This window comes from Stenotrophomonas sp. IS26, from assembly GCF_054188265.1.
Genome location: NZ_JBSZJV010000001.1, coordinates 398,095 through 453,736 on the forward strand (window position 1 = coordinate 398,095; position 55,642 = coordinate 453,736).

Annotated in this window: 53 protein-coding genes, 1 tRNA gene and 2 riboswitches (2 of these 56 running past the window's edge); of the genes, 27 read left to right on the top strand and 27 right to left on the bottom strand. The window is 67.4% G+C overall.

The genetic code is table 11. The features are described 5' to 3' along the window. Window positions 1–297, bottom strand: the beginning of a protein-coding gene (locus tag ACW6W5_RS01630) for a LysR substrate-binding domain-containing protein (protein ID WP_121040340.1). 603 nt of this gene lie to the left of the window's left edge; the window shows 297 of its 900 coding nt (coding positions 1–297); the start codon lies at window positions 295–297; its stop codon lies off the left edge, out of view. Between the two features lie 166 nt (window positions 298–463). Between ACW6W5_RS01630 and ACW6W5_RS01635 the strand changes: the two genes are divergently transcribed. Then, window positions 464–1,099: a glutathione S-transferase family protein gene (locus ACW6W5_RS01635; protein WP_121040337.1), complete on the top strand. Its 636-nt coding sequence runs from the start codon at window positions 464–466 to the stop codon at window positions 1,097–1,099. A 16-nt stretch (window positions 1,100–1,115) separates the two neighbouring features. After that, window positions 1,116–2,165, top strand: a complete 1,050-nt coding sequence (locus ACW6W5_RS01640) for an LLM class oxidoreductase (RefSeq protein WP_152151003.1) — start codon at window positions 1,116–1,118, stop codon at window positions 2,163–2,165. 41 nt (window positions 2,166–2,206) lie between these two features. Here the strand turns inward: ACW6W5_RS01640 and ACW6W5_RS01645 are convergent, their stop codons facing one another. After that, on the bottom strand, window positions 2,207–2,572 hold the full coding sequence (locus tag ACW6W5_RS01645) for a hypothetical protein (protein WP_147433882.1): 366 nt from the start codon (window positions 2,570–2,572) through the stop codon (window positions 2,207–2,209). A 49-nt stretch (window positions 2,573–2,621) separates the two neighbouring features. Here ACW6W5_RS01645 and ACW6W5_RS01650 point away from each other — a divergent pair, with 49 nt between their 5' ends. The 4 genes from ACW6W5_RS01650 to aroG all read left to right on the top strand — a co-directional run bounded on the left by ACW6W5_RS01650 (window position 2,622) and on the right by aroG (window position 5,560). Further along, window positions 2,622–3,116 carry a MarR family winged helix-turn-helix transcriptional regulator gene (locus tag ACW6W5_RS01650; protein ID WP_121040331.1) on the top strand — a complete coding sequence of 165 codons (495 nt, stop codon included), beginning with the start codon at window positions 2,622–2,624 and terminating at the stop codon, window positions 3,114–3,116. Then, entirely contained in the window at window positions 3,113–3,853 is a 741-nt protein-coding gene (locus ACW6W5_RS01655; protein WP_121040329.1) for a DNA alkylation repair protein, read from the top strand. The genes ACW6W5_RS01650 and ACW6W5_RS01655 overlap by 4 nt, the downstream gene beginning before the upstream one ends. A gap of 14 nt (window positions 3,854–3,867) precedes the next feature. Next, window positions 3,868–4,215 (top strand): DUF6616 family protein, encoded by a 348-nt coding sequence (locus tag ACW6W5_RS01660; protein ID WP_152151005.1) that lies wholly within the window; start codon window positions 3,868–3,870, stop codon window positions 4,213–4,215. A 271-nt stretch (window positions 4,216–4,486) separates the two neighbouring features. Further along, window positions 4,487–5,560, top strand: coding sequence for a 3-deoxy-7-phosphoheptulonate synthase AroG (gene aroG, locus ACW6W5_RS01665; RefSeq protein WP_046274152.1), 1,074 nt, complete (start codon window positions 4,487–4,489; stop codon window positions 5,558–5,560). A gap of 131 nt (window positions 5,561–5,691) precedes the next feature. Here the strand turns inward: aroG and ACW6W5_RS01670 are convergent, their stop codons facing one another. From ACW6W5_RS01670 to ACW6W5_RS01685, 4 genes are all read right to left on the bottom strand, one after another. Beyond that, the gene (locus tag ACW6W5_RS01670) at window positions 5,692–8,757 is read right to left on the bottom strand and encodes an efflux RND transporter permease subunit (protein ID WP_152151007.1); all 3,066 of its coding nucleotides are present in this window, start codon (window positions 8,755–8,757) and stop codon (window positions 5,692–5,694) included. Continuing rightward, a complete protein-coding gene (locus ACW6W5_RS01675) occupies window positions 8,754–11,861 on the bottom strand; it encodes an MdtB/MuxB family multidrug efflux RND transporter permease subunit (RefSeq protein WP_152151009.1) in 3,108 nt (1,035 codons plus the stop codon). Before ACW6W5_RS01675 ends, ACW6W5_RS01670 begins: the two co-directional genes overlap by 4 nt. Continuing rightward, window positions 11,858–13,024, bottom strand: a complete 1,167-nt coding sequence (locus ACW6W5_RS01680) for an MdtA/MuxA family multidrug efflux RND transporter periplasmic adaptor subunit (protein ID WP_152151011.1) — start codon at window positions 13,022–13,024, stop codon at window positions 11,858–11,860. Before ACW6W5_RS01680 ends, ACW6W5_RS01675 begins: the two co-directional genes overlap by 4 nt. Window positions 13,025–13,227: 203 nt before the next feature. Then, a complete protein-coding gene (locus tag ACW6W5_RS01685) occupies window positions 13,228–13,845 on the bottom strand; it encodes a trimeric intracellular cation channel family protein (protein WP_121040317.1) in 618 nt (205 codons plus the stop codon). Window positions 13,846–13,936: 91 nt separating this feature from the next. Next, a riboswitch (glycine riboswitch) is annotated at window positions 13,937–14,028 on the bottom strand. 8 nt (window positions 14,029–14,036) lie between these two features. Further along, window positions 14,037–14,130: riboswitch (glycine riboswitch) on the bottom strand. A gap of 44 nt (window positions 14,131–14,174) precedes the next feature. Here ACW6W5_RS01685 and ACW6W5_RS01690 point away from each other — a divergent pair. Beyond that, a complete protein-coding gene (locus ACW6W5_RS01690; RefSeq protein WP_121040315.1) occupies window positions 14,175–14,444 on the top strand; it encodes a GIY-YIG nuclease family protein in 270 nt (89 codons plus the stop codon). Between the two features lie 86 nt (window positions 14,445–14,530). After that, entirely contained in the window at window positions 14,531–14,875 is a 345-nt protein-coding gene (locus ACW6W5_RS01695) for a ribonuclease E inhibitor RraB (RefSeq protein ID WP_152151013.1), read from the top strand. Here the strand turns inward: ACW6W5_RS01695 and ACW6W5_RS01700 are convergent, their stop codons facing one another. After that, a complete protein-coding gene (locus ACW6W5_RS01700) occupies window positions 14,876–16,168 on the bottom strand; it encodes an NAD(P)/FAD-dependent oxidoreductase (RefSeq protein ID WP_152151015.1) in 1,293 nt (430 codons plus the stop codon). Window positions 16,169–16,330: 162 nt separating this feature from the next. On the opposite strand from ACW6W5_RS01700, the gene ACW6W5_RS01705 reads away from it, so the two are divergent. After that, a complete protein-coding gene (locus ACW6W5_RS01705; protein ID WP_121040308.1) occupies window positions 16,331–17,092 on the top strand; it encodes an NYN domain-containing protein in 762 nt (253 codons plus the stop codon). Between the two features lie 9 nt (window positions 17,093–17,101). On the opposite strand, the gene ACW6W5_RS01710 is transcribed toward ACW6W5_RS01705, so the two are convergent. Further along, window positions 17,102–17,305: a hypothetical protein gene (locus ACW6W5_RS01710; RefSeq protein WP_121040306.1), complete on the bottom strand. Its 204-nt coding sequence runs from the start codon at window positions 17,303–17,305 to the stop codon at window positions 17,102–17,104. Between the two features lie 101 nt (window positions 17,306–17,406). Here ACW6W5_RS01710 and ACW6W5_RS01715 point away from each other — a divergent pair, with 101 nt between their 5' ends. After that, window positions 17,407–18,027, top strand: a complete 621-nt coding sequence (locus ACW6W5_RS01715) for a glutathione S-transferase family protein (RefSeq protein WP_121040304.1) — start codon at window positions 17,407–17,409, stop codon at window positions 18,025–18,027. 35 nt (window positions 18,028–18,062) lie between these two features. Here ACW6W5_RS01715 and ACW6W5_RS01720 read toward each other — a convergent pair whose 3' ends face one another. Then, the gene (locus tag ACW6W5_RS01720) at window positions 18,063–20,243 is read right to left on the bottom strand and encodes a primosomal protein N' (RefSeq protein WP_152151108.1); all 2,181 of its coding nucleotides are present in this window, start codon (window positions 20,241–20,243) and stop codon (window positions 18,063–18,065) included. 437 nt (window positions 20,244–20,680) lie between these two features. Between ACW6W5_RS01720 and ACW6W5_RS01725 the strand changes: the two genes are divergently transcribed. From ACW6W5_RS01725 to sppA, 4 genes are all read left to right on the top strand, one after another. Beyond that, window positions 20,681–21,685 carry a hypothetical protein gene (locus tag ACW6W5_RS01725; RefSeq protein ID WP_152151016.1) on the top strand — a complete coding sequence of 335 codons (1,005 nt, stop codon included), beginning with the start codon at window positions 20,681–20,683 and terminating at the stop codon, window positions 21,683–21,685. Continuing rightward, window positions 21,678–22,241, top strand: coding sequence for a DUF3106 domain-containing protein (locus tag ACW6W5_RS01730; RefSeq protein WP_152151018.1), 564 nt, complete (start codon window positions 21,678–21,680; stop codon window positions 22,239–22,241). Before ACW6W5_RS01725 ends, ACW6W5_RS01730 begins: the two co-directional genes overlap by 8 nt. 119 nt (window positions 22,242–22,360) lie before the next feature. Continuing rightward, on the top strand, window positions 22,361–23,725 hold the full coding sequence (locus ACW6W5_RS01735; RefSeq protein WP_121040298.1) for an MATE family efflux transporter: 1,365 nt from the start codon (window positions 22,361–22,363) through the stop codon (window positions 23,723–23,725). Between the two features lie 75 nt (window positions 23,726–23,800). Next, on the top strand, window positions 23,801–25,708 hold the full coding sequence (gene sppA, locus ACW6W5_RS01740; RefSeq protein WP_152151020.1) for a signal peptide peptidase SppA: 1,908 nt from the start codon (window positions 23,801–23,803) through the stop codon (window positions 25,706–25,708). Window positions 25,709–25,781: 73 nt separating this feature from the next. Here the strand turns inward: sppA and ACW6W5_RS01745 are convergent, their stop codons facing one another. Further along, window positions 25,782–26,018, bottom strand: a complete 237-nt coding sequence (locus ACW6W5_RS01745; RefSeq protein WP_121040293.1) for a hypothetical protein — start codon at window positions 26,016–26,018, stop codon at window positions 25,782–25,784. 154 nt (window positions 26,019–26,172) lie between these two features. On the opposite strand from ACW6W5_RS01745, the gene ACW6W5_RS01750 reads away from it, so the two are divergent. Continuing rightward, complete coding sequence (locus ACW6W5_RS01750; protein ID WP_152151022.1) at window positions 26,173–26,949, top strand: SDR family oxidoreductase; 777 nt, start codon at window positions 26,173–26,175, stop codon at window positions 26,947–26,949. A gap of 91 nt (window positions 26,950–27,040) precedes the next feature. On the opposite strand, the gene ACW6W5_RS01755 is transcribed toward ACW6W5_RS01750, so the two are convergent. From ACW6W5_RS01755 to ACW6W5_RS01795, 9 genes are all read right to left on the bottom strand, one after another. Further along, window positions 27,041–27,691, bottom strand: a complete 651-nt coding sequence (locus tag ACW6W5_RS01755) for a DUF4124 domain-containing protein (protein ID WP_152151024.1) — start codon at window positions 27,689–27,691, stop codon at window positions 27,041–27,043. Continuing rightward, entirely contained in the window at window positions 27,688–28,485 is a 798-nt protein-coding gene (locus ACW6W5_RS01760) for a DUF4124 domain-containing protein (protein ID WP_428999810.1), read from the bottom strand. The genes ACW6W5_RS01755 and ACW6W5_RS01760 overlap by 4 nt, the downstream gene beginning before the upstream one ends. 49 nt (window positions 28,486–28,534) lie before the next feature. Beyond that, on the bottom strand, window positions 28,535–29,095 hold the full coding sequence (locus ACW6W5_RS01765; RefSeq protein WP_152151028.1) for a Sua5/YciO/YrdC/YwlC family protein: 561 nt from the start codon (window positions 29,093–29,095) through the stop codon (window positions 28,535–28,537). Window positions 29,096–29,159: 64 nt separating this feature from the next. Further along, entirely contained in the window at window positions 29,160–31,667 is a 2,508-nt protein-coding gene (locus ACW6W5_RS01770) for a DNA topoisomerase I (RefSeq protein ID WP_152151030.1), read from the bottom strand. A gap of 194 nt (window positions 31,668–31,861) precedes the next feature. Beyond that, complete coding sequence (locus tag ACW6W5_RS01775; protein WP_152151032.1) at window positions 31,862–32,770, bottom strand: RDD family protein; 909 nt, start codon at window positions 32,768–32,770, stop codon at window positions 31,862–31,864. Between the two features lie 45 nt (window positions 32,771–32,815). Next, the gene (locus ACW6W5_RS01780) at window positions 32,816–33,574 is read right to left on the bottom strand and encodes a pilin (RefSeq protein ID WP_152151034.1); all 759 of its coding nucleotides are present in this window, start codon (window positions 33,572–33,574) and stop codon (window positions 32,816–32,818) included. Between the two features lie 38 nt (window positions 33,575–33,612). Beyond that, window positions 33,613–34,086 carry a DUF494 family protein gene (locus ACW6W5_RS01785; RefSeq protein WP_088433666.1) on the bottom strand — a complete coding sequence of 158 codons (474 nt, stop codon included), beginning with the start codon at window positions 34,084–34,086 and terminating at the stop codon, window positions 33,613–33,615. A 42-nt stretch (window positions 34,087–34,128) separates the two neighbouring features. Continuing rightward, window positions 34,129–35,268 carry a DNA-processing protein DprA gene (gene dprA, locus ACW6W5_RS01790; protein ID WP_152151036.1) on the bottom strand — a complete coding sequence of 380 codons (1,140 nt, stop codon included), beginning with the start codon at window positions 35,266–35,268 and terminating at the stop codon, window positions 34,129–34,131. Window positions 35,269–35,342: 74 nt separating this feature from the next. Continuing rightward, window positions 35,343–36,473, bottom strand: a complete 1,131-nt coding sequence (locus ACW6W5_RS01795) for a LysM peptidoglycan-binding domain-containing protein (protein ID WP_152151038.1) — start codon at window positions 36,471–36,473, stop codon at window positions 35,343–35,345. A 126-nt stretch (window positions 36,474–36,599) separates the two neighbouring features. On the opposite strand from ACW6W5_RS01795, the gene def reads away from it, so the two are divergent. The 5 genes from def (at window position 36,600) to ACW6W5_RS01820 (ending at window position 42,641) form a co-directional block, all read left to right on the top strand. Further along, a complete protein-coding gene (gene def / locus ACW6W5_RS01800) occupies window positions 36,600–37,112 on the top strand; it encodes a peptide deformylase (RefSeq protein WP_121040274.1) in 513 nt (170 codons plus the stop codon). A gap of 99 nt (window positions 37,113–37,211) precedes the next feature. Next, window positions 37,212–38,135 carry a methionyl-tRNA formyltransferase gene (gene fmt, locus ACW6W5_RS01805; RefSeq protein ID WP_152151040.1) on the top strand — a complete coding sequence of 308 codons (924 nt, stop codon included), beginning with the start codon at window positions 37,212–37,214 and terminating at the stop codon, window positions 38,133–38,135. 1 nt (window position 38,136) lies between these two features. Continuing rightward, window positions 38,137–39,480: a 16S rRNA (cytosine(967)-C(5))-methyltransferase RsmB gene (gene rsmB / locus ACW6W5_RS01810; RefSeq protein WP_152151043.1), complete on the top strand. Its 1,344-nt coding sequence runs from the start codon at window positions 38,137–38,139 to the stop codon at window positions 39,478–39,480. 26 nt (window positions 39,481–39,506) lie between these two features. Then, window positions 39,507–41,228, top strand: a complete 1,722-nt coding sequence (locus ACW6W5_RS01815) for an ArnT family glycosyltransferase (protein ID WP_152151044.1) — start codon at window positions 39,507–39,509, stop codon at window positions 41,226–41,228. 111 nt (window positions 41,229–41,339) lie between these two features. Continuing rightward, window positions 41,340–42,641, top strand: a complete 1,302-nt coding sequence (locus ACW6W5_RS01820; RefSeq protein ID WP_152151046.1) for an O-antigen ligase family protein — start codon at window positions 41,340–41,342, stop codon at window positions 42,639–42,641. Here ACW6W5_RS01820 and ACW6W5_RS01825 read toward each other — a convergent pair. Beyond that, window positions 42,626–43,444, bottom strand: coding sequence for a glycosyltransferase family 2 protein (locus tag ACW6W5_RS01825; RefSeq protein WP_152151049.1), 819 nt, complete (start codon window positions 43,442–43,444; stop codon window positions 42,626–42,628). The genes ACW6W5_RS01820 and ACW6W5_RS01825 overlap by 16 nt on opposite strands. Here ACW6W5_RS01825 and ACW6W5_RS01830 point away from each other — a divergent pair. Next, entirely contained in the window at window positions 43,443–44,501 is a 1,059-nt protein-coding gene (locus tag ACW6W5_RS01830) for a CDP-glycerol glycerophosphotransferase family protein (RefSeq protein WP_152151051.1), read from the top strand. The genes ACW6W5_RS01825 and ACW6W5_RS01830 overlap by 2 nt on opposite strands. Before the next feature lie 49 nt (window positions 44,502–44,550). Here the strand turns inward: ACW6W5_RS01830 and ACW6W5_RS01835 are convergent, their stop codons facing one another. The 4 genes from ACW6W5_RS01835 to ACW6W5_RS01850 form a co-directional block, all read right to left on the bottom strand. Next, a complete protein-coding gene (locus ACW6W5_RS01835; protein ID WP_152151053.1) occupies window positions 44,551–46,068 on the bottom strand; it encodes a PH domain-containing protein in 1,518 nt (505 codons plus the stop codon). Next, window positions 46,065–46,625 (bottom strand): PH domain-containing protein, encoded by a 561-nt coding sequence (locus ACW6W5_RS01840; RefSeq protein WP_428999419.1) that lies wholly within the window; start codon window positions 46,623–46,625, stop codon window positions 46,065–46,067. Before ACW6W5_RS01840 ends, ACW6W5_RS01835 begins: the two co-directional genes overlap by 4 nt. Window positions 46,626–46,675: 50 nt before the next feature. Beyond that, a complete protein-coding gene (gene ribA, locus ACW6W5_RS01845) occupies window positions 46,676–47,809 on the bottom strand; it encodes a GTP cyclohydrolase II RibA (RefSeq protein ID WP_193222735.1) in 1,134 nt (377 codons plus the stop codon). Between the two features lie 67 nt (window positions 47,810–47,876). Further along, complete coding sequence (locus ACW6W5_RS01850; protein WP_152151057.1) at window positions 47,877–48,794, bottom strand: lauroyl acyltransferase; 918 nt, start codon at window positions 48,792–48,794, stop codon at window positions 47,877–47,879. Between the two features lie 86 nt (window positions 48,795–48,880). On the opposite strand from ACW6W5_RS01850, the gene dtd reads away from it, so the two are divergent. From dtd to ACW6W5_RS01870, 4 genes are all read left to right on the top strand, one after another. Then, window positions 48,881–49,321 (top strand): D-aminoacyl-tRNA deacylase, encoded by a 441-nt coding sequence (gene dtd / locus ACW6W5_RS01855; protein ID WP_121040254.1) that lies wholly within the window; start codon window positions 48,881–48,883, stop codon window positions 49,319–49,321. Window positions 49,322–49,410: 89 nt separating this feature from the next. Further along, window positions 49,411–51,258, top strand: coding sequence for an RNA polymerase sigma factor RpoD (gene rpoD / locus ACW6W5_RS01860; RefSeq protein ID WP_152151059.1), 1,848 nt, complete (start codon window positions 49,411–49,413; stop codon window positions 51,256–51,258). Between the two features lie 313 nt (window positions 51,259–51,571). Then, window positions 51,572–52,972 carry a type II toxin-antitoxin system HipA family toxin YjjJ gene (yjjJ, locus tag ACW6W5_RS01865; protein ID WP_152151061.1) on the top strand — a complete coding sequence of 467 codons (1,401 nt, stop codon included), beginning with the start codon at window positions 51,572–51,574 and terminating at the stop codon, window positions 52,970–52,972. A gap of 57 nt (window positions 52,973–53,029) precedes the next feature. Beyond that, window positions 53,030–53,105 (top strand) — tRNA-Ile (locus ACW6W5_RS01870). Window positions 53,106–53,168: 63 nt separating this feature from the next. Here ACW6W5_RS01870 and ACW6W5_RS01875 read toward each other — a convergent pair. Then, the gene (locus ACW6W5_RS01875) at window positions 53,169–53,948 is read right to left on the bottom strand and encodes a hypothetical protein (RefSeq protein WP_152151063.1); all 780 of its coding nucleotides are present in this window, start codon (window positions 53,946–53,948) and stop codon (window positions 53,169–53,171) included. Window positions 53,949–54,337: 389 nt separating this feature from the next. Between ACW6W5_RS01875 and ACW6W5_RS01880 the strand changes: the two genes are divergently transcribed. Further along, window positions 54,338–54,520: a hypothetical protein gene (locus tag ACW6W5_RS01880; protein WP_121040147.1), complete on the top strand. Its 183-nt coding sequence runs from the start codon at window positions 54,338–54,340 to the stop codon at window positions 54,518–54,520. Window positions 54,521–54,531: 11 nt separating this feature from the next. Further along, window positions 54,532–54,882, top strand: coding sequence for an outer membrane protein assembly factor BamE (locus tag ACW6W5_RS01885; RefSeq protein WP_070471870.1), 351 nt, complete (start codon window positions 54,532–54,534; stop codon window positions 54,880–54,882). Between the two features lie 28 nt (window positions 54,883–54,910). Here ACW6W5_RS01885 and ACW6W5_RS01890 read toward each other — a convergent pair whose 3' ends face one another. Beyond that, window positions 54,911–55,435 carry an IgaA/UmoB family intracellular growth attenuator gene (locus tag ACW6W5_RS01890; RefSeq protein WP_152151065.1) on the bottom strand — a complete coding sequence of 175 codons (525 nt, stop codon included), beginning with the start codon at window positions 55,433–55,435 and terminating at the stop codon, window positions 54,911–54,913. A 107-nt stretch (window positions 55,436–55,542) separates the two neighbouring features. Beyond that, on the bottom strand, window positions 55,543–55,642 hold the 3' portion of the coding sequence (locus tag ACW6W5_RS01895; RefSeq protein ID WP_259462124.1) for a Sec-independent protein translocase family protein. Its footprint extends 23 nt past the window's final position; the window shows 100 of its 123 coding nt (coding positions 24–123); the start codon falls outside the window, past its right edge; the stop codon is at window positions 55,543–55,545.

A 55,642-nucleotide genomic window follows, 5' to 3' on the forward strand; every position in this document is an offset into this window, starting at 1 on the left:
GGTGCTGAGGGTGAGGGTCTGCCGCGCGTGGATGGCGTCCAGCGTGGCCATGCTGTCTTGGATCTGATCGAACGCGCGCAGCAGGGCCGGGTGCACCTGTGCGCCGGCCGGGGTCAGTGCGACCCCGTGAGGGGTGCGGGTAAACAGCACAACGCCGGTGCGCGCCTGCAGCAGTTTGAGCTGCTGGCTGATCGCCCCCGGGGTAACCCCCATGACCGCAGCAGCGGCCTTGAGGCTGCCATGACGACCGGTTTCGACGAAGGCGCGCAGCGCGAGCAGGGGAAGGACGGCACCCATGACCTTAGATTTTCTCTCTTGGCAGTGCAGGAAGAATCGTTCTACAGAGCGCGTTGGCCTGCGTAGCATCGTGATCATGTTGAATCGATGTCGTTTAGTCCAGCTGCATTGATCCAACACTGCTACGCGAACCCCGCCCGCTGTTCCGCCTGCCAAGGAGACCGCTGTGTCCCCCGTTTCGCTGCACCTGTACACCGACAGCTCGCCCAACGGCTTCAAGATCACCATCGCGCTGGAAGAACTCGGCATCCCTTACGTACTGCATCACGTACGTATCGACGAAGGTGAGCACCGCCATCCCGATTTCCTGCAACTGCATCCGCACGGCCGCATTCCGGTGCTGGTCGACGAGGCGACGGGTATCACCGTGTTCGAATCCGCCGCCATCCTGCTGTATCTGGCCGAGCAGAGCGGACGGCTGTTGCCCGACGCGCCACGCGCGCGCTGGGAGGCCATCACCTGGTTGATGTTCCACTCCGCCAGCGTCGGGCCGATCCTGGGGCAGCGTGTCCATGTCGAGATGTTCGCCGACGCGCCCTACGCACCCGCCATCGAACGCTACCGGCGCCTGAGCGCCGAGTTCTTCGCCACCCTGGACCAGCACCTCACAGGCCGCTCATGGCTGGCAGGCGAGGCGTATTCAATCGCCGATATCGCCGGCTATGGCTGGACCCATATCGCACGGCTCATCGGCTTCGATTTCAGCGCTTACCCGCACTTGAGTGCATGGCACCTGCGCATGTCACAGCGGCCCGCAGTGCAGCGCGGCGTGCAGCTCCCCGAACCGGCCACCGGCCCCTGACCCAGGAACGACCACGATGACCCTCTCGACCGATATCACTGCGGTGCAGGCGCCGCAGACCGGCGCATCCGCACCGGCGTTCGCCCGCCATGCCGGTTACCAGCGCATGTTCCGCGAGGGGACGCTGACGCTGGGTGTGTTCCTGCCCCTGCGTTTCTATCAAGGCGACATGCAGGTGCTGGCCGGGCAGGCGGATCTGGTGAGCCAGCTGGACCGTGACGGCTTCGCTGCGGCCCGGGTACGCGATGTACCGTTGTTCGACCCGTTGTTCGGCGACGCCGGGCAGGTGTTCGATCCGTTTACCTATCTGGCCTTCCTGGCGGCACGCACGAAGCGGCTGGCGCTGGCCACGGGCAGTGCGATCTTCTCGCTGCGCCACCCGATCGATCTGGCCAAGTCGGCCACCACCATCGACCAGCTGTCCGGTGGGCGGCTGGTGCTGGGCATCGCCTCCGGCGATCGTCCGGTCGAATTCCCGGCGTATGGCCTGGCGCATGCGGACCGCGGCGAGCGCTTCGCCGCATCGGTGGGCTATGTCCGCCAGTTGCTGCAGCACGGTCCCCTGCATATCGACTCGGCACTGGGCGCGCTGCAGGGCGTAGAGCTGCTGCCCAAGCCGGTGTCCGGCGCGATTCCCCTGCTGGTGACCGGCACCTCGCGCCAGACACTGGACTGGGTTGGGCAGCATGCCGATGGTTGGCTGACCTATCCCGAGGCAACCCATCACGCGGGCGGACCGCAGCGCCTGGCCGACAAGATCCAGGCATGGCGCCGTCTCATCCCCGACGGTGGCTTCCGCCCGCATGTCACCAACGAATGGCTGGATCTGGTCGAGGACCCGAACCATCCCCGCACGCCGCTCAATGGCGGCTACACGCTGAGAACCGGCCGCAACGGATTGATCGATCTGCTGGGCGAGTGGCAGCGTGCCGGCGTGAACCATGCTGCGCTCGGCATCCAGTTCTCGCAGCGCCCGGCGGCCGAGGTGCTGCAGGAACTGGCCGAGTACGTACTGCCGTTGTTTCCTTCGCATGACGGGGCGCTGCCGGCCGGCACGCGCTGGTAGGCATGCCCTCCGCTGCGCCATGAGGGACGGCGCGGCATTTGTCAGGCCGGAGAACGCACCGCGCGCCGACGCTCGCGCCAAGCGAGGCCGAGATGCGCCAGCAGGAAGGACAGTGCGCCGCCCACCAACATTCCCTGCGCGTACGCCATGGGCAGCCATATCGCTGCCGCCGCGCCCAGCGCCATGCCGACCAGGCTGACGGCAACGGCAACACGTTGCCGCGCCAGATGCTGTGCCTGCACTCGCTGACGTTGCTGGACGGCCACGCGCTTGTTGTCCGGCCGCAGGATGGCCTGGGCAATCGCGTCAGCTTGGGAAGGGGTCATCGACGCATCCTTGTGGGTGATCCTGGCCCGGATCTTCGCCTGTCCTCGGGGCGAGGTAAAGCGCGGCGGGGTGTCAGACAAGTCGCAGTAGCGGTATAATTAGCCGCCGTACTATTCCGGATCCGCCTGCATGCTGGAAATCAAACACCAGGCTTTCCTGACCGAGCTGGAACGTCGTGGCCAGCCGGATACGGGGGAATTGGCGCTGTGTTTCCAGGTGCTGTCGCTGGCCAGCGCGATCGACCAGGACTGCGCGAGTCGTCTGGCACCGCGGGGCCTGAGCGAAGGACGTTTCGTGCTGCTGTTCCTGCTGCGCGGCGCGGACACGGCACTGTCGCCGCACCAGTTGGCCGAGCGCGCCGGTGTCACCCGTGCCACCGTGACCGGCCTGCTGGATGGCCTGGAGCGCGAGCACCTGGTGAGCCGCCACAGTGATCCGGACGACAAACGCCGCATCCACGTGCGGCTGACCCCGGCTGGCCAAGCGCTTGCCGCGCAACTGTTCGACCAGCAGACCCACTGGATCGCCTCGCTGTTCGCCGATATCAGCCCCAGGGAACGGCGCACGCTCGGCACGCTGCTGCAACGCGTGTGGTCGCGCACTGACGCAGGACGTGCCGCATGAAACCGGCCGTCACCCGCGAGCGACGCGGACAGCTGGATCGCGGTGAAACCGAAGCCACGCACTTGGCCGAAGTGCTGGCCGTCGATTTCGCCAAGCTGATGGCCAATGTCGCACCCGGTTTGCCAGCCTCTGCGATCACCCCGATGCGCAACGCCGCCAAGCGCGGCATCACCCTGCGCATGCAGGGCGCGGCCACTCTGCTGCGCGTGCATGGTCACGGCGATCACGCGCAGTGGTCACGCCATGCCAGTGACACGGTGCGTGGCTGGGCCTGCTATCTGATCGGCAGCGACCCGGCGTTGTCACTGGAGCACAAGCTGGATGCGCTTCGCGCGTTGGCCGATGACGCGCACTTCGGCGTGCGCGAGTGGGCATGGCTGGGGGTGCGACCCCACGTCGTCGCCGAGCCGCTGCGCGTGCTCACGCACCTGCACGGCTGGACCACTGACGCTTCACCCAACGTACGCCGCTTCGCCTGCGAAGCACTGCGCCCGCGTGGCGTATGGGCCGCGCACATCGCGTTGTTCAAGCAGGAACCACACCACGCCCTGCCGCTGCTGCAGGCGCTGTGCCATGACGCCTCGCGCTACGTGCAGGATTCGGTCGGCAACTGGCTCAACGACGCCGGCAAAAGCCAGCCCGATTGGGTCCGCGCGCTGTGCAGCGAATGGCAGCAGCGGCATGCCGATGATCCGGCCAACACCTATATCCGCAAGCGCGCACTGCGCTCGCTCTGACCTCAAGGAATGCCATGTCGCACATGTTGATCGAGCTGTACACCGCCACCCCTGCCTGGACCGCGCTGGACCCGGTATCGCGCGGGGCGCTCTTCGCCCGCATCGGCGCGGGCATGCAGAACGTGGATCCCGCCCGCGTCACGCCCATAGCAATGGGCCGTATCGAGCAGGACGTGCCGCACACCACGGCCGAGCAGTTCTATGCGGTGTGGCAGTGCGCCGAACGGCTCGACGCCGATGCCTTGCTCGCCGCGATCGGGGCCACCGGCTGGCACGAGTACTTCACCACCACGCACGCGGTGGGCGCAGCGGGCACCCTGCAGCAGCACCTGGCTGAGCTGGCGGCGTTGCCGCGGGAGTGATGGTGCATGCCGGGTCGGCAGCGGCTGAATGGTCATCGCAGTTGCGAATGAAACAGTTGGCACCTCCAAACCCCTGTGTTATCAATACTCCCCAATGAACGCACGCCCCGCCAATTCCTACTTTTGGTATTACTTTCCGAAGCCACCGGCGGAGGAAGGCATGCGCTCACCCTGAAGAAAATTTCAGACGCATTCCCGAAAGCCGCCAGCGCACCTGGCGGCTTTTTTGTTGCCGCCGCGCTGGGGATCCCCACTGCCAAGGAGTTACCCCATGCCCCCCCATACCGACGACCTGCGCATCCGCAAGATTGAACCGTTGACCCCGCCGGCGCAGCTGCTGGCGATGCTGCCCTGCGACGACGAAGCCTCCGATACGGTCAGCGCCTCCCGCGCGGCCCTGCACGAGATCCTGCACGGCCGCGATGACCGCTTGGCGGTGGTGATCGGCCCGTGCTCGATCCACGACCCGGTGGCCGCCATCGAGTACGCCCAGCGCCTCAAGCCGCTGCGCGATGCCTACGCCGACGAGCTGGAAATCGTCATGCGCGTGTACTTCGAAAAGCCCCGCACCACGGTGGGCTGGAAAGGCCTGATCAACGATCCGGACCTGGATGGCAGCTTCAACATCAACAAGGGCCTGCGCGTGGCGCGCGGTCTGCTGCGCGACATCAACAAGCTGGGCCTGCCGGCCGGCGTCGAGTTCCTCGACGTGATCTCGCCGCAGTACATCGCCGATCTGGTCGCCTGGGGCGCCATCGGCGCGCGCACCACCGAAAGCCAGGTGCATCGCGAACTGGCCTCGGGGTTGTCGTGCCCGGTCGGGTTCAAGAACGGCACCGACGGCAACATCAAGATCGCCGCCGATGCGATCGGTGCGGCGTCCAACCCGCATCACTTCCTCTCGGTCACCAAGGAAGGCGGCACCGCCATCGTGGCCACCGCCGGCAACCCGGACTGCCACGTGATCCTGCGCGGCGGCAAGACGCCGAACTACGATGCCGACCACGTTGAAGCGACCAGCCAGACCCTGGCCAAGTCGCACCTGGCCGCACGCATCATGATCGATGCCAGCCACGCCAACAGCAGCAAGAATCCGGAAAACCAGCCCAAGGTCATCGCCGACATCAACGCCCAGCTGGCCAATGGCGAAGAGCGCATCGTCGGCGTCATGGTCGAGAGCCATCTGGTGGCCGGCCGGCAGGACCTGGTCGACGGCCAGCCGCTGACCTACGGCCAGAGCATCACCGATGGCTGCATCGGCTGGGACAGCTCGCTGGCGGTACTGGAAAGCCTCGCTGAAGCGGTGCGTGCGCGGCGGGCGGCGCGGATCAGCGAAGCGGCATGAATCTGCTTTGAGCCGGGGGTAGAGCCACCCCTTGGGTGGCTGCGCTGAGTACCGCAGCGCCGCAACACCATATGCAGAAGCAGCCACGAATGGCGTGGCTCTACCCCCGCAGTGCGTCGCGCACCCGCTGATCATGAGGCGCGCCGCAGCCTCGCCAACGCCAGATAGATCGCCGGCGTGGTGTACAGGGTCAGCCACTGGCTGACCAGCAGACCACCGACGATCGCGATGCCCAGCGGCTGGCGCATCTCCCAGCCTTCGCCGGTGGCCAGCATCAGCGGCAACGTGCCCAGCAACGCGGCCACGCTGGTCATCAGGATCGGGCGGAACCGCAGCCGCGCCGCCTCGCAGATCGCGTCATACGACGACTGCCCGCGCTCGCGTTCGGCCGACAGCGCGAAGTCGATGATCAGGATGGTGTTCTTCATGACCACGCCCACCAGCAGGAACAGGCCGAGCAGCGAGATCAGGTTCAACTCGTTGCCGAAGGCCATCAGCGCCAGCGAGGCGCCAACGCCGGCCGAGGGCAGGGTGGAGAGGATCGCCAGCGGTTGCACGAAGCTTTCATACAGCACGCCCAATACCAGATACACCGCCAGCATCGCGCCCACGATCAACCACAGCTGGCGCTCGCGCAGCTTCTCGAAGCCACCGGCCTCGCCACTCAGCCTGGCCTGCACGTGGGTGGGCAGCATGATCCCGGCCATCGCGCGGTCCACCGCCTTCACCGCCTGGTCCAGGGTCACGCCGGGCGCCAGCGCGAACTCGATCCAGACCGAGGCAAACTGCTGGCTGTGGTAAATGCGGTCCGGTGCCATGCCGTAGGACCAGCTGGCAATCGAGGACAGCGGCAAGCGCTGACCGTCCTTGCCGATCACATGGATCTGCTGCAGCGTGGAGGGATCCTGGGTGTAGCGCGGGTCCAGCTCCATCACCACGCGGTATTGGTTGAGGGTGTCGTACAGCGTAGCGACCTGGCGTTGGCTGAAGGCATTGTTGAGCACCGAGGCGATCATGCGCATGTCCACGCCCAGGCGGGCGGCGGCATCGCGGTCGATGTCGAGCACCACCTGGCGCATGCCTTCATCGCCCTTGGATTCCACATCGACCAGCTCGGGCAGGGCGCGCAGTGCATCGGCCACCTTGGGCGTCCAGTGCCGCAGCGGTTCCAGTTCGCCGGAGAGCAGCTGGAACTCGTACTGGCCGCTGTCACCGCTGCCTTCCAGCTTGATGTCCTGGTCCACCCACAGGAACATGCCGCCACCGGGAATCTTCGGCATGTTGGCGCGCAGGCGGTCGATCACCTGCTGGCTGGAGACCTTGCGCTCGGCCAGCGGCTTCATCTTGATCATGATGAAGGCGTTGTTGACCCCGCTGCGGCCGCCGATGTACCCGATGATGTCGCTGATCGCAGGGTCCGCCAGCAGCAGTTTGCGGTAGGCCTCGATCTTGGGCTGCATGACCTGGAACGAGAGGCCGTCGTCGCCGCGCGCGAAGCCACGCAGCTGCGCGGTGTCCTGCTTGGGCACGATGCCCTTGGGCACCTGCTGGAACAGCCACACATTCAGCGCGATCACGCCGGCGAACAGCAGCAGCGGCAGCGCGAGCCAGCGCAGCATCGTCTGCAGGCTGCCCACATAGGCCGCGCGCAGGCGTTCGAACAGGGCGGTCCCGGCGCGCTGCAGGCCATTGCCGGGGCCCGGCCGTGCCTGCCCGAGCAGGCGTGCGCACAGCATCGGGGTCAGGCTCAGCGAAACCAGCAGCGAGACGCCCATCGCCGCCACCAGGGTCAGCGAGAACTCGCGGAAGAGCTTCTCGACGAAGTCATCCAGGAACAGGATCGAGATGAACACCACGGCCAGCGCGATGTTCATCGACAGCAGCGTGGCACCGACTTCACCGGCGCCGCGCAGCGCGGCGGTCATCGGCGAAGCGCCCTCCTCACGATGGCGGGCGATGTTTTCCAGCACCACGATCGCATCGTCGACCACCAGCACCGCCGCCACGATCAGCGCCATCAGCGAGAGCGTGTTGAGCGAGAACCCGAGCAGGGCGATGATCGCCAGCGCGCCCAGCAGCGAGACCGGAATCGCCACGGTCGGCACCAGCGCCGCACGCCAGTGGCCCAGGAAGGCCAGGACCACCAGCACCACCAGGGCGATGGCCAGCAGCAGGGTCAGTTCGGCCTCGCGCAGGGTGGCGCGGATCACCGGCGAACGGTCCATCACCACCTGCATGTCGATGGTGGCCGGCAGCAGTGCCTGCAGTGTGTCCATCTGCGCCTGGATGGCGTCGACGGTCTCGATGATGTTGGCATCCGGCTGGCGGCTGACGATCAGCAGCACCGCCGGGCGCTCGTTGTGGAAGCCGCTGGCGTAGCGGTCTTCGACGCCTTCGCTGATCCCGGCCACGTCCTCCAGGTACACCGGCCGGCCATCGCGCATGGCCACGATCAGGCGGCGGTACTCGGCGGCGGTACGCAGCTGCAGGGTGGCTTCCAGCTGCCACTGCTGGGCCTGGCTGGCGACGGTGCCCAGTGGCTTGAGCGCGTTGGCGTTGCGGATCGCCGCGGCGATGTCGTCCAGCGCGATGCGGTGATGGTTGAGTGCATTGGGATCCAGCGAGACGCGCACCGCCGGCAGCGAACTGCCCCCCACCTGCACCTCGCCGACACCGGGAATCTGCGCCAGCTTCTGCGCGATCACGGTGGAGGCCACGTCGTAGATCTGGCCCGGCGCGAGGCTGTCCGAACTCAGCGCCAGCGCCATGATCGGCGCCTGCGAGGGATTCACCTTGCGGTACTGCGGCATGCCCGGCATGCCGCTGGGCAGCTGCGCGCGCGCGGCATTGATCGCGGCCTGCACATCGCGCGCGGCATCGTCCACGTTGCGGCCGAGTGCGAACTTCAGTTCGACCTGGGTCGAGCCCTGGGTGCTGGCCGAGTCGATCCCGGTCAGCCCCGGTATGGTGCCCAGCGCACGTTCCAGCGGCGTGGCGACGTTGGCCGCCATCGATTCCGGGCTCGCGCCGGGCAGGCTCGCGCTGACGTTGATCGCCGGGTAGTCGACCTGCGGCAACGGCGCGACCGGCAGCAGGCGCAGCCCGAGCAGGCCCGCCAGCACCACCGCCACCGCCAGCAGCACGGTGGCGACGGGATGCTGCACGAACCAGCCGATCGCCCGCGACAGCGGACTCACGCCAGCGCCTCGTCAGCCGCGTCGGCAGCCGGTGCGGGACGTTGGCGGAAGCGCTCGAAGAACAGGTAGATCACCGGCGTGGTGAACAGGGTCAGCACCTGGCTGACGATCAGCCCGCCCACCATCACCAGGCCCAGCGGCTGGCGCAGCTCCGCGCCCGAGCCACTGGCGAACATCAGCGGGATCGCGCCGAACAGCGCGGCCAGCGTGGTCATCAGGATCGGCCGGAAGCGCAGCAGGGCGGCCTGGTGTATCGCCTGACGTGGCGCCATGCCGTGCTCGCGCTCGGCCTCCAGCGCGAAGTCGATCATCATGATCGCGTTCTTCTTGACCAGCCCGATCAGCAGCACGATGCCGATCACCGCGATCAGGTCCAGGCTGCGCCCGCTGACCAGCAACGCAAGCAACGCGCCCACCGTGGCCGAGGGCAGGGTGGAGAGAATGGTGATCGGATGGATGAAGCTCTCATAGAGCACGCCCAGCACCAGGTACATCACCACCACCGCCGCCAGCACCAGCCACAACGTGCTGGACAGCGACGCGCGGAACGCATCGGCCGCCCCCTGCAGGCGAAGCTCTACGCTGGCCGGCAGGCCGATCGCGGCGCGTGCGCCTTCGATGGCCTGCACCGCTTCGCCCAGCGATGCCTGCGGGGCGAGGTTGAAGGAGAACGTCACCGCCGGGAACTGGCCGACATGGTTGATCAGCAGCTGCGCGGGGCGCTGTTCGATCCGGGCGATGCCGCCCAGCGGCACCTGCCGCCCGTCCGGCCCGGTGACGTGCAGGCGGGCGATCGCATCCGGGCCGAAAGCCACGTCGGGGCGCGCTTCCAGCACCACGCGGTACTGGTTGGCCTGGGTGAAGATGGTCGAGATCTGGCGCTGCCCGAACGCGTCGTACAGCGCATCGGCAATGGTCTCCACGCTGATCCCCAGCCGCGCCGCGGCGACCCGGTCGATCACCACATGCGCCTGCAGGCCTTGGTTCTGCAGATCACTGGCGACGTCGGCCAGTGCCGGTGCCTGCTGCAGATGCGCGAGCAGGCGCGGCGTCCACGTCTCCAGCTGCGCGATATCCGGGCTGGTCAGGGTGAACTGGTATTGGGTACGGCTGATCCGGTCTTCGATGCCCAGTTCCTGCACCGGTTGCAGATACAGTCTGATGCCCGGGACATGCGCCACGCGCTGCTGCAGCCGCGCGATGATCGCCTGCGCATCGGCATCGCGCTGTGCGTGCGGTTTCAATTCGATCAGAAGACGCCCGCTGTTGAGCGTGGCGTTGTTGCCGTCCACGCCGATGAACGAGGACAGGCTGGCCACGTCCTCATCCTCCAGCAACGCCGCCGACAACGCCTGCTGGCGCTGCGCCATCGCCTGGAAGGAGATCGACTGCGGTGCCTCGCTGATGCCCTGGATCAGCCCGGCATCCTGCACCGGGAAGAAGCCCTTGGGCACCCACACGTACAGCAGCGCCGTCAGCACCAGTGTGGCGACAGTGGCGGCCAGCATCAGCGGCTGGCGCTGCAGCACCCAGTGCAGCTGGCGATCGTAGACCGCCACCACGCGGTCGAACGGGTCGCCCTGCTGCGCCGATTCCTGCCCATCGGCATCGCGACGGGTGGCGTGGCCGGCCTTGAGCAGGCGCGCGCACATCATCGGCGTCAGCGTCAGCGAGACCAGCAGCGAGATGCCGATCGCCACCGCCAAGGTGATCGCGAATTCGTGGAACAGCTTGCCGACCACGTCGGCCATGAACAGCAGGGGGATCAGCACCGCGATCAGCGACAGGGTCAGCGAGATCAGGGTGAAGCCGATCTGCCTGGCGCCCTTCAGTGCTGCCTGCATCGGCGTGGCACCGCGCTCCAGATGACGGGCGATGTTCTCCAGCATCACGATCGCATCGTCCACCACGAAACCGGTGGCGATGGTCAGCGCCATCAGCGTGAGGTTGTTGAGCGAGAAGCCGGCCAGCAGCATCACCCCGAACGTGCCGACCAGCGACAGCGGGACCGCGATGCTGGGAATGATCGTGGCCGGGATGTTGCGCAGGAACAGGAAGGTGACCATCACCACCAGCGCGATCGCGATCAGCAGCTCGTGCTGCACGCCACGGATGGACGCGCGGATCGATTCGGTGCGATCGCTGAGGATGGCCACATCCACACCGGCCGGCAGCGAGGATTGCAGCTGCGGCAGCAGCGCACGCACCTGGTCGACCACGGCGATGACGTTCGCGCCGGGCTGGCGCTGGATGTTGATCAGCACGGCCGGGGTGGTGCCCGACCACGCGGCGAGCTGGCGGTTCTCGGCGCCGTCTTCGATGGTGGCCACGTCGCCCAGACGCAGCGGTGCGCCATCCTTCCAGGCCAGGATCAGGGCGCGGTACTCGGCCACCGAGCGCATCTGATCGTTGGCATCGAGCATGATCGCGCGGGTCGGCCCGTCGAAGCTGCCCTTGGGCAGGTTGACGTTGGCCGTGCCGATCGCGGTGCGGATGCTGGCCATGCTCAGCCCGTTGGCGGCCAGCGCGGACGGATTGACCTGGATGCGCACCGCCGGGCGCTGCCCACCAGCGAGGCTGACCAGCCCGACCCCAGGCAGCTGCGAGAGCCGCTGCGCCATGCGGGTATCGACCAGATCGTGCACCTGCGGGAGCGAGAGGCCCTGCGAGGTCACTGCCAGGGTCAGGATCGGGGTGTCAGCCGGGTTGACCTTGCGGTACACCGGCGGCACCGGCAGGTCGTCGGGCAGGAAGCTGTCGGCGGCGTTGATCGCGGCCTGCACTTCCTGCTCGGCCACGCCGAGCGCGACCTCCAGCGAGAACTGCAGGGTGATCACCGACGCGCCGCCGGAGCTGGTCGAGGACATCTGCTTCAGGCCGGGAATCTGCCCGAGCTGGCGTTCCAGCGGCGCGGTGACCGCGCTGGTGGTGACATCCGGGCTGGCGCCGGGATACAGCGTGGTGATCTGGATGATCGGGTAATCGACCTGCGGCAGTGCCGCGACCGGCAGCAGGCGGTAGGCCATCACGCCGGACAGCAGCAGCGCCACCATCAGCAGCGTGGTCGCGACCGGGCGCTCGATGAAGGGGCGCGAGAGGTTCATGCGCCGGTCCGTGGCGGGTCCTGCTCCACCACCTCGACCTTGGCGCCTTCGCGCAGCCCGTCGATGCCTTCCACCACCACGCGCTCGCCGGCCTTGAGGCCTTCGCGCACCGAGACGCGTTCGCCATCGGCCGGGCCGAGCACCACGGTGCGCAGCGACGCGGTGTCATCGGCCGCGATCACATAGACGTAGCTGCCCTTGCTGCCGAACTGCACGGCGGCATTGGGAATCACCACCGCATCGCTGCTGCTGACCTGCAGACGCACGTTGACGAACTGGTTGGGGAACAGTGATTCATCGGTATTGGCGAACTGCGCGCGCAGTTTCAGCGTGCCGGTGGCGGTATCGATGCGGTTGTCCAGGCTGGAGAGCACCCCGTCGCCCAGTGCAGTGCGCTCCTCGCGGTCCCAGGCTTCCACGGTCAGCCGGGGATTGGCGCGTGCGGCAGCCACCACCGCCGGCAGGTCCGGCTCGGGCACGGTGAACAGCACGCTGATCGGGGTGGTCTGGGTGATGGTGGCCAGCGGCTCGGTATCGCCACTGCGCACCAGGTTGCCGACATCGACGTTGCGCAGGCCCATGCGCCCGGCCACCGGTGCGGTGATGCGGGTGTACTGCAGCTGCAGGCGTGCTTCATCCACCGCCGCCTGGTCGGTCTGGCGGCGGCCCTGCAGCTGGCGGACCTTGCTCTGCTGATCACTGAGGTCCTGCGCGGAGACGAAGTGCTTGCTTTGCAGTTCGGCGAAGCGCTTGAGCTGGCTTTCGGCATTGTCCAACTCGGCCAGGTTCTGCTGCTGGGTACCCAGCGCACGCGAGAGCTGCACCTGGAACGGACGCGGATCGATCTCGGCGAGCAGCTCGCCGGCGGTGACGTGCTGGCCCTCGGAGAATGCCAGCCGCAGCAGCTCGCCATCCACGCGGCTGCGGATGCTCACCGTATGCAGCGGGGTCACCGTGCCCAGCGCTTTCAGGCGCACCACCAGGTCTTCCTGCGTCGCGGTGGCCACACGCACCGGGGTCGGCTGCGGACCCCCGGACGGGCCGGCAGCGGGGGCGGGCGAGAGCAGTTTCCATGCAGCGATGGCGGCCAGGCCGACACCGGCAGCGATCAACAGCGGTGTGGCGAAACGACGGCGAGACGACGGGGGCGTTGAAGCGGACATACGCATCCTGCGCACCCTCCACCGGAGCAGTGCGTCCATGGGGACCGGCCGACGGCGGCAGGTCAACGGGGGAGAGGGTGTCTGGCGGGGCAGCGGGTGGAACACCGCCGCGTGGCTGGATGCCGTTCGAATGGAACGGGAGCGCCATGATACAGGGCCGGGCCGCTCAAGCTCCCGTGACCTTGGTCATGCCCGCGGGTGCGTCAATGCACCTCGTCGCGGTACACGAACTTCGGCATTTCCCACTTGAAGTGGATGGCCAGCAGGCGGAACAGGAAGCCGCCGCCCAGGCACCACAGCGTGGCCGCGTTGAGCGACACGCCGAGTTCCAGCAGGGCCAGGTAGGCCGCGCCGGTGAGCAGGGTGATCACCGCATACAGTTCTTTCTGGAAGATCAGCGGCACCTCGTTGCACAACACATCGCGCAGCACGCCGCCGAACGCACCGGTCAGCATGCCGGCGATCAGGATGATCGGCACGGTGTGCCCGCCCTCGCGCGCGACCGCGCAGCCGATCAGGGTGAACGCGATCAGGCCCAGGCCATCGAGCACCAGGAAGGTGCGCCGGAAGTGATGCATCCAGCGCGCCACCCAGGTCGCGATCAGTGCCGCGCAGATGGTGAAGCCCAGGTACTCCGGGTGCTTCACCCAGCCCAGCGGGTAGTGGCCGAGCACGATGTCGCGCAGCGAGCCGCCGCCAAGCGCGGTGACGCAGGCGATGATGACCACGCCGAACAGGTCCATGCGGCGGCGACCGGCCGACAGCGCGCCGGTCATGGCTTCGGCCGAGATGGCGATGAGGTAGATCAGGGAGAGCAGCATGGGGGGCTCCGGGAAACACGTCAGGCGGGGACGGAAACGCGCACGCATCACGCCAGCGCCGCTGCACTGTCGTGGGGTGGGATTCCGTTGCCGCTCCCGCTGTCCTTTTGCCTGAGAGTTCGGTGGCCAAGGCCACGTGCCCCTTCGGCGGGTCATTGAAGACCTCTCTCCAGATCGGCGTGTCGGATGCATGGTTGGTGGCTGTGCAGCCACCGGCCTGAGCGATTATGGGAGCCTGCGCCTTCGGCGGGCGCCAGCGCGGCGCCTCTCTCCTGCATCCGGGGCGGATTCTAGCAGCCGCCGGGCCTGTGCCGGGGGATAATCCCGGTATGCCCGCTGAACCCGCCCTCTGGTACCTGTACCTGCTTGAATGCCGCAACGGCAGCTATTACGCCGGCATCAGCAACGACGTGGACGCACGCTTCCAGGCCCATCTCGCCGGCAAAGGGGCGAAATACACCCGGGCCAACCCACCGGTGAAGGTGCTGGCGATGCGCGCCTACCCGGACCGCGCGGCCGCGTCGAAGGCCGAGTGGCAGCTCAAGCGGCAACCGCGCGAGCGCAAGCTGGCGTGGCTGGCGCTGCCCGATCCCACGTAGCCCCGCGTGCGGGTTGTTCGGGCCTTCGTTGGCGGCATACCATCGACCCTCGTTCGTTGATCCGCTTGCCCAAGCCCTGGAGTGCCATGTCCCGCGATCTGTCGTTGTACCCGGAAGATGAGAATGGCGATGTGCTCTGGAACATGCTGCAGGACGGCGATGATCTGACGATTCCGCGCGAGGTGGATTTCGCATTGATCTTCCCGACCCAGGATGTGGCGATCGCCTTCGCCGTGCACCTGCTCAAGAACGACCAGAAGGTGTCCTTCGCCGCTTACGAGGGCAACGACGACTACCCGTGGCAGGTGGTGGTGCATCCGCTGATGCTGCCGACCCACCAGAACATCGCCGGCTTCGAAGGTCTGCTGGCCAGCGAGGCGGTCTCCTACAGCGGCCAGGTGGATGGCTGGGGATGTCTGTCGCAGGGATGATCAGGGCGTGGGCGGTCGTTTCGGGCGGCGATCCTCCTGTGCATCGCCGAAGATGATCCGCGCGCTGCGCTGGTAGCTCCAGTACGCCACCGCCCAGTTCAGCAGTACCACCACGCGGTTGCGGAAGCCGATCAGGAAGAACACGTGCGCGGCCAGCCAGAACCACCAGGCCAGCACGCCGGAGAGCTGCAGCCGGCCGAGGTGGACGATCGCCGCCATGCGGCCGATGGTCGCCAGGTTGCCGAAGTCCTGGTATTTGAACGCACCCGGCGCGGGCTTGCCGGCCAGGCGTGCCTGGACGGTGGTGGCCACGTGCTTGCCCATCTGCTTGGCCGCCGGCGCGACGCCGGGCACCGGCTTGCCGTCGGCCTGGGTCAGTGCCGCCAGGTCACCGGCAACGAATATCTCCGGGTGGCCCTCCAGGGTAAGGTCAGGCTGCACCGGCACGCGGCCGGCGCGGTCCAGTGGCACCTCCAACGTACGTGCCAGCGGTGAGGCGGCGACACCGGCGGCCCAGACCACGGTGCGGGCCTCGACGAAGCGCTCGCCAAGCTGGAAGCCTTCGGCATTGATGTCGCTGACGAGCGTGCCGGTGAGCACTTCCACGCCCAGCTTTTCCAGCTGCCGCCGCGCCTTGAGCGAGAGCACCTCGGGGAAGGTGGACAGCACGCGCGGGCCGGCTTCGACCAGGCGGACCTTGGCCGAGGCGGGATCGATATGGCGGAACTCATTGCGCAGCGTATGCCGTGCGATCTCGGCCAGGGTGCCGGCCAGTTCCACGCCGGTGGGGCCGCCACCGACCACGGCGAAACTCAGCCACGCCGCTTTGCGCGCGGGATCGGGTTCGGCCTCGGCGCGCTCGAAGGCGAGCAGCAGCTTGCGGCGCAGCGCGATGGCATCGTCCAGCGTCTTCAGGCCCGGCGCATCGGCGGCCCATTCGTCGTGGCCGAAGTAGGCATGGGTGGCGCCGGTGCACAGCATCAGGGTGTCGTACGTAATCTGCGTGCCATCGGCCAGCGTCGCGGTGCGCGCGGCCTTGTCGATGCCGGTCACTTCACCCAGGCGCACTTCGACATTGCGCTGGTGACCGAGGATGTGGCGCAGCGGCGCGGCGATATCCGGCGCGGACAGGCCTGCGGTGGCCACCTGGTAGAGCAGCGGCTGGAACAGATGATGGTTGCGACGGTCCACCAGGGTGATGCGCACGTGCGCCGAGGCGAGGGCACGGGTGGCCCAGAGGCCGGCAAAACCGCCACCGATGATGAGCAGGTGGGGCGTGGGATCGCGGGTCATGCTTCACTCCTTGGCGGGCGCCGGAGGGGGGCGGCGCAGGTCGTCTCGTGATGCGGCCCATGGTCGCACGTGAAGCGCGATGTTCACGTCGATGGCCGATACTGGGTTCAGGGGCCATCGCGCTTGCCCGATGGCCGATCCGATCCCGCCCAGGAGACCGAGATGTCCGAACCGGAAAAGCGCATCGCCCTGCTGATCGATGCCGACAACGCACCCTCTTCCAAGATCGATGCGGTGCTGGCTGAAGTCGCCCGCTACGGTGTGGCCAATGTCCGCCGTGCCTACGGCAACTGGAAGAGCCCGCGGCTGAAAGGGTGGGAGTCCGTGCTGCACGAGTACGCGATCCGCCCGATCCAGCAGTTCGCCTACAGCCGTGGCAAGAATGCCTCGGACATGGCGATGGTGATCGACGCGATGGACATGCTGTACGCACGCAATCTGGATGGCTTTGCGATCGTCTCCAGCGATGCGGATTTCACCCCGCTGGTGATGCGCCTGCTGACCGACGGGGTGAAGGTGTATGGCTTCGGCGAGAAGAAAACGCCCGAGCCGTTCGTCAACGCGTGCTCGAAGTTCACCTACATCGAGGCGCTGGGCCAACCCCATGCGGCCGATCAAGAGGTGGAGCAGGACAACGAGGAAACCCGCCCGCGCAAGAGCGGCCCGGAGCTGCGCAATGACACCCGGCTGGTGCAGATGCTGCGCCGCGCGGTGACCTCGGCCGAAGCCGAGGATGGTTGGTCGCATCTCGGCCCGGTCGGCAGCCAGATCGGCAACCAGGCCTCGTTCGATTCGCGCAATTACGGGTACAGCAAACTCAGCGATCTATTGGCCGCGACGGGCCTGTTCGAGATGAAAAAAGAGGGCAAGTCGACCTATGTGCGCGCACTGCCCAAGAAGAGTGCGGCGAAGGCGGCGAAGTAACCGCCGGCCTCAGCGCAGCAGCACGGCCAACGGGCGGGCCGTGCTGCCGTTGAAGCCATCGGAGAAGCCTCGCACGGCGTCAGGCAGCATGCCGCTGGCCAGCAGCAACAGCGCGGCGCTGAGCAGCAGATTGCGATGGTGGCGGCGATAACCGACCACGAGCGTGCCGATCCCGGCAATGAGCAACACGATTTCGAGTGCGTAGAGGATCATTGTTTTTCATCCATGACATGACGGTGGGCCCGCCGTTGGGCGTATCGTAGCGGCACCGCGCGACCCCGCTGCCGCGCATCGAACGATACGGGAATCCGATCATGCTGAACATCTGGGGCCGTCGCAATTCCAGCAACGTGCGCAAAGTGCTGTGGTGTGCCGAGGAGATCGGGGCGCCCTACGAGTCGATCGAGGTCGGCGGTGCCTTCGGTGGTACGCAGTCGCCGGAGTACCGCGCGATGAATCCGAACGGGCTGGTGCCGGTGATCGAGGACCAGGGCCTGCCGCTGTGGGAATCCAACACGATCGTGCGCTATCTCTGCGCGCGCTACGCGCTGGGCACGCTGTACCCGGAAGATGTGGTGGCGCGCGCGCAGTCGGAGAAGTGGATGGACTGGACCACCTCGACCTTCGCCGGCGTGTTCCGCGATCTGTTCTGGGGGACCCTGCGGACCCCGCCTGCTGATCGGGACGAGGCCCGCATCGCAGCGGCACTGGTGCGCTCCGGCGAGTTGCTGGCGATGGCCGATGAGGCTTTGTCGCGGCAGCCGTATCTGTCCGGTGAGCAGTTCGCGATGGGCGATATCCCGCTGGGTGCCTTCATCTATGCCTGGTTCGAGATGCCGATCCAGCGCCCGGACCTGCCGCATCTGGCCGCGTGGTACGAGCGGTTGAAACAGCGGCCGGCGTATCAGCGTGGGGTCATGACCGCGTTGACCTGAGCGGCCGTGCCGACCCACGGTCGGCACCTGCCGGCCTAATACAGATCCATCGGATCCACATCCAGCGACCAGCGCACCTTGCGTGCCTGCGGCAGCGCGGCGATCTGCGGCGTCACCTGATCCAGCACGCCGTGCAGCGGGCGTCGCGCGGGTGAGGACAGCAGCAGCTGGGTGCGCTGGTAGCCGGCGCGGCGGGGCATCGGTGCTGGCATCGGGCCATAGCGTTCCACTGCCGCGTCGTCGGGAATCAGCGCGCGCACGGCACTGAGCATCGCGTTGGCATGCTCCACCTGTTGCGCTTCGGCACGCAGCAGCGCCAGATGCGCGAAGGGCGGAAAACCGGCCGCCTCGCGCTGCTGCAGTTCCGCATCGGCAAAGGCGTGGTAGCCGCCGTTGACCAGCGTCTCCAGAAGGGGATGCCCCGGGTGGTGGGTCTGCAACCAGACCTCGCCGGCATCCACCGCACGCCCGGCGCGGCCGGCGACCTGGATCAGCTGCTGCGCGAGTTTTTCACTGGCGCGGAAGTCGGCCGAGAACAGGCCTTCATCGATGCCGACCACCACCACCAGGGTCAGCTTCGGCAGGTCGTGACCTTTGGCGAGGATCTGCGTGCCGACCAGAATCCCCGCGCGATCGCCGAGCTTGGCCAACTGGGTTTCCAGCGCATCACGCTTGCCGGTGGTGCCGCGGTCGATGCGGATCACCGGGAACTCCGGGAAGGCCTCGACCAGATGTTCTTCCAGCCGCTCGGTCCCGATGCCCTGCGGCTGCAGCGCCAGGCTGCCGCAGTCCGGGCACGCCAGCGGCGCGGACTGGCGTGCGCCACAGTGGTGGCACTGCAGGCGCCGGCCGCCGGCATGCACGGTCATCGGCGCATCGCAGCGCTGGCACGGCGCGGTCCAGCCGCAGTCATGGCAGAGCAGCACGGGCGCATAGCCGCGGCGGTTCTTGAACACCAGCACCTGGTGCCCGGCCTGCAGATGCTGGGTGATGCCGGCCAGTACTTCCGGCGAGAGCCCATCGCGCAGCGGGCGTTTACGCACATCAAGCACGCGCACCACCGGGGGACGCGCGGCGCCCGCGCGCTGCTTCAGGCGCAGGTGGGTGTAACGGCCGGCATGCGCGTTGTGCAGCGATTCCAGCGACGGCGTGGCGCTGCCGAGCACCACCGCCACGTCCAGTGCCTTGGCGCGTACCAGCGCGAAATCGCGTGCGTGATAGCGGATGCCGTCCTGCTGTTTGTAACTGCCGTCGTGCTCTTCGTCGATCACGATCAGGCCCGCATTCGGCAGCGGCGTGAACACCGCCGAGCGCGTGCCGACGATGACCTGTGCTTCGCCTCGCGCGGCGGCGGCCCACACGCGGGCGCGCTCGTTGTCGTTCAAGCCGGAGTGCAGCACATGCACCGGAATGCCCAAGCGGTTGCGGAAGCGCGACAGCGTCTGCGGGGTCAGCCCGATCTCCGGCACCAGCACCAGCGCCTGTTTGCCGCGCGCAAGGCACGCCACGATCGCCTGCAGGTAGACCTCGGTCTTGCCACTGCCGGTCACGCCATCGAGCAGATAGGCGGCAAACCCGTCGGCGGCGGTGATCGCGGCGATCGCCTCGGCCTGTTCGGCATTGGGCGCGGGGCCGCTGGCCGGCGAGGCGACGGCCGGTGCATGCGCCAGCGCGATCCGTTCGACCAGCTCGCGCTTGGCCAGCGACCGGGCAGCGCTGCGCCAGTCGTCCATCAAGGTATCCAGGCGGTCTTCGTTCACCACGCCCTCGGCCAGGCACGCTGCCAGGCGTTGCGGGCGGGTACCGCTGCGCAGTTTGGGCTGCGGGTCGTGGCCGGCCGGCGTCAGCTGCCAGCCCCACTGATGGGTGTCCGGCACGGCCTCACCCCGCCGCAGCGGACCGGGCAGGGCCGTACTGATCACTTCGCCCAGCGGGGCATGGGTGTAGCGCGCCAGCCACTGCAGCGAGCGCCACAGCTCACCGGTCACCAGGGGCGTGGTGTCGATCCACTCGATCGCGGCGCGCAGGCTGCCGGGGTCTTCGACCTGGCCTATCCCGGCCACCACGCCGACCAGCTCCCGGGAGCCGAACGGCACCCGTACCCGCTGCCCGGTCATCGCCGGGTCCGGGGCCGGCCCGTGCGGCGGGGCGTAGTCGAACAGTTGCGGCAGCGGCACCGGCAGGGCGACGCGCAGGGTCGAAGACGAGGAGGTCATCGGGGCAGTGTAGCGGGCAGGGGCGGAGCGGATCACGCCCATTCACCGTCTCAGCCGGGTACGCGCCGAATCATAAATCCCACCTAAATATCCGACTTGATTGGAGATTCAGGCTTATCCACATCTTCTGTGGATAAGTCTGTGTGCCACTGCGTATGTGACCGCCTTGCGTCAGGAACTTCCGACGTTCTGCTCAGGTTGGTCAAAAAATAGCCAAGCAACAATAAGCAATAAAAACAACAAGATAGCTGTGAAACAAAGTTGAAACAGACTTGACGCGGGGCTCACGTCTGGTTCCACCCCGGTTTTACGTGGTGCTGTGCACAACCTTTTGCGCCGGAAGGCTTTGCGCACCGTGGCCGCTCACAGGAAATGAACATCCGCGCGCCGCTGGAGTGACGCAATCGCTATCATTTCCACACAATGATGGAGTTGCTATGACGGCTGCGCCCGCCCCCGTTTCTTCTACCGCAGCCGGCGCGCTGTCGGCGTTTCTTCGTGGCGTTGAACGCCGCGCCCTGGTCGTGGCCGAGCTGCAGTGCGGTGATCCAACCGTCGCCGAACAGGCGCTGGTCGCCGTCATGCGTGCCTTCGCCGGAATCGCCAGCGATCTGCCCATGGCCCAGTGGCCGGAGCGGTTCTGGTCGCTGCTGGTCCACCGCGCGCCGTTGCGCGAGCCGGCCGCAGGCCGTTGGCCTGCCCCGTTGGAGCACCTGGCCGGGCTGGCCGCGCCGGCGCGGCTGGCGTTTGTGCTGCGGATCGGTGGCGGGCTGGATGAAGCCGCGGCCGCGCAGATCCTGGATCTGCCCATGGCCGACTACCAGCACGCACTGGCCGATGCCTGCCCGCGCGATGCCCATGGCAACCCCGATGCCGCAGGCTGGCGCGCGCTGGCCGAGCAGGTGCAGCTGCGTATCCGCGATCTGCCCGCCAACCGGCTGCAGCGCCTGCAGCAACCGGTGGCCGCCCCGGCCAGCCAGCAACCCGATGCCGCCTCCTGGCGTACCCCGGTCAAATCCGATGCCCCCGCCCAGCGCCGTCCCGTCAAGCGCCAGCGCGGCCGTCGTTTCCCGTGGAAGGGCGTGCTGATCGTGGCCGTCACTGCCGGCGTGCTGCTCGGCGGCGCGGCGTGGTGGAAACATGCCCGTCAGGGTGGCGAGCCCCTGGCCGATACCCCCGAAGGTGCCGTCGCCGATGCCGGCCCTGTCAAGGTCGAAGCGTTGCCGGCGGCTGACCTGCCGACCGTGGCGCCGACCGCCTCGCCCTACGCGGCCACGGACGCGGCGATGCTGGCCGATCCGGATCTGCCGACCGCCCGCGATGCCGATCTGTACGCCTGGTTTGCTGCTGGCGGTCCGGTACCGGTGGACGAATCGCAGGCCCAGCCGAGCCGCCCCGAACCCGCTACCGCCGGCCTGGAGACGGCTGCCGCCGATGAGTAAGCCTGCCTTCCTGCTGATCGCCCTCGGGCTCTCCAGTGCGGCCAACGCCGCCCCCAACCGGGTGGAGGTGCCGCTGGCGGTGCCGGCCCCGCCCAGCGCCACGGCGCCGGCGATCCCGACCACCCCCGCAGCGCTGGATCCGGCCCAGCTGCGCGCGCTACGCAGCCGCTACGCGGCCTGGCAGGCCATGAGCGAAAGCGAGCGTGCCCGTGTCCGTGCCGCGGCGGCGCGCGTGGCGGCGCTGCCGCCGGCGCAGCAGCAGGCGCTTCGCCAGCGCTTCGCCGAACAGGACCAGCGCTTCCGCGACGGCTGGCTGCTTGGCCCGCAGCTCGGCCACGAGTTCACCAAGCTGCAGGGCCTGTTCGGCTATCTGCCCGCCGAGCAGCGCCCGACCGCGCTGGCGGTGCTGCGCCAGCTCACGCCCTCCCAGCTCACCCAGCTGACCCTGGTTGCCCAGCGCACCCCACCGCAGGACCGCGACCGCGTGCGCGCCGAATTCCTGGGCGTGGCGCCGGCCGCACGGGACAGTTGGCTGCGCGAGAACGTGGGCCACTGACGGCTTCCGCCCGTTTACCTGAAAGCGCGGCTTTTCCCCGGCCGCGCGCGTAAGATGGCGGGCCGCAACCCGGTGCCTGTGCCCTCCGCGCGCGACCGTAGTTGACGTCTGTGACTCCCATGTCTACCGCTTCCTCCACGCCGCGCCTCTCCCGGGAAGTGCGCGCCACCGGTCTGCTCGCGCTGCCGCTGGTTCTGGGCCATGTCTCCACCGGCCTGATCTCCTTCGTCGACAACGTGATCGCCGGTCACCACGGTACCGACACCCTGGCGGCCGTCACCATCGGCACGGCACTGCTGTGGCTGCCGATGCTGATCCCGATCGGCACCCTGATCTCGCTGACCGCCTCGGTTTCGCAGCTGCACGGCGCTGGCCGCGAGCGCGAGATCGGTCCGCTGTTCCGCCAGGCGCTGTGGCTGGCGCTGGGGCTGGGGCTGATCATGTTCACCTTCCTCACGGTGGTGCCGCCGCTGCTGCCGGCGTTCGGCATCGCGCCGGATATCGTGCCCGGCGCGACCGCGTTCCTGCATGCGGTGCGCTGGGGTGGCCCGGCACTGACCCTGTACTTCTGCATGCGCTACCTCAGCGAGGGGATGCACTGGACGCTGCCGACGATGCTGCTCGGCTTTGGCGGCCTGTTGGTGCTGGCGCCGCTGGGCTACGTGCTCTGCTACGGCAAGCTCGGCTTCCCCGAGCTGGGCGCCGAAGGCCTGGGCATGGCCTCGGCGATCATGATGTGGCTGCAGGCGCTGTGCTTTGCCGGTTACCTGTGGAAGACCAAGCGCTTCGCCCACCTGCAGTTGTTCTCGCACTTCGAAGCGCCGCGCTGGAGCGCGATCTGGGAGCTGCTGCGGACCGGCCTGCCGATCGGCATCACCGTGCTGATGGAAGGCGGCTTGTTCATCGTTACCGCGCTGCTGATCGGCCGCCTCGGCGCCACTGAAGCGGCCTCGCACCAGATCGCGATCAATGTGGCCCAGCTGTGCTTCATGATCCCGATGGGCGTGGCCGAAGCCACCACGGTGCGGGTCGGCCATGCGGTCGGCAGCGGCAACGGGCTGGGTGTGCGCCGCGCGGCGATCGCCGGGCTGCTGATCATCCTGGGCACACAGACGCTGTCGGCGCTGGTGCTGCTGCTTGGCCATGACGCCATCGTCGGGGTCTACACGAACGATCTGGGCGTGGCTGCACTGGCCTCGACCCTGCTGCTGTATGCGGCCGCGTTCCAGTTCCCGGATGGCATCCAGGTGCTTTCGGCCGGCGCGTTGCGCGGCCTGAAGGACACCCGCGTGCCGATGTTCATCGCCATGTTCTCGTACTGGGGCCTGGGCATGCCGCTCGGCGCCGGGCTGGGACTGGGGTTGGGCATGGGCCCGCAGGGCATGTGGCTGGGCCTGATCCTGGGTCTGACCGCCGCCGCGATCCTCATGGCCTGGCGCCTGCGTGTGAGCAGCGCCCGCGCCGGCCTCCCATCGACACCCTGACTTGTGTCCGATGCCGGCGCGCCCGGCAACGGCTATTCTGGCACCACGGCAAGAAGCCACTCTGGAGTTACCCCCATGAACCAACCCGCGCGTCGCAATCCCGTCGCCAGCTTCTTCATCGGGCTGTGGGATGTGATGAACTTTACCCGCCGGCTCATCCTCAACCTGGTGTTCTTCGGCCTGCTGTTCCTGATCCTGATCCTGTTCATCGTCGCGATGGGCAAGAGCGCGACCTCGAAGGCGTCGCTGCAGGACCGCACCACCCTGGTCATCGCACCGGAAGGTCGGCTGGTCGAGCAGTTCAGCGCTGATCCGGTCAGCCGCGCGCTGGGCAAGGCCGTCGGTGACAAGGGCGCCGAAGAAATCCAGCTGCGTGATCTGATCCGCGCGCTGGAGGCGGCCAAGACCGACAAGAAGATCGAGCGTGTGGTGCTGGAGCTGGACAAGCTGCAGCCGAGCGGCTTCGCCTCGATGCGCGAAGTGACCGTTGCGCTGCAGGAACTGCGCGCTGCCGGCAAGCAGGTCGTGGCTTTCAGCGAGAACATGAGCCAGTCGCAGTACCTGCTCGCTTCGCAGGCCAACGAGGTCTATCTCGACCCGATGGGCGGCGTGGTGCTCGAGGGCCTGGGCCGCTATCGCCAGTACTTCCGCACCGGCCTGCAGGACAAGCTGGGCGTGGACGTGCACCTGTTCAAGGTGGGTGAGTACAAGTCGGCCGCCGAGCCGTATGTGCTCGATGCCGCTTCGCCGCAGGCCAAGGAAGCCGATCTGTTCTGGATGAACGATGTGTGGCAGCGCTACCTGGCCGATATCGCCAAGGCGCGCAAGCTCGACCCGGCACAGCTGGCCGCCGGCATCGACACCATGCCCGAAGGCATCGCCGCCGCCGGTGGCGACCTGGCCAAGTTCGCCCTGCAGCAGAAGCTGGTGGACGGCCTGAAGACGCGCGAGGAAGTGGACACCCTGCTGATCGAGCGCGGCATCGCCGACGACGACGCTGACGGTGGCTACCGCAACGTCGATCTGGATGCCTACCTGAGCGTGCTCGATGGCCGCCGTTCGCCGGTGGATTCGCGTCCGCAGGTGGCGGTGATCGTGGCATCCGGTGAAATCTCCGGTGGCGATCTGCCGGCCGGCCGCATCGGTGGCGAGTCGACCTCGGCCCTGCTGCGCGAAGCGCGCGACGACAAGGACGTGAAGGCCGTGGTGCTGCGCGTGAGCTCGCCGGGCGGTGAAGTGTTCGCCTCCGAGCAGATCCGCCGTGAAGTGGTCGCGCTGAAGGAAGCCGGCAAGCCGGTGGTGGTCTCGATGGGCGATCTGGCCGCCTCGGGCGGTTACTGGATCAGCATGAATGCTGATCGCATCTATGCTGACCCCTCCACGATCACCGGTTCGATCGGCATCTTCGGGATGATCCCGAACGTGGCCCGCTCGCTGGACAAGATCGGCGTGCATACCGATGGCGTGGGCACCACCCGCTTCGCCGGTGCGTTCGACATCACCCGCCCGATGGACCCGGCTGTGGGCCAGGTCATCCAGTCGGTGATCAACAAGGGCTACGCCGATTTCACCGGCAAGGTCGCCGCCGCGCGCAACAAGCCGGTGGAAGCGGTCGATGAAGTCGCCCGCGGCCGGGTGTGGAGCGGTGCGCAGGCCAAGGAACGTGGGCTGGTCGATGACTTCGGTGGCCTGAAGGCTGCGGTGGCTGACGCCGCCAGCCGCGCCAAGCTTGGTGAGGCCGGCAAGTTCCGCGTGCGTTACATCGAGAAGGCGGCCACGCCGTTCGCGCAGTTCCTCAGCGGCTTCGCCGGCAGCCATGCCGGTGCCTGGATGCTGGGCGAATCGGGCATGGCCCGTCTGATGCTGGCCCGTTCGATGCCGGAGCTGGACACCCAGCTGCGCTTCGTCGAAGACGCCGCACGCGACCCGCGCAACAGCGCCGCGCCGGTCAAGACGCTGGTGTACTGCTTCTGCGGCCTGTAAGCGGCCTCAGCGGTACTGTGTGACACCCGAACGCCCGGCCTGTGCCGGGCGTTCTGCCATCCGGCCGATGGGGTCAGGGGCTGGGCGGTGGCGTGTCACCGCTGGCGCGGTCGGCTTCGGCGGCGCGGGCATCGGCGGACTGCTGCAGGGTATCGCTGACCGCCTTGGCGCGGTCGATCGGTGTCTGGATCGCATCGCGCAGTTCAGTGGCCTGCGGTTCCGGTGGTGTGTCCGGTGCCGGGGGCACTGGCCGGTTGCAGGCGCTCAGCGCGATGATCGCGAGCAGCGGCAGGGCAGTACGGATCGTCATGGCAACCTCCCTCGGTGAGCCGGTAGCGGAACATCAGTGTCCCACCGCCCCGCGCATCGCGCGTGATGGCGTTCGGTAGGCCGGCGATCGCGCGTTATCCTATCCGGGCCGCACGTTCGGTGCCGCACCCCATGGATCACCGCAGGAGAAGCACGTGAGCGCGCAACGTTGGCGACTGGATGGACAGACCGCATTGATCACCGGTGCGAGCGCCGGCATCGGCTTGGCGATCGCGCGCGAACTGCTGGGCTTCGGTGCGGACCTGCTGATCGTCGGCCGCGATGCCGATGCGCTGGAGATGGCGCGCGATGAACTGGCCGATGCCTTCCCGGATCGTGAGATCCATGGCCTGGCGGCCGACGTCGCCGATGACGAGGACCGCCGCGAAATCCTGGACTGGGTGGAAGACCACAGCGATGGGCTGCACATCCTGGTCAACAACGCCGGTGGCAACATCAGCAAGCCGGCCACCGAATACACCGAAGACGAGTGGCGCGGGATCTTCGAGACCAACCTGTTCTCGGCGTTCGAGCTGTCGCGGTATGCGCACCCGCTACTGGCGCGGCACGCGGCCTCGGCGATCGTCAACGTCGGCAGCGTGTCCGGCCTGACCCACGTGCGCAGCGGCGCGGTGTACGGCATGACCAAGGCCGCGATGCACCAGATGACCCGCAACCTGGCGGTGGAGTGGGCAGAGGACGGCATCCGCGTCAACGCCGTGGCGCCGTGGTACATCCGCACCCGGCGCACGTCTGGCCCGTTGTCTGATCCGGACTACTACGAGCAGGTGATCGACCGCACGCCGATGCGCCGCATCGGCGAGCCGGAAGAAGTCGCTGCCGCCGTGGGCTTCCTGTGTCTGCCGGCCTCCAGCTATGTCACCGGCGAGTGCATCGCGGTGGACGGTGGGTTCCTGCGCTACGGGTTCTGAGCTGGCCAGCGGCCGGCACGACCGATCAGGGCACGCGTCACACGCGGTAATGGCGCTCGGTAACTCCAGTCGCGATCAGGGGAAAACCGGGTCACGGCACCGGGCAATCGCTGTCGGCCAACACCGCTTCCAAGCGCGCGCGCTCGGCGGTCGCCGCAGCCTGGTTCTCCGGCGCAGCGAAGCGCTCACGGCCGCGCGCATCGCGCAAGCGCTGCTGCCAACTGCTGCAGCGCTGTGCCTCCGCTACCGGCTCGCAGGCATCGCGCACCACTTCGCAGCTGGCCGCGTTGCTCGGCGCATGGCTGCCCCCCAGGCCGGTAAGGGCCAGCGATTCGCAGCGTGACGGGGCCGGCTCGCGCTCATGCAGGTAGCGACCGCCATCGGCAGAAACGCACTGGTAGATCTCCGGCAGCGGCGGTTTGGGTGGGCTGGCGTCGTCGGGCTCCTGCGCCGGGGCTGCCGGGCGCAGCGCTGCGCTGTCGAGCAGGCCGCTGTCTTCGTCGCCGTCCTGCGGCAGCGGTGGCATGCGGTAGTCAGGGGCGGGCGCAGCCGGCGCATTCTCCACGGCTGCCGGGGCACGCACCGGCGCGCTGATCCGCTGGATGCGCTGCTCGCTGCCAGCGGGACAGGCCACGCTCTGGATGGTCAGGCTGCCGCCGGCATCGGTGCAGCGGAAGAACACCGCTTCGTCCGCCGCAGCGGGCAGGGTCACAAGCAACAGGAGCAGCAGGAACCGTTTCATGCCCCGCCGCAGTCCTGGTCCAGGCGCGCGTCGATCCCGCGTTGCTCGCGGGTCAGCGCATCGCGCTCGCCCTGCAGCGCACTGTTGTAGCGGCGGATCAGGTCCCAGCGCCGGTCTTTCAGCCGCGAGCAGACTTCCTGCGCGGGCAGCGCATGGCATTCATCGCGCACCAGCACGTTGCCGGCCGGCACCACCACGCTGTTGCCCAGCCCGGGGTGCGGATACCCACCGCCCTGCCAGTGCGAGCTGCCGCCGCCGATGCTGATGCTGCCGCCCACCCGCGCGCCGCTGCCGGTCACCGAGACCGCACCGCCACGGCTGCTCACCGAACCGCTGCCCATCGGTGCGATCGGTGGCAGCGGACGCGACGGCCGATAGCCACCCGACGGCGGCCTCGGGCCTGGTGGATACGGCAGATAGGCTTCGGTCCAGATCGGCACCCAGCGTGGATTGCCTTCGTTGCTTTCGCTGACGTAGGTATCGCCGTCGCTGGTCGTGCACTCGTACATCGGCTGCGGCGGCTGCACGTGCACGTAGCGCACCTCGCGCTCGGGAGCGCGCGGGGCAGGCATCGGCTCCGGCGTGCGGTCGCTGCGCACCACCTGCGGGGCCGGGTCGCGCGGGCGCTGCAGGTCGCGGATTTCCTGCCGGCCTTCGCGGCATGGCGCGTCCTGCAGCGACACGGCGCCGTTGCTGCCCACGCAGCGGTAGACACGCACGTTGTCGCTCTGCGCGGCGGCGGGCACGGCAGGGCTCAGCAACGTGAGCAGGGACAACCACAGAGCAGGGCGCAGGGTCATGCGGCCAGTGTGCGGGTTTGCCCGCCTGCGCGCAAAAGGCGGCTCAGCTGCGCAATACCTGGCCGCTGAGCGCATCGCGGATCGGCGTGGGCTGTGCCAGGCCACCGGTCTGGCCATCGATCAGGCCATCGAGCAACGCCAGCAGGCGCGGGTCCAGGTCGGCGCGTGTGCGTGCCGGCGGCTCGCCGGCGAGGTTGGCACTGGTGGAGACCAGCGGGCCGCCCCAGGCGCGGCACAGCGCGGCGACCAGGGGGTGCGCGCTGATGCGCACCGCGATGCCGCTGTGTTCGCCGGTGATCCAGCGCGGCGCACGTTCGCCGGCGGGCAGGATCCAGGTGTTGGCACCGGGCCAGCTGGCCAGGACCTCGCCTTGGCGATCCAGCGGCAGGGCATCCATCCGCACCCAGCCCTCCAGCTGGGCTGGGTCGGCGGCGACCAGGATCATGCCCTTCTCAACCGGGCGCTGCTTGAGCTGCAGCAGCTTCATCACCGCGGCCTCGTGCGCGGGGTCGCAGCCCAACCCCCAGACCGCTTCGGTGGGATAGGCGATCACCCCGCCGGCGCGCAGCGCAGGCAGGGCAGTGTCCACAGTGAGTTCGTTCATGACAGGCGACCCGGGTGCATGGCCCGCATTATCCTCCCGCCGTGGCGGGAGGGGTCAACCAGGCTCAGCTGGCAGCGACCTTCTTGACGGCCTTCTTCACGGCTTTCTTGGCCACCTTCTTGGTGGCCTTCTTCGCCGTTGCTTTCTTGGCGACCTTCTTCACCGCCGCCTTCTTGGTGGCGGTCTTCTTGGTCGCTTCACCGGCAGCGGCTTTCTTGGCCGGTGCCTTCTTGGCCACGACCTTCTTGGCGGCCTTCTTGCCGAAGCCCTTGCGCACCGGCTTGCCGGTTTCTTCCATCAGCGTCTGGACTTCGGCCAGGGTCAACGAGGCGGGCTCGCGATCCTTCGGGATCTTGCCGTTCATCTTGCCGTCGCTGATGTACGGGCCGAAGCGACCGTTCAGCACCTGGATCTCGCTGCCCTCGAATTCCTTGATGATCCGGTTGCGCGCGATCTCTTCCTTCTCTTCGATCAGGAACACGGCGCGGGCCAGGTCGATGGTGTACGGGTCGTCTTCCTTCTTCAGCGAGGCATAGGTGCTGCCACGCTTGGCGAACGGACCGAAGCGACCGATGCCCACGCTGACGTCCTCCTCCTTGTCCTGGCCGAGCGCACGCGGCATCAGGAACAGCTCCAGCGCGTCTTCCAGGGAGATGGTGTGCATCGACTGGCCGGGGCGCAGCGAGGCGAACTTGGGCTTGTCCTCGGCGTCCTCGGCGGTGCTGCCGATCGCCGCGTAAGGCCCGAAGCGCCCCAGTCGCACGCTGACCGGCTTGCCGGTCTTGGGGTCGGTGCCGAGTTCGCGCGCGCCACTGGCTTCGGCGCGGTCGACCGATTCGTTCTTTTCGCCGACCAGCTTGTGGAACGGTTCCCAGAACCGCGCCATCAGCGGGATCCAGTCTTCCTCACCCCGCGACACCGCATCGAGCTCGTCTTCGAGCTTGGCGGTGAAGTCGTAATCCACGTACTGGGTGAAGTGGCTGGACAGGAACTTGGACACCGCGCGGCCGACATCGGACGGGCGGAAGCTGCGGCCTTCCATCTCCACGTACTTGCGGAACAGCAGGGTCTGGATGATCGAGGCATAGGTCGAGGGGCGGCCGATGCCGTACTCCTCGAGCGCCTTGACCAGCGCCGCTTCGGTGAAGCGCGGCGGCGGCTGGGTGAAGTGCTGTTCGGCCAGGATGCGCTCGAGCGGCACGCGCTCGCCGGGCTTCATCGCCGGCAGCTTGCGGCCTTCATCGTCGTCGTCAGCACTCTTGTTGTCCTTGCCTTCCTCGTACACGGCCAGGAAGCCGGGCACGACCACGGTGGTGCCGCTGGCGCGGAACACATGCTCGCTGCCGGCCGACAGGTCCACGCTGACGGTGTTGAGCGTGGCCGGGATCATCTGGCAGGCGACGGCGCGCTTCCAGATCAGCTCGTACAGCTTGCGCTCGTCATCGGTGAGGAAGCGCGCCACCTGGGCAGGCGTGCGCAGCGCCGAGGTCGGGCGCACGGCTTCGTGCGCTTCCTGGGCGTTCTTGGATTTGGTCTGGTAGGTGTTCGGCTGGTCCGGCAGCGAGCCGATGCCGTAATCGCGCGCGATCACGTCGCGGATCTCGGCCAGCGCGTCCTGCGAGAGGTTCACCGAGTCGGTACGCATGTACGAGATCAGGCCGACGGTGCCTTCCTCCTCACCGATCGCCATGCCTTCATACAGCTTCTGCGCGACCTGCATGGTCTTGCGCGTGGTGAAACCGAGCTTGCGCGAGGCTTCCTGCTGCAGCGTGGAGGTGGTGAACGGCGGCGCCGGGCGGCGCTTGCGCTCCTTGCTGACCACGTCGGTGACGTGCAGGGCGCCCTGGGCGGCCTGCTGGATGCGCATGCGCGCGGCCTCGGCAGTATCGCCGTCGGTCACGGTGAACTGTTCGAACTTCTGCCCGTCCAGCTTGATCAGGCGCGCATTGAAGTGCTGCGAGGGATGCGCGCACAGCGCATCGATGCTCCAGTACTCGCGGGCGATGAAGGCTTCGATCTCTTCTTCGCGTTCGACGATCATGCGCAGCGCCGGGCTCTGCACGCGGCCGGCGGACAGGCCGCGCTGGACCTTGCGCCACAGCACCGGGGACAGGTTGAAACCGACCAGGTAATCCAGCGCACGGCGTGCCTGCTGCGCATCGACCAGATCGGCAGCGATCTCACGCGGGTGGCCCATCGCTTCCTTGATGGCGCGCGGAGTGATCTCGGTGAAGACCACGCGCTGCATGGGTTTGTCCTTGACCAGCCCACGTTCCTTCAGGATCTCGGCGATGTGCCAGCTGATCGCTTCCCCCTCGCGATCCGGATCGGTCGCCAGGAAGATGTCGTCGGCGCCCTTGGCGGCCTTGACGATGGCATCGACGTGCTTTTCGTTCTTCTCGATGAGGTCGTAACGCATCGCGAAGTTGTTGTCGGGATCAACCGCGCCTTCCTTGGGCACCAGGTCACGCACATGCCCATACGAGGCCAGGACAGTGAAGTCCTTGCCGAGGTATTTGTTGATCGTCTTGGCCTTGGCGGGCGATTCGACGATGAGCAGGTGCTTGGGCATGGCGTCAGGATTCTATGGGCAGGGCCCCGGGGAGGGCCGCTAGGGTGGAGCAAATGGCCGCATTAGTGAAGCGGCGCGGGCGATATACATAAACCGAACGCCCGGGGGTGGGCCGGGCGTTCAGCTTTCTGCCTATTAGTGGAATCACGCCGGGGCCGCTTGTGTCAAGCGGCCCGGTGTGAGGATTGCTCAGATCAGGACATCGAGGCGATCACGCCGATCATCGCGATCATCACGCCGAACAGGGCCACCACGGCCAGTGCGGCGATCACCAGGATCACGATGGTGACCGTGCCCAGGCCGCGCTGCTGCAGTTCGGGGTGCTCGGTGAAGGCCCACTTGTCCACCACCAGGGTGTCGCACATCATGTCGTGCAATGCCTGCTTGCGCTCGGTGAAGGCGGCCATGATGAAGCCGATCATCAGGATCAGGCTGCTGACGATGGTCGCCAGGTAGCGGCAGAAGGCGCGCAGGAAGCTGATCCGCTCGCCATTGCCGCGCACGACCTTGATCCCGACGGCCATCTTGCCCAGCGTGGCGCCACCGCGCGAGGCGTGGAAGCCGGCGTAGTAGCCGATGCTGATCACCATGCTGAGCAGCATCACCACCAGCGTCAGCGCGACCTGCACGCCTTCGTTGCCCGCGCTGGCGCCCATCACGTTGATGATCATGCTCAGCGGCAGGGTGACCACGGTGAGCAGGATGTAATCGATGAAGTAGGCGGCGTAGCGCTTCCAGAAACCGGCATAGACCACGTCCTGGCCATTGACCACGGCCGTGTTGGCGTAGCCGGTGGCCGCGGCGGGCGCGGTGTACGGCGAGTAGGTGCCGCCACCGGTGCCCGGCAGTGGCGCGGTGCCATTGTCGATGGCGGTGTAATCGCCGCGCAGGTCGATGCCACTGCCGACCGTACTGGCCGCGCCGGCCAGATTCTGCAGCTGCAGCTCATCGACGGCCTCGGACAGCGGTGCCCACTGCGCGAACCCTTCCCGCCACACCAGCGTGGTCAGGGTGATGTCACCGCGCTGGAAGCGCTGGCGCATCTCCTCTGCGCTCAGCGGTCCCTGACGTTCCTGGCCATCGGCGAAATACCACTCAGTCATTGCTTCAATCCCCTGTTGGGTGCATCCATGGACGTGTGTCCGTTATCAGCCGCGGCAGTGCTGCGGCAGGTACTTGTCTTCCGGTTCGCCACTGCATTCCCAGTGCTGCTGCTCACCGTCGTAATCCAGCCACAGCAGCTTGCCGTCCAGCGAGGTGCTGCCGGGCACGGTCAGTTCGGCTTCCACGCCGCAGTGGCCATTGTCGAAACGACCGATCCGCACGGCGCCGACCGCACCGTCAGCGTAGCTTTCGGCCGGCTGGAAGCCCTCGTCATCGTTGACCGGGCAGCGGCCATGTTCGCTGGCGAATTCGGCCACGGCCGCCTTGATCGGTTCCAGTGCGGCAATCGCCTCGGTGGCTTTGGCGCGGGCGACATAATCGCGGTAGGCCGGCACGGCCAGCACCGCCAGTGCGCCGCCGATGATCAGCACCAGCACCGCGACCACGGCCGCGACGATACCCACGACCGCGCAGCCACTCAGACCCTGGCGGGGCGGTGGGGCGGCGGTGGGCGTGATGGGCGGGGCGGGATCGGCAGGCGCGGCCGACGCCGCAGGCGCAGCCGGGAGTGCGGGTGGCAGGGTCGGGCCGGGCGCGATCACTTCCACCGCTTCGGCAGCGGGAGCGATGTCCAGGCCGATCTCGGCGGCCACGGTTTCCAGCGGTTGCCACTGGGCCATGCCGTCGCGCCAGACCAGCGTATCCAGTGCGATGCGGCTGGAATGGTAGAGCGCGATCAGCTCGTCAGCAGGCAGCGGACCGCGCTGCTGACTGTTTCCTTCTGCAAAGAACCACTGGTCCACCGGCCCACTCCTGAATGCGCAAGGCGCTCAGTGTAAGGTCAGTGAAGCGGTTCCGGCTCGTCCACGAACATCTGGGTTTCCATCCAGGCGTACGCGGCCTCGGCCCCGGGCTGGTTGAACAGCACCATCAGCACGACCCACTTGAGGTCGTCCAGGTCCAGTTCGTCCTGGTCCAGCGCCATCGCACGGTCGAGCACCAGCTCACGCTGGCTGGCATCGAGGATGCCGTGCTGCTCCAGGAACATCAAAAAGCCACGGCCTTCCACGTCGAGCTTGTCCAGCTCGGGCCCATGGAAAATGCGCACCGGGCCATTGACGCGGCCCAGCACCACGGCCGGGCGCTGCTCGGCGAGCGCGTCCAGCCAGTCGAAGGCTTTGTTGATCTCGGTGGGGCTGAAGCCGGCCTGGATCAGGCCGTTCTGGAGGGAGTCGCGGTCGCGGATGAGGTCCGCGTCTTCGCTGAAATAGTGTTCGAACAGGTACAGCAGGACATCCAGAATGCTCTCTTTCATTGCCCCTCGGCCTGCGTCAACGACGCTGTGGAGGTGAAGAAACTAGGGTTTTCGACAGTAGCGACCATAGGCGGCCATTACCTTTCCATCCAGTTCCATGACCAGCAGCATGGCCGACAGCTGGGCCGCCGTCAATCCGCTGCGCTGGATCAATGAATCCATACCCGTTGGGTCGTGATCCAGGGCTTTCCACAAGCACTGGTAGTCCGGGTCGGTGTAGGAAGGGGCGCGCTCGGGCGCCGGTCGTGCCTGTTCAGTGGGGGCGTCCAAGCGGGTTCGCAAGGCCCCGGCCAGGGTCTGGGCGAGCGTGGCCAACCCGGCGGTTACCTCGGCCGGCGCCTCCACCAGCGCTGCGCCCTGCCGGATCAGCCGATGGCAGCCGCGGGCGCGGGGATTGCGGATCGAGCCGGGCAGGGCGAACACCTCGCGGCCCGCCTCGGCCGCACAGCGCGCGGTGATCAGGGCGCCGGAGCGCTCGGCGGCCTCGATCACCACGGTGCCCAGGCTGAGCCCGGCGATGATCCGGTTGCGTGCGGGGAAGTGCGCCTGGGTTGCCGGCATGCCCGGGGCGTACTCGCTGACCACCGCGCCGGTGCCGGCAATCCGTTCATGCAGCGCGGCATGCCGGGGCGGATAGGTCTGGTCCAGGCCGGTGGCGACCACGGCCACGGTCATGCCACCGGTGACCTGCAATGCGCCGTCATGGGCGTGGGCATCGACCCCGGCCGCCAGCCCGCTGATGACCGACCAGCCCTCGCCGGCCAGCGCGGTGGCGAAGGCATGCGCATGCTCGCGGCCGCCGGCCGTGGGCGAGCGGCTGCCGACCACCGCCACCGCCGGGTGCCAGAGCCGCGCCGGCTCTCCGTCCACGAACAACGCCACCGGGGGTTCCTCGATCTGGGTGAGCAGTGCCGGATAGTCCGGATCGGTCACGCCGAGCAGGTGATGGTGCTCCTCGGCCAGCCATGCCAGGGCATGTGCCAGGTAGCGTTCGTCCGGCAACGCCAGCCGGGCGCGTTGCGCCTGCGTACAGCCGGCAGCCCGCCAGGCGGTCGGGCCGGCCCGCAGGGCGGCCGCCGCATTGGAAAACTGGCGCAGCAGGCGCAGGCGAGGCGGCAGCGCGCCCCCGGCCAGGACCAGGGTGAGCAGGGCAGTGGATGAGGCAAGGCAGGGAATGGGCATCCCGATACCCTGGCCCGGAAATGACGACGGCGCCCTAGGGCGCCGTCGCATGGCAGGGTAGGACTCCGCCGCGTCTACTGCTTATCGGGATGCAGTGCCGAATAGCCGACCCTGACCGGCTTCACGCCTTCCATCACCAGCGCGTAGCTGACGTTCTCGAACGTGCGGAAGACCATCGCATGGGCGGCGTACTCGTCCGGCAGGGTGACCCGGCCGGCGCCGCTGGTCAGCGAATCGTCCATCCGCGACGAGTTCGGGTAATCCATGCGGTGGGCCACATGGCGGCCCTGGCGCCACAGCGAGAACACCGTGCCGTTGTCGACCCCGTTGGCACTACCGGCGGAGATCGCGATCACATCGCGCGGGCCGCCGGAGGTGAAGGTGTCGGCGATGGCCAGCACGCGCACGTCCAGATCGACGGCCTGCGGCGCGGGCACATGCGGCACGAACTGCAGGTCGTACGGGCGGGCCTCGACCGGAACCAGGCGGTCACCGGCGCGGACTTCACGGCCGTCCACCTGGCCCTGCAGCACCAGCGAGGTCACCTCGACACTGCCGCTCTGCACACGGCTCACCGTACCGACGTTGATCTGGGCCAGTTCGTAGCCCAGCGTCTGGTGCCGCTTGCTCGGCACGATGAACGTCTTCCAGAGGTTGCCGCTGCCGGGCGTGGTATCGCCGCGGGCATTGAGGTCTTCGGTCGGCTTGGGCAGGGCGTACTGCACCGTCGGGCGGACCACCGCGTAGCGCTGGCCGACCTGGGCATTCTCCAGGCCGCGCACATAGGCCGTCTGGCCGGTGGTCGCGCGCAGGCGGTTTTCTTCCAGATTGACCACGTACGGCAGCGACTTGACCTCGTCCACCACGCTCAGCTGCTTCAGGAAGGGCTCCACCTGCTCCAGCGGGACGCCGTTGATCGGGGCCTCCTGGCGCGGGCCGGGCTGGGCCACGACGCGGTCCAGATAGGCCAGGCTGAGCACGTCACCCGGGTAGATCAGGTGCGGATTCTTGACCTGCGGGTTGGCCTGCCAGATCTCCGGCCACAGCCAGGGCTTCTGCAGGAAACGCGCCGAGATGTCCCACAGCGTGTCCCCTTTGCGCACGACATAGGTATCCGGGTGCCCGCCATTCATTTCCACGGCGGTAGCATAGGTAGCGACGGTCAGCATCGCTACGGCGACGACCGTACGAGTTCGTTCAAACATAGATGTGGTGCCTGATTCCCCAACAGGTTCGCGCACTATAGTCCAGAAACCGGGGCGCGGGGCAAGCGTTGGCGATAGAATCGCCCTGTACGCCGCTTCGACCGGCGCCCCCTACCGGTATTTGCCATGGCCCTCCTGCCCATTCTCGAATTTCCCGATCCGCGCCTGCGTACCAAGGCTGCGTTGATCGATGCTGCCGACGTGACCACGCCGGCGTTCCAGACCCTGATCGATGACATGTTCCACACCATGTACGACGCCCCGGGCATCGGCCTGGCCGCCAGCCAGGTGGACGTGCACAAGCGCTTCATGGTGATCGACGTCAGTGAAGAGAAGGACACCCCGATGGTGTTCATCAATCCTGAGATCGTCGCCAACGAAGGCGGCCAGGTCTATCAGGAAGGCTGCCTGTCGGTGCCGGGCATCTTTGCCGACGTCACCCGCGCCAACCAGATCACCGTGCGTTACCTGGATCGCCACGGCGTGGCCCAGGAACTGACCACCGACGGCGTGCTCGCTGTCTGCGTGCAGCACGAGATGGACCACCTGGACGGCAAGCTGTTCATTGATTACCTCTCGCCGCTCAAGCGCGAGATGGTGCGCAAGAAGCTGGCCAAGCAGCGCAAGCACGTTGCCTGAGGTGATTGCAGCGACCGCCGCGCGGGATGACCGCGCGACGTGTCCTGTCGCGCGGCGCCGCACATCGGCGCCGTTTTACGTTCTGTTAGTGGGGTCACCATGAAGATTGTCTTTGCCGGTACGCCGGCGTTCGCCGTGTCCTCGCTGCGTGCCGCAGCCCGTCACCATGAAGTGGTCGCGGTGTACACGCAGCCCGATCGTCCCGCTGGCCGTGGCCGTGGCCTGGCCCCCTCGCCGGTCAAGCTGGACGCGATCGCACGTGGCATCCCGGTGTTCCAGCCGGAGAGCCTCAAGACCCCCGAAGCCCAGCAGCAGCTGCGCGACCTGGCGCCGGACCTGATGGTGGTGGTGGCCTATGGGCTGATCCTGCCCAAGCCGGTGCTGACCATTCCAACCCACGGCTGCTGGAACGTGCACGCCTCGCTGCTGCCGCGTTGGCGCGGTGCCGCGCCGATCCAGCGTGCGATCCAGGCCGGCGATACCGAAACCGGTGTGTGCCTGATGCAGATGGACGCCGGGCTGGATACCGGCCCGGTGCTGCTCAAGCAGCACATCGCGATCGGCCCCAACGATACCGGCGGTCAGCTGCACGATCGTTTGGCCGCCCTGGGTGAGCAGGTGCTGTCCGATGGCCTGGGCCTGCTGCGGGCCGGCATCAAGCCGATCGCGCAGCCGCAGCCGGAGGCCGGCGTGACCTATGCGCACAAGCTGGACAAGGCCGAAGCCCGTCTGGACTGGGCGCAGGACGCCCACGTGCTGGCACGCACCGTACGCGCGTTCAATCCGTGGCCGATCGCCGAGGCGATGCTGGCCGGCGAACGCGTCCGCATCCATGGCGCGATCGCGCTGGAGGACAACCAGGGCAAGGCCCCGGGCACGCTGCTGGGCGCCTCGCGCGACGGCATCGACATCGCCTGCGGGCAGGGTGCGCTGCGCCTGCGTGTGCTGCAGCGTGAGGGCGGCAAGGCGATCACCGCTGCCGACTACCTCAATGCCCGTCGCGATCTCGGCCTGGGTTCCTGAGATGACCAACGCGCGTTCCGGCAAGCCTGCAGGCCCCTACACCGCCCATACCGCCCCCGGCGTGCCCACCCGCGTGCTGGCCGCGCGCGTGCTGGCCCAGGTGATCGGCCGCGGCCGTTCGCTCAAGGCCGAACTGGCCACCGCCTTGCCGACCCTGGAAGACAGCCGCGACCGCGCGCTGCTGGAGGCGCTGTGCTTTGCCGTGCTGCGTCGCCGTGCCGCGTATGACGCTGCACTGGCGCAATGGATGCCGCGGCCGCTGAGCGTGCGCGAAGACGAACTGCGCGCGCTGCTGCTGGTCGGCTTCGCCCAGTTGGACGCACTGGAGCTGCCGGCGCACGCCGCGCTCTCGGCCACGGTCGACGCCGCGCGTGCGATGGGCCGTGATCGCCAGGCCGGCATGGTCAATGCACTGCTGCGCCGCGCCCAGCGCGAAGGCATTCCGCCGCTGCCTGCGCGCGATGCCTTCCCGCTGTGGATGGCCGAGAAGATCGAACAGGATTGGCCGGACGAGGCCGACGCGGTGTTCACCGCGAGCCTGCAGGCCGCGCCGCTGTGGCTGCGGGTCAACCGCCAGCACAGCAGTCGTGAGGCGATGCTGCAGCAGTTGGCGGCCGCCGGTATCGAGGCGGAGGCATCGAGCGTGGGTGCCGATGCGATCCGCCTGCCGGTGCCGGTCGCGGTCTCCGCGCTGCCCGGGTTCGCCGATGGCGCGCTGTCGGTGCAGGATCTGTCTGCCCAGCAGGTGGCCGATGCGCTGGCGCCGCGCCCGGGTTCGCGGGTGCTTGATGCCTGCGCCGCACCGGGCGGCAAGGCCGCCCATCTGCTGGAGCGCGATCCGACCCTGCAGCTGCTGGCGTTGGACATCGATGCGCGCCGGCTCAAGCGCATCAGCGAAACGTTCGCACGCACCGGCGTGGGCCAGAACGCGCAGGTGCTGGCGGGCGATGCGACCGATCCGGCCAGCTGGTGGGACGGGCAGCTGTTCGACACCATCCTGCTCGACGCCCCCTGTTCGGCCACCGGCATCATCCGCCGCCAGCCGGATGTGTTGGCGCATCGCCGCGCGACCGACATCGATGCACTCATCGCCCTGCAGGCGCGCCTGCTGGATGCGTGCTGGTCGATGCTCACCCCGGGCGGAACTCTGCTGTATGCGACATGCTCGATCCTGCGCGATGAAAACCAGTTCCAGGTCGAATCCTTCCTGCAGCGCACCCGGGATGCGGGCTTCCTGCCGCTGGGCGAGGCGTATGGCCACGACTCCTGGGCCGGGCGCCAGCGCCTGCCCGGTGAGGAAGGTGCTGACGGCTTCTTCTATGCGCGTCTGCTAAAGAAGGGTTGATCCGAACCCGGCTAGAATTCCGCCCCATGCTAAAAAACCGCGCATCCCGAGAGTTCTGGCTGCTTGCCCTGATGGCCCTGCTCGTTCTGGGGGCCGGCCTGGGCATGCGTGATCCGTGGCCGTCCGACGAGCCACGCTTTGCGCTGGTCGCCAAGCAGATGGTGGAGAGCGGCGACTGGCTGTTCCCGCATCGGGGCACCGAGCTGTATTCGGACAAGCCGCCGCTGCTGATGTGGTCGCAGGCCGCGCTGTACTCGCTGATCGGCGACTGGCGGGTGGCCTTCCTGCTGCCCTCGCTGCTGGCCGCGCTGGGCACACTGGCCTGCGTCTATGACCTGGGCCGCCGCCTGTGGACACGGCGGGTCGGGCTGTACGCCGCCTGGGCGCTGCTGTTCGCGCTGCACTTCACTTTCCAGTCCAAGAAAGCCCAGATCGATCCGCTGGTGGTGTTCTTCATCACCCTGGCCAACTACGGCCTGCTGCGGCATCTGCTCAGTGGCCCTGCGTGGCGCTGGTGGTGGCTGGGCTGGTTCGCTGCCGGGCTGGGGGTGATCACCAAGGGCGTGGGCGTGATCGCGCTGCTGATGATCGTGCCGGCCGCCGTGGCCTCTGTGCTGGGCTGGCCGCGGGTCAAGCTGCATGTCCGCGACTGGCGGTTCTGGGCCGGGCCGCTGGCGTTCGCGCTGGCGATCGCCCTGTGGCTGGTGCCGATGGTGCTGACTGCGCTGGGCAGTGGGTCGGCCGAGTATCGCGCCTACCTGGACGACATCCTGTTCCGGCAGACCGCCAAGCGCTACGCGCAATCCTGGGATCATCATCAGCCATGGTGGTATTTCCTGGGCACGATGCCGTCGATGTGGATCCCGGCCTTCCTGGCGATTCCCTGGGCGATCCCGGCCTGGCGCCGTCGCCTGCAGCGGCGTGATGCGCGCTACCTGCTGCCGCTGGTGTGGTGGTTGTTGATCGTGCTGTTCTTCTCGATCCCCAACGGCAAGCGTGACGTCTACATCCTGCCGGCGCTGCCGATGTTCTGCCTGGCGCTGGCACCGCTGCTGCCGGGGCTGCTGCGCAAGCGCGCCTTCCAGTGGCTGCTGGGCGGCTTCGTGGCGCTGCTGGCCGCCGGCCTGCTCGGCATCGGTATCTCGATGCTGGTCGGGCAGCCGGGGTTCGAGCGCAAACTGATCCTCGACCGCGGCATCGATACCGCCGTCACCTCCGGCCTGGGCTGGGTCGCGGTCGCGCTGGGCTGCTGGGCCGTGCTGACCCTGTGCATCGCCGGCGTGCGCCGCTTCCATCTGGCGGTGGTGGCGACGCTGACCATGGCCTGGGTGGCGTTCGGGCTGATCGGCTACCCGCTGTTCAACGACTCCAGCTCGGCACGCGGCCTGATGCTGCAGGTCGGTGAACGCATCGGCCCGAAGGCGGAACTCGGCTTGGTCGCGTGGAAGGAGCAGAACCTGCTGATGGCCGACCGTGAGGCCGCCACGTTCGGGTTCAACCGGCGCTGGGACCGGCAGCTCGCCGACGGGGTCGCCTGGCAGGCCGCCCAGCCCCAGCAGCGCTGGTTGCTGGTGCAGGAAGACGCGCTGCTGGCGTGCGTGGACCGCACCACTGCAGAGCTGGCCGGGGTCGCCAACCGCCGCCGTTGGTGGTTGGTAAGGCCCGGCGATATCCACGGTGCCTGCGTGGCCAGCGCCGAAGAACAGAAACGCGAACGCGCGCTGCACCGGATCGACGGCGATGAGTGAATTCTGTAATGCTGGCGGCCTGGTCGTGCAGGTGCGGCAGCTCCGTGGGCGCCGGTCGCGTCCAGTGCAATCACGGGCGTGCATGCCTGCGTGTGGCAATCGAGGTTGGCAATGACGTTCTCCGCTGCATCCGAGCCGGCCACGCCCGTTTCCCTGCCGCCGCTGCAGGGGCGTGCCGGTGTGGCCCATTGGATCGCCACCGTGGGCCTGTTCTGCATGCCCGCGCTGGTGCTGACCCTGCCCCAGAACCTGCTGCCCTACGGCATCCTGTTGCTGCTGAGCACGCTGCTGGCGCCGGATTACCTGTGGCGCGCGCGGGGCCTGGCCGGGCGGCCGGTGAAGGCCCTCACCTGGCTGGTGGTGGCCGCGATTGCCTTTGCACTGCTCTCGATTTATCTGTTCGAGCAGGGCCTGCGCGACATCGACAACCGCTCACGGTTCGTGGTGATCCCCTGGATCGCCCTGTGGGTCTGTGCACTGCGGCCGGACATCCGCTGGCTGTGGGGCGGGGCGCTGGCCGGCCTGCTCGGTACCATGGTGCTGGCGATCCTGCAGGTGGCCGGCGGCGCGCCACGCGCTGATCTGAGCACCAACGCGATCGTACTGGCCGACATCGTGCTGGTGCTGATGGTGCTGCTGGTGTTCTGCCGGCCACACAAACGTTGGACCTGGGTGATCGTGGGCATGGTCGCCGGTTGCGTGACCATCGTGCTCAGCGGCAGCCGTGGCGTCTGGCTGGCGCTGCTGGCACTGCTGGTGGTGATGGCGATGAGCCTGCGCTGGCGTACCGGGCCTGCGCGGCTGGGTGTGCTGCTGGCCCTGGTGGCGATCGCCGGTACCTTGATCCTGACCATCCCGAGCCTGCGCGAGCAGGTCCGCCTGACCGAACTCAAGCACGACGTGGTGCGGATGGAGCGCGGAGACAGCGACTCCTCGGCCGGCGCGCGCGTGGAGCGGTTGCAGGTGGCCTATGAGACCTTCCTCGATCATCCGCTGACCGGCGTGGGCATCGGCCATTTCGACAGCGCCATGCAGCGCCTGCCGGTGTGCCGGGATGATCCGGCCGAACAGCGCTGCCATCTGGGCCACGCGCACAATGACCTGGCCGAGTGGGCGGCGACGCAGGGCGTGCCGGGCCTGCTGTTGCTGCTGGCCATCTATGGTGTGCCGCTGTGGGTATTCACCGGCCTGCACCGGCGCAGCGGCGAACAGGCCTTCCGTGGCCCGGCCGCTGCCGGGATCATGGTGGTAGTGACCTATGTGCTGTGCGGGATCACCCAGTCGATGTTCGCGCACCAGATCACGGCCAGCTTCTACGTCACCATCGTCGGCCTGCTGGCCGGGCTGTCGATCGTCCAGGGCCATACCCGCCGGGTGGCGTTGGCACAGGCCAAAGCTCAGGCGCCTGGCTGATCCCGCGGCGGATCGGTCACCGGCTGCCCGTTCTGCAGCATCCACAACATGATGGTCTTCTGGCGCACGTAGTTGGCGCGCACATAGGCATAGACCAGGCCGTGCCAGCCATCGCGGAAGCCGCCGCGCAGCAGCAGCCCACGCCAGAACCGCCACGTCGGGGCCAGGATCAGCTTGGGCAGGGTGGCGCGCTTGCCCCGCGCGAACTCGTGCTCGGCCATCATCCGCGCGTAGCGCTGGGTCTTGAGCAGCTGCTGCTCCAGCGAACGGTAGGGGTAATGGATCAGGTCGCCGCGCAGGGTGCCCAGCGCGCCATCGACGCTGGCCGCCTCATGGATCTCACGCTTGCCGCGCCAGCCGCCATGGCGGCGGTCGAACAGGCGCAGGACCCGGTCCGGGTAGGCGTTGCCATGCTTGAGGAACTTGCCGAAGTACTCGGAAAGCCGTGCGAACCGGTAGCCGTGGTGGCCGGCGAAACCGTTGGCCTGGGCGGACAGGATCGCCTCGCGCAGGGTCCCGCTGATGCGCTCGTCGGCGTCCAGGCACAGCACCCAGTCATGCGCGGCCTGCTCGACGCAGAACGCCTTCTGGCTGCGGAAGCCATCGAACGGGCGTTGCAGCACCCGCGCCCCGGCGGCTGTCGCGATCGCCACGGTGGCATCGGTGGACTGCGAGTCCACCACGACGATCTCGTCGCAGAAGGCCAGCGAGGCCAGACAGTCGCCGATGCGGTCGGCTTCATTGAACGCGATAATGCAGGCCGAAATGCGAGGCCGTTCAGTGGGAGCGGTCGAGGAGGACATGATGGCCGAGTACCTGCTGTTTGCGACGGAGCGTTATGCGCTGCCCATTCTCGCCCCTCTGGCGCAGGCGTTGCACGCATCCGGTCAATCGGTGTCGGCCTGGTTCGCCGATGGCGCCGCTGGCGCGTCGCTGCCCGGCGTGCCCAATGCAGGCCTGAAAGACGCGCTGGCACTACGTCCGCGCGCGGTGTTCAGCGCCGCCAACTGGGTGCCGCCGTTCATTGCCGGGGCCAAGGTGCAGGTCTTCCACGGCTTCAACGTGCAGAAGCGCGACAGTGCCCGCGGCCACTTCCGGGTGCGCGGCCTGTTCGATCTGTATTGCACCCAGGGCCCGGCCACGACTACTCCGTTCCGCGAGCTGGCCGCGCGCGAGGGCCACTTCGCCGTGGCCGAGACCGGCTGGCCCAAGCTCGATCCGCTGTTCCGCGATGACGGCGGCCTGAGCGCGGGATTGCGCGTGCCGGCACAGGGCCGCCCGGTGATCCTGTTCGGCTCGACCTTCACCGAGCGGTTGAGCGCCGCGCCACACCTGTACGAGCAGATCGCGGCCGATATCGCCCGCGGTGAGCATTACTGGCTGCTGACCCTGCACCCCAAGTGCGCCCCGGCGCTGTTCGAGCGCTACCGCGCGCTGGCCGGCCCGCATGCGCGCTTCATCGAGCCCGAACAGGTGATGGCCGCGCAGCGCGCCGCCGATGTGCTGGTCTCGGATACTTCCTCGATCGTCTCCGAGTTCATCGTGCAACACAAACCGGTGGTGACCTTCCGCAACCGGGTCCCGCAGCCGCACATGATCGATTTCGACGATGCCACCCAGCTGCCGGCGATGCTGGCCCAGGCGTTGGATCCCGCCCCGGCGTTGATGGCCGAGATCCGGCGCTACGCCGATGCCATCCATCCGTTCCGCGATGGGTATTCGGCCGAGCGAGTGATCGCGGCGACCGAGGATTTCCTGTCCGGTGAACTCGGCACGCTCAAGCGCAAACCGTTCGGTGCGTGGACGCGTGGCCTGCAGATCCGCAAGGAGCTCGGCTATTGGGGGCCGGCGAAGCGATAAGCCAGCGTTTGCGCCACCAGGTAGATCCATGCCAGGCGTGGATGCGCTCCTACCAGCGCAGGCGACGCTTCGCCAACGCACGGCCCAACCGCTCGTACACCGCACGCGCCTCCGCTTCCGGCAGGTAGTGCAGCACCAGCGGCGTGCCCATGCCTGCGCCGGCGGTATCCAGCCACACGCTGGCCGTGCCCAGCCGGCGGTCCAGCGGCGAGCGGGTCAGGCGCAGCGCCTGCAGCTTGTCCAGCTCGGCAAAGCGCCACCAGCGCTGCCACCAGCCGCCACGCACCGCGATGTAGTCGTCATCCAGGTGATAGCCGATGCGGGCCATCTGCCGGTGCGCGCGGAACGCCGACCACGGCAGCCATAGCAGCACCAGCGCCCCCCACGGCCCGCCGTACCAGACCGCCGCCGCCGTCAGCAGCGGAACGAGCCACAGCGCGCCCAGGCACAGCCGCCACCAGCCCCGCATCTGCACCGGCTGCCAGCGCGCCGGCGGCCACTGCAGGTGCGGCAGCAGATGCTGGACCAGCCCATCGCAGACGGCCGGCGTCGCCAGCGGCGCCAGCTCACGCAGGTCGCGGCGCTCGCCTTCGCCGGGGTTGCCGGCAGCAATATCGATACGCAGTTGCCGGCGCTGGAACCAGCGCTGCAGCGCGCTCTCGCGCAGCGTCCACGCCTGGATCCGGCGCCGCGCCACGCTGGTGCGCATGCGGGTCAGAAGCCCACTGGCCACGGTCAGCCGGCGCTCGTGCTCGCTGAGCCGGAAGCCGTAGTAACGCAGCAGCGCGAGCACCACCGACAATACCCGCAGCATGACCCAGAAGCCCGCCACGGCGAGCGCCGCGGCAATCGCCCACAGCCACATCCCGGGGTGCAGGTGGCTGGCATAACCAAAGGCCTGGCGGCCGCCGGCTTCGATGACATCGGAGACGCTGCCACGCGGGAACAACTGCACCATCGCGCCCAGCACTGCCACCACCACCACCCAGCCGCGGTTGGAGAGCAGGCCGATACGGACCACCTCGCCCGGGCTCAGGGCGAGCAGCACATCCTCGGTTGGTTCGGCCGCAGCGGCGTCGCCCTCGGCCGTGGCCGGCACTGCCTGGCCACGCTGGCGTACCAGACGCTCCAGTGCGAGCGCCTGGTCGAGTTTGAGCACCCGCATTTCCGCTTCGGGGCGATGGCCACCGGCCGATTCCAGCTTCAGTTCGGCTACGCCGAACAGGCGGTGCAGCGGGTTCTGGTGGACCACCACGTTGTGGATGCGGGCGAAGGGAATCTCGCGGCGATTACGCGCGAAAACACCACTGCGCACCGTGATCGCGCTCGTGCCGATCCGGTAGCGATAGGTGAGGTACTGCAGCACCGAATACGCGACCAGCACGACCACGGCGATCACCGGGCCGAGTGACAGCCACAGCTCATCGCGGTCGCCGCGCTGGCCGAACACCACCAGCGCGATCAGCGGTACCAGGCCCTGGCGCAACTGCATCAGCAGCACGAACAGCCACGACCAGGGATGCAGCCGCTGCTCCGGCGCGGCATCAAGCGGCGGCGGGATACTCACAGCGCGTCGTCGTCCTGGTCCAGCTGGTGCGCCAGGGTGTCGCGCAGGCGCTCGGCATCGGCGCTGTCCAGCCCACTGAGCGTGACCGCACTGAAGCGGCTGCCGGCGGTATGCACGACCAGCGTGCTCAACCCGGCGCTGCGTTCGATCGGCCCGCGGCGCAGATCCAGGTGCTGCACGCGCGAGGTGGGGACACGGGTTTCGTTCTGCCAGAGCAGGTCGCGGCGCAAGCCCAGGCCTTGGGCATCCAGCCGCCAATAGGTGCGGCGCTGGCGGCGGAACGCGAGAGCCGCACCGATCAGCGCGCCGAGCGCGACCATGCCGGCCGCGCCCCACCAGCGGCCCGGCAGATCAAAGACCACCCAGAGCGTGCCGAACACGCCGCCGATCATCAGTGCGCCAGCGACCGCACCACCGAACGCGGCCAGCGAGGCCGAACGCAGCGGCATCGCCTGCCAGTCGGGGGCAGGCGGCAACGGCGGCAGGGGCGGCGGCACGGGAGTGTCGAGAAGATCGGACAAGGCAGGGCGCTCGGCTGGGGAACGGGCCGGGCGCATGCGTACAGGTGCAACCGCCCGTGGCGCAGACGGTAGCAGGTTGCCGTGGGCTATTGCGCGGCCTGGATCAGTGCGTCGACATCGAGCAGATGGCCGGCGCGTTCGGCCTTGGTGCGCAGGTACTGTTCGTTCTCCGCGGTGATGTCGCCGGTGACCGGTATGCAGTCCACCACGTCGATGCCGGCATTGCGCAGGCGCTGGGCCTTGGTCGGGTTGTTGCTGAGCAGCTGCACGCGGCTCACGCCCAGGCCCTGCAGCATCGCCACGGCACTGCCGTAGCGGCGCTCATCGGCACCGAAGCCGAGCTGGGCATCGGCGTCGATCGTGTCCAGGCCATCGTGCTGGTAACCGTAGGCGCGCATCTTCGCGGCGATGCCGGTGCCGCGGCCTTCCTGGTCCAGGTACAGCAGCACGCCGCCGCCGAGCTCTTTGAGCTTGCGCAGGCCGCGCCGCAGCTGGTCGCCGCAGTCGCACTTGAGTGAACCGAACAGATCGCCGGTCAGGCAGGAGGAATGCACGCGAACCGGCACCACGGCGGACAGATCCGGGGTGCCCACGATGATCGCGACCTGGTCACGCTGGGCCACGCCACCGCGGAACACCGCGAATTCGGTCATGCCGACCTCGCGCAGCGGCACCGGCGAGCGGGCCACCAGCTCATACGCATGCGCGGCCTGTTCGGCGCCCTGGCTGAGATCGCACAGCGAGACCTGCGCGCAGTCGTCGAAGCGGCGGTCATCGGCGGTCAACAGCACGCCGACCATCGCCGGCAACAGCAGGCCGAGGCGGGCGATTTCCACCGCGCCGTCGTCCAGCGCTTCGCCACCGGTCCAGCCCGGGGGCATCGCACCGGGGTCGCGCAGGTAGCTGAGCGAGGGCAGGGCATCGAAATCGATGCCGGCCAGCGGCACGCGCGCGCCACGGTCGGCACTCACCCCGAGCACGCGGGCGCGGGTGGCGGTGAGGAACAGGTAGTGCCGGTCTTCCGCGGCCGCGGCAAAGGCGCTGAAGCTGGTGCGGGTGCTGCTGTCCAGCGCGATGAAGGCCAGGCGCTGGCCGTAGCCATCGTCGATCACCACCGGGCGGCCGGCACGCAGTTCGGCCACCGCGCGCTCGCAGCGGATCGCGGCCGGATCGCCGAACAGGGAAGAAGCAGGGGACATGTCAGGGGCCGTGGGGGACATCGTGGTTTCACAGTGGGGACGGATCGCGGCGATTCAATCGCACCAAGGGCGCGACGCTGCGTCGCAGTCAGTGCGGATGGTCCTCGGTGGCATAGGGGTCGTCCTCGCCGCTCTGCGGTGGGCGCAGCGTATAGCGCTTGTAGGTCCACTGATACTGCGCCGGATCGCGCCGGGCGATGCGTTCGATGCCGGCATTGAGGGCGGTGGCCGCGGTGCGCGGGTCCGGATCGGCCACGGCCGGCGGGGTGGCCTCGATGTGCAGGGCGAACGCCATGCCCGGGCCGATCCGCTCGCACCAGCCGTACAGCACGGTCGCGCCGGTGCGCTCGGCCAGTCGGTTGACCAGGGTCATGGTCAGCGCCTCCACCCCGAAGAATGGCGCGAACACCCCGTCGCCGGCCTTGGGCTGCTGGTCGGGCAGGATGCCGGTGGCACCGCCGTCCTTGAGCACCTTGAACAACTGGCGCACGGCCGGGCCTTCGGCGCGGACCTGCTGGACGTTGTCGCCGCCGCGGACCAGCTGCAGGAAGGCATCGCCCACTGCTTCATCCGGGGCCTTGTAGACGATCGCGATCGGCCCGCGCGAGGCCAGCCACTGGTTGAGCAGCTCCCAGTTGCCGTAATGCGGGGCCGCCACGATCACGCCCTTGCCGGCGGCCAGGGCTGCGTCGTACAGCGCCTCGCCGTGGCGCTCGGTCAACCGCGCAAGATTGCGATCGCGTGGCTGGGTCCACAGGCGCAGGGTCTCGATGGCCTGCAGCGCGGTCGAGCGCAGCACCTCGCGGTGGAGCACGGTGCGCTCGGCCTCGTCCATTCCGGGGTAGGCCAGTTCGAGGTTGCGGCGGGTGACGCGGCTCTCACGGGCATTGAGACGGATCCACAGCCAGGCCAGGCCGCTGGCGAAGGCACGCAGCCAGGACCAGGGCAGGCGGGTGAACAGGGCAGCGGCGCGGTAGGCCAGGCGGGCGGTGGTGTGCGTTTTCATCACCGCAAAGTCTAGCCGCTGGCGACCAGCCTGTCGGCGCGCGGGCACGTTAAGGTAGTCCGCCTTCAGCTAGCGGAGCCTTGTCCATGCTTGTTCTGATCCAGCGCGTCAGCGAAGCCAGCGTCCGTGTCGATGAGGCCGTTGTCGGTCAGATCGGCCCCGGCCTGCTGGCCCTGGTGGGCATGGAGCCAGGTGATACCGAGGCCCAGATCGCCCGGATGGCCGATCGCCTGCTTGGTTATCGTGTCTTTGCCGATGAGACCGGAAAAATGAACCGGTCGCTGCGTGATACCGGCGGCGGAGTGCTGCTGGTCAGCCAATTCACCCTGGCGGCCGACACATCCAGCGGGATGCGGCCGGGCTTCAGTACCGCCGCGCCGCCGGCGGAGGCTGAACGCGGATTCAACCGACTGGTCGAGATCTGCAGGCAAAAACACGCCCCGGGGGTGGAAACCGGCCAGTTTGGTGCCCATATGGTTGTCAGCCTGGTCAACGATGGTCCCGTGACCTTCCTGCTCAGACCCTAGCCCCGGGACCACCGCCCGGGAACGCGGGGCGCCGGGCTGGTATAATGCTAGGTTCTATTCCCTCTCCCAGCCGGTGGCGCGAGCACTACATGGCCAACGAACGTCCTGCCCAGCAAAACGACATCAAGCTTCTGATCAGCAAGGGCCTGGAACAGGGCTACCTGACCTACGCCGAAGTCAATGACCATCTGCCCGACGACATCGTCGACCCGGAGCAGATCGAAGATATCATCGGCATGATCAACGGCATGGGCATTGATGTCCATGAAGTTGCGCCCGATGCAGAAACCCTGTTGCTCAACGATGGCAACACCGGCAACCGCGAAGTCGATGACACCGCGGCCGAAGAAGCTGCCGCCGCGCTGAGCGCGCTCGACACCGAAGGTGGCCGCACCACCGACCCGGTGCGCATGTACATGCGCGAAATGGGTACCGTCGAGCTGCTGACCCGCGAAGGCGAAATCGCCATCGCCAAGCGCATCGAAGAAGGTCTGGGCCAGGTCCAGGCCGCACTCGGTACCTTCCCGGTATCGGTGGAATCGCTGCTGGCCGACTACGACGCGCACAAGGAAGGCAAGAAGCGCCTGGCCGAAGTGATCGTCGGCTTCAACGACCTGGTCGAAGAAGTCCCGGCCCCGGCCGTGGCCGAAGACACCAGCGACGACGCTGACGATGACGCCGATGAAGAAGATGACGGCGACGACGTCGAGGAAGAGGCCGGCCCGACCGGTCCGGATCCGGAAGAAGTCGCACGCCGCATGCAGGCCCTGAGCGATGCGTACACCGCGTTCAAGAAGGCCGCTGCCAAGGGCGACCGCAAGCCGCTGGTCAAGCTGCGCGACGACATGGCTGCCGTGTTCGTGACCCTGAAGCTGCCGTTGCCGCTGACCGATGTGCTGGTCAAGCAGCTGCGCGACGTCATGGCCTCGATCAAGTCCCACGAACGCCGCGTGCTGAACCTGGCGACCGTGACCGCGCGCATGCCGCGCAAGGACTTCATCCGCTCGTGGGAAGGCAACCAGACCAACCTGGAGTGGGTGGAAGACGCACTGAAGCGCAAGCAGAAGTGGTCCTCGGCCCTGCGTGACGTGAAGGATCAGATCATCGCCGAACAGCAGGCGACGATCGACATCGAGAAAACCACCTGGCTGGAACTGGACGAGCTGAAGGAAATCAGCCGCGCCATGGCCTACGGTGAAGCGCGTGCACGCAAGGCCAAGAAGGAAATGGTCGAAGCGAACCTGCGCCTGGTCATCTCGATCGCCAAGAAGTACACCAACCGTGGCCTGCAGTTCCTCGATCTGATCCAGGAAGGCAACATCGGCCTGATGAAGGCCGTGGACAAGTTCGAATACCGCCGTGGTTACAAGTTCTCCACGTATGCGACCTGGTGGATCCGCCAGGCCATCACCCGTTCGATCGCCGATCAGGCGCGCACCATCCGTATTCCGGTGCACATGATCGAAACGATCAACAAGTTGAACCGCATTTCCCGCCAGATGCTCCAGCAGTACGGCCGCGAGGCTACGCCGGAGGAGCTGGCCAAGGAAATGGACATGCCGGAAGACAAGATCCGCAAGGTGATGAAGATCGCCAAGGAGCCGATCTCGATGGAAACCCCGATCGGCGACGACGAGGATTCCCATCTGGGCGACTTCATCGAGGACACCAACGTGGAGTCCCCGATCGAGAACACCACCAACATCAACTTGTCTGAAACCGTGCGCGACGTGCTGGCCGGCCTCACCCCGAGGGAAGCCAAGGTGCTGCGCATGCGCTTCGGCATCGACATGAACACTGACCACACCCTCGAGGAAGTGGGCAAGCAGTTCGACGTCACCCGCGAGCGTATCCGCCAGATCGAAGCGAAGGCGCTGCGCAAGCTGCGTCATCCGAGCCGGTCCGAGCAGCTGCGCAGCTTCCTGGATATCGATTGATCGATACCGGCGCATCGCGTTGAAACCCGACAGACCCCGCGCAAGCGGGGTTTGTTTTTTGGGGCGGGTGGCGGCGCGTGGTGTACTCGAACTGGGCGGCGGCACAGCGAATGGATCGGCTGTTCGACGGGGTTGGGATCGCTAGGCTGATTTGGTGATTTCGTTGCGTGTTTCGTAACTTAATTGCGGATTTTTTCTCGGTGTTCTCCGGGGTGATGTTATTTAAATCAATGGCTTATAATTTTAATAGGGTTGCGATTCGCCGAAGATTGGCGTATAGATTCGTAACTTAACTCGTCCCGAAACTCAGGCCATGGCCCGTCCCCGTACCGTCCAGCTCCAGACGCTGTTCGACAACCTGCCTGCTGGCGAGGTCGTCTCAGCTGCCGATCTCGTCGATCGCCTGGGGGTTACCCGGACAACGTTGAGTCGTCTGGTCGCCGAGGCCGGGGACCGCCTGGTGCGACTTGGCCGCACCCGCGCCACGGCCTATGCCGTCCGCCAGCAGACCGCCGCGGGCAGCGAGTGGCCGCTGTTCCGGCTGGGGCCGGACGCCACCCTTGAAGAACTGGGCACGGTCGTGGCACTCACGGGCGAGACCTTCCACGTGGCGACCACCGCCGCACGCCCCAATCTGACCCGTTCGCCAGACGAGACCGTCGATGGCCACTTCCCGGGGCTGCCGTGGTACCTGGACGACCTGCGGCCACAGGGTTTTCTCGGGCGTACGTTCGCGCATCGTCGCGGGCGTGACCTGGGCGTCCCCGACGACCTCAATCGCTGGCAATTGGGTGACACCCTACAGGCGCTGGTGCGTGCAGGCGGCACCGAGATCGGTGATCTCCTGCTGGGCGGCGATGCCGTGCAGATGGCGTTGCGCGCGCTCGACGCGCCTGGCGATCACGTCCTGGCCGGGCAGCGCGCGCGTCGTTATCCCGAGCGCGCCGCAGCGGCACTTGAAGGCGAAGACGTCGGATCGTCGCCCGGTGGCGAGCAACCGAAGTTCACTGCCACGGTGGAGCATGAGGGAGGGCGCTATGCGGCGCTGGTGAAGTTCGCGCAGCCCACCGCAGGCGAGGCCGCAGAACGCTGGGCGGACCTGTTGGTCTGCGAGCACCTCGCCCTGCAGTGCCTGCGCGACGCCGGCGTGCCGGCAGCGGTGTCCGAGATACTCCAGACCGACACGCATACGTTCCTGGAGGTGCAGCGCTTCGACCGCACCGTCGACGTGCTGGGCCGGCGCGGCTTCGTCTCGCTGCTGACGCTGTCCTCGGCCTTCGTCGGTGACGTGACCGTGGACTGGGGGACCGCCGCCGACGCGCTGCTGACGCAGGGCTGGGTCGATCGCGACACGCAGGCCGCGATGGGAAGGCTGCACGCGTTCGGCCGGCTGATCGGCAACAGCGACATGCATCAGGGCAATCTGGGTTTCCACCTGGTCGACCGCGGCCCGCTGCCGTTGGCGCCCGCGTATGACATGTTGCCGATGTCACTGGCACCCTCGCGCACAGGGGTGCTGCGTGCGGCTACGCCGCTCGCCTCCATCGCGCCGGAGCGCAGCGGCCAGCTCGCGCATCTGCACTGGGCAGCGCCGCTGGCGGAGGACTACTGGCAGCGCGTGGCGGGTTCGGCGCTGCTGCGCTCGGGCGTGCTGCGTGAGCTGGCGGCGGAGAATGCGCGTCGGGTGCAGGCGATGGGGCGGCGTTTCGGCTGATGTGACACCCTGCAGTGGAAAGCGCCTGCGGGCCTCCACTACACTGTGCGGCCGCAAGGGCCTATAGCTCAACGGTTAGAGCAGAGGACTCATAATCCTTTGGTTCCAGGTTCGAATCCTGGTGGGCCCACCATCGAATCAGGCACTTGGCATCAACCGCACTGCCGATTCGCAGGTGCGACAGCGTCTTCCATAGTCACGGCGACGCACTTCTTTTGTTGAGAAGGTGATTTGCGAGTTCCTTGCCGCGGCGCAATTGGGCGCCGTCCAGACCAGCTGCGGCATTGTTCAAGAACGAGGCGCCATAGCGACTTGAACCTGTGCGGAAGTATGCTTCCGCGTATGCATAGGCCATGACCGGGTCTTTCGAGGCCAATGTGCCGTTCTTGTAGATGTCGCTCAAACGCACATATGCGTTCGATTCGCCGGCCGCTCCCGCGGACTCGAGGAATCTAACGGTGTTCTGCTTGTAGTCACGGATCAGATCCGGATCCAGCGAGTTATGTTCGTCTTCAAAAATCCTCGAAGCGTATAGCGCGTAATCGAGCTGGGCGCGGATGTTTCCATGCTCGGCGGCATGGGTGATCGCGGTGAACACCTCTTCACGACTCAGCGGCTCAAGCCAAAGATCCTTGCAGAGCTCGTCGGTCGTACTCCTGACGTGACCCGTGGTGGCGGAGGCCTCGCGATCAATCTGACAACGCAGATTTGTTTCAACCAGTTCGTATGTCGTCGTGGCACTGGCATCGGCAGGATGCTCGCCGCCTGCCTTCGCCGAAGGCCTGGTCCTTTGGTTCATCAGACCTGGCGTTCTCGATGCTTCCTGATCTGATCGCGCAGCCGGGTCAGAGGCTTTAGATACTTCGTCAGCAGTGTTTGGCAAGGGCGTGGAATTTTGCCGGATAAGCGATAGTCCAGTGGTTCCTGACAACGCGACAACCATGACAGACGCCACTACAACTACCTTGCGTTTCATCGTGTATCCGGTCCCCTGAAAACCCAGCGTCGGCTGAGCTTAGATTTATAAGGCATCTGCTGCTCTCAGCATGCTGCGGCCAGGATCAGCTGCCAACACCCATGAGCCCGTGGGCAGTGCGTCATTGAAGGTTTCACCGGAAACTTCTGTCGCGACGTCCTGCACTGGGCATGAAATCGCATGGAATAGGAATATACAAAAATAGAAGCACGGCACATTTCGTTTTTGTTAAGTGTGTGTCAACTATCGTTCCGCCCCGGTTTGCGGCGCCAGTAATGGCTTCACCGATTCCGCGATTTAGTTTTTCGCATCGCTTCATGTGCGCTTGCCGGTAGTGCGGCGCAGTTTTCCATCGGCCACGTGTCGATGGCTTTCAGAGAGGTTGATTCATGAAGTTTCTCATTATCCCGGCAGCCCTTGCCGCGACATTACTTGTGTCCGGATGCACAACCAGCAGCTGGATCCAGGCGGCCGGTGGCGTGATGCAGGCAAAGGATGACTATGACAAGCAGGCGCGCAACCAGCGCATCCGCGACGCCAACGCGGCGGCAGCGCGTGCGCGCCGGCAGTGAGCGCCGCCCCCATGACCAAGGCGATCCTGCTGGCGTGTGGTGTCTGCGCGGGTCTGTCCGCATGCATGCCCAGCGTTCTTCAATATGACCGCGGCAATCCGGTCGTGATCAGTTCGCTGCAGCAGGGGGCGACCCGCGAGTCAGTCCTGAGCGCCGCGGGACGGCCGCTGGATGCAATGGTGGTGCCCGGCATCAACGGCGTCTGCTACAACTATCTCCTGCGCAACCGCGGCAACACCTCGCCCTACTATGTGGTCTTCAACGCGCAGGGGCGCGTCGTCAACGCAGGCTATATCGCCTGCGAGAAGGCTCTCGCCGCGGGGTACCTGGATTCCAGTGAGCCAATCAAGCCGCGCTACTGATTGAACGACAACGCGATGCGCACGCGCGTCATCGCAACAGCGATGGCGCCTGGTCGATACGCCACGCGCCATTCAACGCGAGCACCACCGCGAACTTTCCGCACAGCAACACGTCGGCCTCGTTGTTCTCGCGCAGGTAGCGATCCGCCCCCGGCAGCATGAGTACCTCCACCTCGCCGATGAAGTCATGCCGCTCGTGATGCCGGGCGCGCACCATCACGCGATACGGCCCGCGAAGTGTGCGCACTACCCGCCGGCTGCCTGCGGCCCGTGTCGCCTTGATCAGATCGATCACGTTCCCGCGCGGCATGCGCCAAACGATGCGCTCGGGTTGGCCGAACCACTCCAGCGCTTTCGCCTCGCGGGTGTGCAGTGCGCGCGTGGGTGGCATGCGACCTAATGCCAGTGCTGTGCGGCGGCTGCGCAACGCACTCCACAGCATGCTGCCCACGATGAACAGCGCGGCGGCCATCAGGTACACGAACACCAGCCCGAACCACGGTGAGCTGTTGGGGATACCGAACAGCATGGCAAAGAAGATGAGCAGCATCACCCCCGTGATCCACTCGACCGTGTTGTTTCTTGTCGCCATGCCGGATCCCTTGAGTCACCCCGCAACACCCGGGGAGCCGGCCATTCTGACCCGGCAGGGGGCGCTCGTCAGCGGTTGGGTGACTTCTTTCGCAGGCTGAGGACGACGATGGCGATCACCGCTGCGATGGCGACCGGGATGAGCATCAAGCCGCCGATGATGATCCAG

Excerpts from the sequence above, each read along its gene's own strand:
- ribA (WP_193222735.1), bottom strand. The coding sequence starts at position 47,809 with ATGTCCCCCACGGCCCCTGACATGTCCCCTGCTTCTTCCCTGTTCGGC.
- ACW6W5_RS01885 (WP_070471870.1), top strand. The coding sequence starts at position 54,532 with ATGACCAAGGCGATCCTGCTGGCGTGTGGTGTCTGCGCGGGTCTGTCC.
- ACW6W5_RS01675 (WP_152151009.1), bottom strand. The coding sequence starts at position 11,861 with ATGAACCTCTCGCGCCCCTTCATCGAGCGCCCGGTCGCGACCACGCTG.
- ACW6W5_RS01880 (WP_121040147.1), top strand. The coding sequence starts at position 54,338 with ATGAAGTTTCTCATTATCCCGGCAGCCCTTGCCGCGACATTACTTGTG.
- ACW6W5_RS01785 (WP_088433666.1), bottom strand. The coding sequence starts at position 34,086 with ATGAAAGAGAGCATTCTGGATGTCCTGCTGTACCTGTTCGAACACTAT.
- ACW6W5_RS01850 (WP_152151057.1), bottom strand. The coding sequence starts at position 48,794 with ATGAAAACGCACACCACCGCCCGCCTGGCCTACCGCGCCGCTGCCCTG.
- ACW6W5_RS01660 (WP_152151005.1), top strand. The coding sequence starts at position 3,868 with ATGTCGCACATGTTGATCGAGCTGTACACCGCCACCCCTGCCTGGACC.
- ACW6W5_RS01680 (WP_152151011.1), bottom strand. The coding sequence starts at position 13,024 with ATGTCCGCTTCAACGCCCCCGTCGTCTCGCCGTCGTTTCGCCACACCG.
- ACW6W5_RS01830 (WP_152151051.1), top strand. The coding sequence starts at position 43,443 with ATGATGGCCGAGTACCTGCTGTTTGCGACGGAGCGTTATGCGCTGCCC.
- ACW6W5_RS01820 (WP_152151046.1), top strand. The coding sequence starts at position 41,340 with ATGACGTTCTCCGCTGCATCCGAGCCGGCCACGCCCGTTTCCCTGCCG.
- ACW6W5_RS01685 (WP_121040317.1), bottom strand. The coding sequence starts at position 13,845 with ATGCTGCTCTCCCTGATCTACCTCATCGCCATCTCGGCCGAAGCCATG.
- rpoD (WP_152151059.1), top strand. The coding sequence starts at position 49,411 with ATGGCCAACGAACGTCCTGCCCAGCAAAACGACATCAAGCTTCTGATC.
- ACW6W5_RS01775 (WP_152151032.1), bottom strand. The coding sequence starts at position 32,770 with ATGACTGAGTGGTATTTCGCCGATGGCCAGGAACGTCAGGGACCGCTG.
- ACW6W5_RS01770 (WP_152151030.1), bottom strand. The coding sequence starts at position 31,667 with ATGCCCAAGCACCTGCTCATCGTCGAATCGCCCGCCAAGGCCAAGACG.
- dtd (WP_121040254.1), top strand. The coding sequence starts at position 48,881 with ATGCTTGTTCTGATCCAGCGCGTCAGCGAAGCCAGCGTCCGTGTCGAT.
- ACW6W5_RS01825 (WP_152151049.1), bottom strand. The coding sequence starts at position 43,444 with ATGTCCTCCTCGACCGCTCCCACTGAACGGCCTCGCATTTCGGCCTGC.
- dprA (WP_152151036.1), bottom strand. The coding sequence starts at position 35,268 with ATGCCCATTCCCTGCCTTGCCTCATCCACTGCCCTGCTCACCCTGGTC.
- ACW6W5_RS01735 (WP_121040298.1), top strand. The coding sequence starts at position 22,361 with ATGTCTACCGCTTCCTCCACGCCGCGCCTCTCCCGGGAAGTGCGCGCC.
- ACW6W5_RS01710 (WP_121040306.1), bottom strand. The coding sequence starts at position 17,305 with ATGATCCTCTACGCACTCGAAATCGTGTTGCTCATTGCCGGGATCGGC.
- ACW6W5_RS01720 (WP_152151108.1), bottom strand. The coding sequence starts at position 20,243 with ATGACCTCCTCGTCTTCGACCCTGCGCGTCGCCCTGCCGGTGCCGCTG.
- ACW6W5_RS01840 (WP_428999419.1), bottom strand. The coding sequence starts at position 46,625 with ATGCGCCCGGCCCGTTCCCCAGCCGAGCGCCCTGCCTTGTCCGATCTT.
- ACW6W5_RS01705 (WP_121040308.1), top strand. The coding sequence starts at position 16,331 with ATGTCCGAACCGGAAAAGCGCATCGCCCTGCTGATCGATGCCGACAAC.
- ACW6W5_RS01765 (WP_152151028.1), bottom strand. The coding sequence starts at position 29,095 with ATGAACGAACTCACTGTGGACACTGCCCTGCCTGCGCTGCGCGCCGGC.
- ACW6W5_RS01640 (WP_152151003.1), top strand. The coding sequence starts at position 1,116 with ATGACCCTCTCGACCGATATCACTGCGGTGCAGGCGCCGCAGACCGGC.
- ACW6W5_RS01815 (WP_152151044.1), top strand. The coding sequence starts at position 39,507 with ATGCTAAAAAACCGCGCATCCCGAGAGTTCTGGCTGCTTGCCCTGATG.
- ACW6W5_RS01655 (WP_121040329.1), top strand. The coding sequence starts at position 3,113 with ATGAAACCGGCCGTCACCCGCGAGCGACGCGGACAGCTGGATCGCGGT.
- ACW6W5_RS01730 (WP_152151018.1), top strand. The coding sequence starts at position 21,678 with ATGAGTAAGCCTGCCTTCCTGCTGATCGCCCTCGGGCTCTCCAGTGCG.
- fmt (WP_152151040.1), top strand. The coding sequence starts at position 37,212 with ATGAAGATTGTCTTTGCCGGTACGCCGGCGTTCGCCGTGTCCTCGCTG.
- ACW6W5_RS01715 (WP_121040304.1), top strand. The coding sequence starts at position 17,407 with ATGCTGAACATCTGGGGCCGTCGCAATTCCAGCAACGTGCGCAAAGTG.
- ACW6W5_RS01795 (WP_152151038.1), bottom strand. The coding sequence starts at position 36,473 with ATGTTTGAACGAACTCGTACGGTCGTCGCCGTAGCGATGCTGACCGTC.
- rsmB (WP_152151043.1), top strand. The coding sequence starts at position 38,137 with ATGACCAACGCGCGTTCCGGCAAGCCTGCAGGCCCCTACACCGCCCAT.
- ACW6W5_RS01745 (WP_121040293.1), bottom strand. The coding sequence starts at position 26,018 with ATGACGATCCGTACTGCCCTGCCGCTGCTCGCGATCATCGCGCTGAGC.
- aroG (WP_046274152.1), top strand. The coding sequence starts at position 4,487 with ATGCCCCCCCATACCGACGACCTGCGCATCCGCAAGATTGAACCGTTG.
- yjjJ (WP_152151061.1), top strand. The coding sequence starts at position 51,572 with ATGGCCCGTCCCCGTACCGTCCAGCTCCAGACGCTGTTCGACAACCTG.
- def (WP_121040274.1), top strand. The coding sequence starts at position 36,600 with ATGGCCCTCCTGCCCATTCTCGAATTTCCCGATCCGCGCCTGCGTACC.
- ACW6W5_RS01875 (WP_152151063.1), bottom strand. The coding sequence starts at position 53,948 with ATGAAACGCAAGGTAGTTGTAGTGGCGTCTGTCATGGTTGTCGCGTTG.
- ACW6W5_RS01700 (WP_152151015.1), bottom strand. The coding sequence starts at position 16,168 with ATGACCCGCGATCCCACGCCCCACCTGCTCATCATCGGTGGCGGTTTT.
- sppA (WP_152151020.1), top strand. The coding sequence starts at position 23,801 with ATGAACCAACCCGCGCGTCGCAATCCCGTCGCCAGCTTCTTCATCGGG.
- ACW6W5_RS01690 (WP_121040315.1), top strand. The coding sequence starts at position 14,175 with ATGCCCGCTGAACCCGCCCTCTGGTACCTGTACCTGCTTGAATGCCGC.
- ACW6W5_RS01650 (WP_121040331.1), top strand. The coding sequence starts at position 2,622 with ATGCTGGAAATCAAACACCAGGCTTTCCTGACCGAGCTGGAACGTCGT.
- ACW6W5_RS01755 (WP_152151024.1), bottom strand. The coding sequence starts at position 27,691 with ATGAAACGGTTCCTGCTGCTCCTGTTGCTTGTGACCCTGCCCGCTGCG.
- ACW6W5_RS01695 (WP_152151013.1), top strand. The coding sequence starts at position 14,531 with ATGTCCCGCGATCTGTCGTTGTACCCGGAAGATGAGAATGGCGATGTG.
- ACW6W5_RS01725 (WP_152151016.1), top strand. The coding sequence starts at position 20,681 with ATGACGGCTGCGCCCGCCCCCGTTTCTTCTACCGCAGCCGGCGCGCTG.